Consider the following 57,183-nt stretch of genomic DNA (forward strand, 5'->3'; position numbering starts at 1 on the left):
CGACAGCGAACTGTGGACTTTGGACAACGTCGTGCTCACTCCCCACCTGGCCGGCTCCCTCGGCGGTGAACTGCGCCGCATCGGCGACGCCGTCACCGACGAGGTGGAGCGCTTCACCTCGGACCGACCGTTCGCCCACCCCGAGGACCTCGTGGCCTCCGCGCACGCGAGGGTGAGGTGAGCCGGGTGCTGACCACCACGCTGACCTCCGGCCTCACCCTCACCGGGCTCGGCCTCGGCGCCGCGCAGCTCGGCAACCTCGGCCGCACCACCAGCGACGAGGACGCCCAGGGCGCCGTCGACGCGGCGTGGGACAGCGGCGTCCGCTATTTCGACACCGCGCCCCACTACGGCCTCGGGCTCTCGGAGAAGCGGCTCGGGGCGGCGCTCGCCGGGCGTCCGCGCTCGTCCTTCACCGTGTCCACCAAGGTGGGCAGGCTGCTGGTGCCCAGCCCTGAGACGGCCGACCAGCAGGATGACGGTGGGTTCGCCGTGCCGGCGGAGTACCGCCGCCGGTGGGACTACAGCAGGGACGGCGTCCTGCGCTCCATCGAGGCGAGCCTGCACCGGCTCGGACTCGACCACGTCGACATCGTCTACCTGCACGACCCCGACGACCACTGGGAGCAGGCCTCCACCTCCGGGGTCGAGGCGCTGGTCGAACTGCGCGAGCAGGGCGTGGTCACGGCCATCGGCGCCGGCATGAACCAGGCCGCGATGCTCGCTGAGTTCGTGCGCCGGTGCGACATCGACATCGTGATGGTGGCAGGGCGGCACACGCTGCTCGACCACTCCGCCCAGGACGAACTGTTGCCGCTGGCCGAGCAACGCGGGGTCGGTGTGGTGGCGGCCGCGGTCTACAACTCCGGGTTGCTCGCGGCGCCGCGTCCTCAGGCGGGCGCCAACTACGACTACCTGCCCGCCTCGCGCGAGCTGACCGAACGCGCCGTGGCGATCGCGGAGGTGTGTGAGCGCCACGGCGTGTCGCTGCCGGAAGCCGCGATCGCCCACCCGCTGCGCCACCCGGCTGTGGTCTCGGTGGTGCTCGGCGCCCGCGACGCGAAGCAGTCCCGCACCAACGCGGAACGGCTCGCGGCGTCCGTGGCCGCACAACTGTGGGACGAGCTGTCCCGGCTCGGCCTGGTCCCCGGCCCGGCTGCGCGCGAGGGGAGAGCGTCGTGATCGTCATCGACGCGCACCAGCACGTCTGGGACCCGGCGCGCGCGACGTACGGGTGGCTGGGCCCCGCACTCGCTCCCATCAACGGTGCCATGCGGTTCGCCGACGTCCGGCCCGCGCTGAGCGCCGCGGGTGTCACCGCGACGGTGCTCGTGCAGGCCGCCGACAACTACGCCGACACCGACCACATGCTCGCCACCGCGGCCGCGCATCCGGAGGTCGCCGCCGTGGTCGCGTGGCTCCCGCTGGACGATCCCGCGCGCGCCCGCGCCCGGCTCGCGGCGCTGCGGAACGACCCGCACGTGGTGGGCACGCGCAGCCTCATCCACGAACGGTCCGATTCGAACTGGATCCTGCGACCCGAGGTCGGCGCCGGACTCGCGCTGCTGGCTGAGGAGGGGCTCACCTTCGACTACGTCACCGCCTCCCCCGAGGCTCTGGTGCACGTGCCCGAGCTGGCCGCGCGCCATCCGCGGCTGCGGCTGGTCATCGACCACCTCGGCAAGCCGCCGATCGGCTCGGGCCGCGAGGAGCGGCTGCGCTGGCGCGAGCTCATCGCGGCGGCGGCCGGGCACCCGCAGGTGTACGCCAAGGTCTCCGGCCTGTACTCGGCGCGCGGTGCGCTCGACTCGTGGACCACCGAGCAGGTGCGCCCGTTCGTCGAGGACGCGCTGGAGCTGTTCGGGCCGGACCGCCTGATGTACGGAGGCGACTGGCCGATCTCGCTGCTGGCCGGAGGCTACGCGCGCACCTGGGAGGCGTGCCTGGAACTGCTCGCCCCGCTGGGTCCCGACGACCGGGCCGCCGTGCTCGGCGGCACGGCCACCGACTTCTACCGCATCGACGCCACCCTGCTCGACGCCGCGCACGCCGCGGCAGCGTGACCGCCTCCGGAGGCAACGCCATGGAACACACGACGACACCGGACACCGCCGCACTCGCCGGCTGGCTGCACAGCTGGGTGACCGACGAGGGCGCGATCAACGGCTTCCACAACCACAGCGTGTGGGGCACCAACCCGTTCTCCTTCCTCGACTTCACCAGCGGCCACACGACGTTTGCGGGACCCGCCGTGGGAGCGCTGGCGCAGGCGCTGGCCCAGCGGCCCGACGAGCGCGGCGTCGCCCTGCTGCGCAGGCTGCTGCGCTACCAGTCAAGCGAGGTCCAGCCCGACGGGCAGTACCAGCACATCGGCTTCCAGGTCGGCGAGTCGGCCACCAGCGGGCTCATCCACAACGCCGTCGGCAGTCTCGGCATGCTCCTGGCGCTCCGGCACGCGGGTCACCTGCTGCCCGACGACGACATCGCCGCCGTGCTCAAGGCCGTGCGGGCCAACCTCGACGCCTGCGAGGTCTACGGCGGTGGACGTCCCGGCGAGGACGGCACCTGCAACCAGGAGTACGCCCGCGTCTGGGTCAAGCAGCTCTACACCGAGCTCAGCGACGACAAGTCCTATGTGGACCAGATTCCGGTGGACCTCGCCGAACTGGTCCGGCTCTTCCACCACCGGGGCGTGCCCGACGCCGACAGCGCGGGCACGTTCCGCACCGTGCGCGACCGCGCCGAGGGCGGCATCCTCGAGCCCGCCGAGTACTACGGCCTCATGATCGTGCCGCTGGTACTGGGCTACCGGGCGCAGGGCGATCCGGAACTGCTCGCCGAGGCGCGCAGGCTGTGCAGGCACGTGGCGCGCGCGGCGTGGACCGACGACGCCGGAGCCACCCGCTACCACCGCTACTTCTACGTCCAGGGCGAGCGGGTGCTCAAGACCGACACCCCGATGCTCATCGCGGGCATGGGCCTGACGCTGTACGGCATCCACGAGGTCCTGGCCGAGGGACCGGACGCCGAGCTGGAAGCGTTCACCGAGGCCTGCCTCGCGACCTACGCGCGCTACCAGACGCCCGCGGGCTACTTCGCCTCGGCGAGCGGGTGGCACAACGAGGCCGACATCGCACCCAGCACCGCCTGGCACGCCCACGACCTGATGTTCCTGATGGCCAGGTTCGGCGCGGACGAGGACTTCTGGGACCGGGTGCTCGCGCCGAGGCCCCGGCAGTCGGTGCTCGTCAGCGACCGCGCCTTCTGGGCCGAGTCCGGCGTCCACTGGTGCGTACGCAGCCCACTGACCGCGGGCGATCTGCACCTCTACGGCCGCAAGGACAGCGCGCACTTCACGCGCGAGTTCTTCGCCTGGACCGACCGCGCGCCGCTGCCCGACGAGCTCCGCTACCCGGGGCCGCCCGAGTTCTTCGTCGCCAACGACGGCATCTACCGCGTCGACCGCGGCGAGACCACCACCGACATCACGGCCGTGGGCCCGTTGCCCTACCGGGGCCTGCTGTGACAGCCGGAACCACCGAGGCCGCACCGGCCGACGGTTGTTGACCCACCGAGGAAGAAGGAACCGACAATGATGTCTACCCACAGAGGGCGCACGGTGCGCGGTGGTGCCGCGGTGGCCGCTGCCCTGTCGCTGGTGCTCCTCCCCGCGTGTGCGGCGGGCGGCTCGTCCGAGTCCTCCGACGGCGAGATCCGGATGATGGTCAACCTGACCGACAACCTGGACCAGGCCTACTGGGAAAAGCTCGTCAAGCCGTTCGAGGACGAGAGCGGCCTGAAGGTCAAGATCGAGGGCCCCACCGGCAAGTCCGTCGCCGAGTCGTTCCCCCAGCAGCTGGCCGCGGGCACCGCGCCCGAGGTGATCCAGTCGATCTTCCCCGACGACGACACGGCACCCGAGCTCGTCGACCTCAGCGACGAGGCGTGGGCCAAGGACACCCCGATGTTCGACGACTACGCGATGGAGGGCGCGCACTACGCCGTCGGCGTCGGCACCCAGACCCAGTCGCTGATCTACTACAACAAGACCGCGTTCACCGAAGCGGGCATCGCCGAGCCGCCCAAGACCTGGGCCGAGCTCGACGACGCGCTGGGCAAGCTCAAGCAGGCCGGGTTCACCCCCATGCAGACCGCGGGCGACTTCCAGACCGGCCTGCAGCTGCAGCAGATCTATCACCCCACGCTCAACCAGGAGCACCCGAAGTGGCAGGCCAAGGTCGCCGAGGGTGAGCTCAACGTCGGCGACATCTACGAGCCCGCGTTCCAGCTCTACGCCGACTGGATCAGCGAGGGCCACATCGCCAAGAGCGACGTCGGACTGAGCCCCTCGCAGGCCGACGGCAACTTCATCGCGGGCAAGGTCGGCCTCTACACCAACGGAAGCTGGTTCGCCGCCACCCTCGCCCAGGCCGAGGACCTGCCCTTCGAGGTCGGCGTGTTCTCCCCGCCGACCGAGGACGGCAGCGCCTACCCCGGCCCGCAGGGCGCCACCATGGCCAACCCGTACATGATCCGCCAGGGCGGCGGCGACGAGGACGGCGCCAAGCAGCTCGTCGAGTTCCTGGTCACCGACCCGGCGGCCATCGAGGCGCAGCTCGGCTCCGACGGCGTGTTCCGCCAGGGCGCCGACGTCGAGCAGAGCGACGTCGAGGCCCAGATCCAGACCATCCTCGACGACGCGCCCGAGCTGGTCGCCGTCGGCGAGGGCCAGGGCGACGTCCGCCTGCCCGTCACGGGCTTCAACCCGAAGCTCACCGAGATCGCCCAGAGCCTCTACACCGGTGCGAGCCCCGCCGACGCCGCCAGGGCCATCGACCAGTGGATCGGCAGCAGCAGCTGAGCCATGGAACCAAGAACTTCTCTGAGACTGCGGGGATGGCGCAACGCGGGCGTCTCCGTCGGGATGGTCGTCCCCGCAGTGCTCGTCTACGTCGCGTTGCTGGTCGTGCCCGTGGGCTATGCGTTCTACTACAGCTTCACCGAGTACAACGGGTTTCCCACGCGTGTGCCCGAGTTCATCGGGCTGGAGAACTACCAGACCGTCTTCAGCTCCGACGACATGACGGGCACGATGGTGACCACCGGCGTGATCGCCGTGATCGGCGCGCTCGTCGTGAACCTCGCCGCGCTGGGGCTGGCGTTGCTGTTGCAGAAGCCCAACCGGTTCAACACCTTCGGCCGGGTCGTCATGTTCTACCCGCACGTGCTGAGCGCGCTGGTGGTCGGCTTCCTGTGGCAGGCGATTCTCGGTCCGCAGGGTGTGGTGAACACGATGCTGGAGAAGGTGGGCTCCGACAGCCTGCCCTTCCTCAGCGACCCGAACTGGGCGCTGTGGTCGATGATCTTCGTCATCGCGTGGGCGTTGTTCGGCGTCCAGCTGATCCTCTACCTCGCCGGTCTCCAGGCGGTGTCGACGGATCTGCTGGAGGCGGCCAGGATCGACGGCGCCAGCCGGTGGCAGACGTTTCGGTCCGTCACGTGGCCGTCGCTGGCGCCGACGGTCACCGCGGCCATCATCACGTCGGGGATCTCGCTGCTGAAGACCTATGACGTGGTCGTGTCGCTGACCGGCGGCGGTCCGGCCGGGTCCACCAAGACGCTCGCCTACCAGATCCTCGCGGTCTCCTTCCCGGAGCGCGACATCGGCGTGGCCTCGGCGCAGGCGGTGCTGCTGATCCTCGCCGCCGCGGTACTGGCCATCACCGTTCTCGTGATTCGCAGGCGCGCAGAAAACGACGCGGAGTCCATCGGATGAAGACAACAGCCAACTCGCCCGCCGTCGCCAGGGTGACGTTCCTCAGTGTCGTGTGCGTCGGCATGCTCCTGCCGATGTACCTGCTGGTGGTCAACACGTTCAAGAGCCAGCAGGAGATCCTCGCCAATCCGTTCACGATCAACTTCGACACGGCGACGTTCGAGCATCTCGCGAACGCCTGGACCAACCCCGACTTCAACATCCTGAAGGGGTACGCGATCACCCTGGCGCTGGTGGCCGGTGTGAACGCGCTGTCGATCGGCGTGTGCGCGCCGGCGGCGTACGTACTGGCGCGCACGCCGAAGGCGCTGTCGCGGGTGATCCTGTTCTTCTTCATCGCGGGCATGTTCATCCCGACGCAGGTGATCCTGGTCCCCGTCATCTTCGTGCTGCGCTCACTCGGGCTGATGGGCACGCTGCCGGGGCTGATCCTGTTCATGACGGCCACCACCGTGCCGTTCACGTTGTTCGTGTTCTACGGCTACATCCGGATGCTGCCAAGGGCGCTGGACGAGGCGGCCGCGATCGACGGAGCGGGCAAGCTGTACACGCTGTGGCGGATCATCCTGCCGCTGATGCGGCCGATCATCGCGACGGTGTTCATCCTCAACTCGCTCAGCGTGTGGAACGACTTCGCCAGCCCGCAGATGATCCTCGGTCCGGGCAGCGGCATCTACACCGTCACCACCGGTGTGTACGCGGCCGTCGGCCAGTACTCCACCGACTACACCAAGGTGTTCCCGACCCTGCTGCTCGCGGTGATCCCGATCCTGGCGATCTTCATCGTGATGCAGCGCCACGTGATGAGCGGACTCGCGGCGGGTGCCGTCAAGGGCTGACCGCCGCCAGCCGTCCCCGAAGGAGTGGATAGCCCATGCCCGCACCCCGCCGCGTCGCGTCCGTGATCCGGCTGCGCCCGGAACACGAGCAGGAGTACCGGGAACTGCACCGCGACGTTCCGCGGGCGGTGCTGGACACGCTCTCGCGCGCCCACATCACCAACTACTCCATTTTCCTGCGCGAGCACACGTTGTTCGCCTACTACGAGTACACCGGCGAGGACTACGAGGCCGACCTGGCCGTCATCGCCGCCGACCCCGACACCCAGCGCTGGTGGACCCTCACCGACCCCTGTCAGCAGCCGCTCGACTCGGCGGAGCCGGGGCAGCGCTGGGTGGAGGGCGAGGAGCTGTTCCACCTGGACTGACCGGACTGACGGACTGATCACCTACCCGCGAAGGAACACCCGACATGTCGCACTCCCCTGCCGTCCCATCGCCCGAGTTCGCAGGCCTGCGTGCCGCGGTGACCGGAGGGGCGTCGGGCATCGGGCTCGCCACCGCCCGGTACCTGGCACACCGCGGCGCCAGGGTCGCCGTGCTCGACCGCGCGCCGGAAGCCCTGCCCGACGCCGACGCGGAGCTGCTGCTCGCCGTGCGCTGCGACGTCGGTGACGACGACTCGGTCCGCGCCGCCGTCGCCACGGTCGTGGATCGCTTCGGTGGCCTCGACATTCTCGTCAACAACGCGGGCATCGGTGCACAGGGGACGGTCGAGGACAACGACGACGCCGAGTGGAGCCGGGTGCTCGACGTCAACGTCCTCGGCATGGTGCGCACGACGCGCGCCGCTCTGCCGCACCTGCGCGCGTCGGAGCACGCGGCGGTGGTCAACACCTGTTCCATCGCCGCGACCGCGGGGCTGCCGCGCAGGGCGCTCTACGCCACGAGCAAGGGCGCGGTGCTGTCGCTGACGCTCGCCATGGCGGCCGATCACGTCCGCGAGGGCGTGCGCGTGAACTGCGTCAGCCCCGGCACGGCCGACACGCCCTGGATCGACCGGCTGCTCTCCAGCGCCGACGACCCGGCGGCCGAGCGCGCGGCGCTCAACGCCAGGCAGCCGACGGGCAGGCTCGTGTCCGCCGACGAGGTGGCGGCGGCCATCGCCTATCTCGCCTCACCCGCCGCGGCGTCGGTCACCGGCACCGCGCTGGCCGTCGACGGCGGCATGCAGGGGCTGCGATTGCGCCCCGTGGCGGACTGAACCGCCGGTTTTCTCCCCCTTTTCACCGCTTGTGCCGATCAACGCGCCCCTTTACTGTGCACATGTCATACATGTTCACAGTAAGCCGATCTCATTTCCCGGATGGCTCGGTGGGTTCGTCATCGCGGCCGTACCAGGACACGACATCCGACGAAAGGCTTCTCCATGGTGAGAACTGGGCGACGACCAGCCTGGCTCGTCACGCTCTGCGCCGCGCTGGCGCTGACCACCGCCGCCACGACGGCGACGGCGGCCTCGGCTCAGCCCTCGACCGGCAAACTGACGGTCTACGTCGCGACCGACGGCGACGACGCGGGCAGTGGCAAGAAGAACGACCCCTTCCAGACCATCGCCGCCGCCAGGGACGCGCTGGCGGGCAAGACCTCGGAACAGACCCGTGGCACGGTCCTCATTCGCGGCGGCACCTACGTCCTCGACGACACGATCGAGCTCACCGGGCCGGAGCACTCGTGGGTCACCTACGCGCCCTACCAGAACGAGCCGGTGACCATCACCGGCTCCCACGACCTGCCCGCCGAGGGCTGGCAGCAGCTCTCCGAACTCTCGGACGACCAGCTCGCCCAGCCGCGGTTCTCCTCCCACTCCCGGCTCGACACCCCCGAACTGAGGGAGGGCGTCTGGGTCTACGACCTCGGTGAGGCGGGCATCGACCCGGGCACGCTCTACAAGAACGGCTTCAACTGGGTACAGGACCCGTTCGCGCCCGAACTCGCCGTCAGCGGTGAGACCCAGCAGCTGGCCGAGTACCCCAACGGCGACGACTGCTCCACCACCGAGACCGGGTGTCACCTGTGGGGCTCCGGCGACAAGTGGGGCGCCGACACCCCGCGCGACCTGATGAGCGTGGACCTCGACGAGCGGTTCGGCCTCCAGGACCACTGGAACTTCTCCGGCACGACGCCGCGAGCCCAGTTCGAGGACAAGAAGCAGGAACGCGACCCCGAGTTCCAGGACACGTGGACGCCCGAGGAGATGCGGCGCATGACGCCGTCGATCTTCACCGTCGGCGGCCGCGCGCTCGAGGGCGAGCGCTACCAGGGCTGGGGCCCCGAGGCCGAGCCGGTGGTGGACGACCTGGGCACCCGTGGTTTCGACGACTACTCCGACGTCCCGGTGCAGCTCGACCCGCGCTGGATCGAGGACATCGACAACACGACGACGGAGACCGAGGGCTGGCTGTCGGGCTACTTCGGCAACAACTACGCCAACGACATGGTGCGCATCCTGTCGTGGGACGGCGACCGGCTCTTCACGAAGTACCCCTCGATGTACATCCCGCAGGACGCCTGGACCAAGGTCAAGGTGCTCAACGTCCTGTCCGAAATGGACGCCGAGGGTGAGTACTACATCGACCGGCACGACGACAACGACGTCCTGTACTACAAGCCCGAGGGCGGGACGATGGAGGGCAGCACCGCCGCCCTCCAGACTTTCGACAAGAACTTCTTCCTGATCGAGGGCACCGAGGGCGTGACCCTGCGGGGCCTGACGATGAGCGGCTCGCTCATCAGCGGCGTGCAGCTGCTCGACGCCGTGGGCACGATGATCGACGACGTCGACATCTCCAACGTGAGCATGGACGCGATCCGCATCGGCCGCACGACAGACACGATCACGGCGATGCCCGACTACGAGACCGTGCAGGGCGGGCGGGACAACGTCGTGCAGAACTCCTACCTGCACGACCTCGGCGGAGGCGGGGTGCTACTCGGGGGCGGTGACCGCGCCACACTCGAGCGAGGCAACAACGTCGCGCGGCACAACGAGATCACCCGCTTCTCCAAGCTCGCGACCTACACCCCGGCCGGCTACCTGTACGGCGTCGGCAACACCTTCGAGTACAACTACGTCCACGACGCCCCGCACATGTCGGTCCAGATCATGGGCAACGACATGAAGGTCAACCACAACCACTTCTACGACACCGTGAAGAACGCCGGCGACCAGGGCGTGGTCTACGCGGGCCGGGACTTCACCTACCTCGGCAACGAGGTGGCCTACAACCACTTCGAGCTGGTGGGCGGCAGCAACGACGCGCTGTATCTCGACGACGGCGCCTCGGGCGTGCGGTTCCACCACAACGTCGTCAACGGCTCGCACTCCGGCGTGCACCTCAACTCCGGGCACAGCAACACCGCCAACGACAACGTCTTCATCGGCGGCGAGCGCGCGGGCCACGGCGGCATCTACCACCGCAAGGGCGAGACGTCCCTGCCGATCGACAACAGCTGGGTCCTGCAGAGCCGCTTCAACACCTTCCTCGACGTCCGCGAGGGCGAGAAGTACAGCGCGACGCCGGAGACCGTGGCGGCCTGGCACGAGCACTACACCAACGGCGAGCGGACGTACTCCGACGGCACGCCGATCGTGTTCCCGGAGATCACCGAGTGGTACGTGCCGCGGGTGACGGCGACGGGCGAGGACTGCACGGCCGCCGACTACTCGACCAACGGCACGAACGGCTGCAGCAGGGCGACGGTGTGGGACGACCCGAACTCGGTCTGGGTGCCCTCGCGGGTCGAGGTCGACCACGCGGTCGTCGTCGGCGACACCGCTTACATCGAGAGCACGGCGACCTTCTCCGAGCCGGAGTCGGTCTACAACCTCTCGCGCTGGAGCGACAAGGTGAACACCAACACCGTCATGGCCTCGTCGGTCGAGGAGACCGGCCTCGACCTCGACACGCTCTCGTTCTCGGACTCCGGCTCGGTGGCCGAGGCCTTCGGAGCGGAGTGGATCGAGGAGTGGAACCGGCTCGTCTCCACGGACGGGATCGGCAGGCCCTGATCGACGCGGGCGCGTGAACTCGCACTCCCAGGACCGGGGGCATCCGTCTCAGGACGGGTGCCCCCGGTCGTGCCGGGCGACCCGGTTACGCGTCGGAGGGATCGGCGGGGCGGCGGCGCGCCCACGACGACGTGATGTGCTCGCGCATCTCGTGGGCGGCGGCGTCGGAGTCCCCCGCCAGCACGGCGGCGGCGATGCGGGCGTGCGCCTGGTGGGTGAGCTCGAGGTCCTTGCGGCTCGGGCTCCCGCTGTACTGGGGCGAGCGCACGGCCTTGCCCTGGATGCTCGAGACGATGGCGCGGCCGAAGGCATCCTGCGACGCGCGGTGGATGATCTCGTGGAACTGGATGTCGGCACGCGAGTACGCCACCACGTCGCCGCGCAGCGAGGCGAGCTCGTCGAGCTTCGCGGACAGCGCCGCCGCCTGCGCCTCGTCGATGTGCTGGGCCGCGCGGGCGGCCATGGTGCACTCCAGCGTCGTGCGGATCTCGATGAGGTTGTCGAGGAAGACCAGCCGGTCCTTGCGCTGGAACAGGGCGTCGAGGATCAGCGGGTCGAGCAGGCTCCACTGGTCCTGGTCGAGCACCACGGTGCCCCAGCCCTGGCGGGTGGCGACGAGCCCTTTCTCGGCCAGCGTCGTGGTGGCCTCGCGGATGACGGTCCGGCTCACCTCGTACTGCTCGCACAGCTCCCCCGCCGACGGCAGCGCCGTTCCGGGCGGGTACTTGCCGAGCACGATGGCCGTCGCGAGACTCTGGACGACGGCTTCGGCCAGCGGCGGCCTGCGCCGGTGCGGCCGGGACACCGGTGTGGTGTCCGCGAATGGCTTACTCATCTGGTCGGAGACTCCCGTGTTCGTGCCGATCGCCCAGCCCCGTACTGCGCAACCACCCCAGCCTAGCCGAAGCTGCTAGAGTCATCACTCGTATCATAAGTTACAAGTCGCGGACGAGGAGCACGATGCGAATCACCGGGTACCGGTGCCTGGTCACGGTGCACGAGTGGGGCCGTCCGGTCGGTGACGTGAACGGCGTCATCGCGGGCGGGATCACCGAGGTACCCGTCGTGCTGCTCGAGACCGACGAGGGCCTCACCGGCGTCGGCCTGGGCGGGCACGCCGACGTGCACCGCGTCTTCCCCGCTCTCGAGGGCCAGGATCCCCGGGCAGTCACGTCGCTCTACGACCGCATGCTCTCCCACGTCTTCAAGTCGGGACACGGCGGAAGCACGTTCGGCACCATCGGCGCGCTGGACATGGCGCTGTGGGACCTCAAGGCGAAGCTCGCGGGCGAACCGCTGTGGCGCACGCTCGGCGCGGCCGACCGCTTCGTGCCCGGCTACGCCTCCGGCCTGGAGTACGCGCTGACCGACGAGGAACTCGTCGCGTTCTACGAGGGGTGGGCGCGGCGCGGGTTCACCGGCGCGAAGGTCAAGGGCGGCCTCGACCTCGACCGGGACGTGCGGCGCCTCGCCGCGGTGCGGGACGTGTTGCGCGCCAACACCTCGCGGCCCGCTCTGATGTACGACGTCAACGAGTCGTGGGGACGGCACCAGGCCGTCCGGTCCGCGCGCCGGGTCGAGGAGGACGTCGACCTCACCTGGATCGAGGAGCCGGTGCGCCGCTGGGACGTCGCCGGGCACCGCGCCGTGACGACCGGAGCCCGCGCCGCCGTCGCCAGCGGCGAGAACCTGACGGGACTCGAGCATTTCCGGCCGCTGCTCGACGCCGGCGCCGTGGACGTCGTGCAGACCGGCAGCGTCTGGGGCATCACGCACTTCCTGCGCGTCGCCACCGTCGCGTTCGGACACAACCTGCCGGTGAGTCCCGTCGGCTACAACGCCAACCCGGTCGCGCACGCGGCGGCCGCGGTGCCGAATCACCTGGCCACCGAGATCCAGGACCTCGCGTGGCCGGTGGGGCTGCGGGTGGACCAGGAGATCGCCGACGGCGGAATCGTGCTCGGCGACGCGCCGGGACTGGGCATCGAGGTGGACGAGGACCGGATCGCCGCGCACACCGCGTCGGGCCGCTGGTCGGTGGTGGCGGGCCCCCACGTCCGCCCCGCCGACGCCGGACTGCGACTCGCGCCCCAGGCGTGACGAGAGGGGAAAGCACAGTGAGTACGCGACACGCGCTGATCGTCCGCGGCGGCTGGGAGGGCCACGACCCCCTCGGCTGCACCGAGCTGTTCCTGCCCCGCCTGGAGCGCGCGGGCTTCGCGGTCTCGGTCAGCGAGGACCTGTCGGTCTACGAGGACGCCGACCTGCTCGCCCGCACCGACCTCGTCGTGCACTCGTGGTCGGGCGGCGAGCTGAGCGCCGAACAGGAGGCCACGCTCGTCGCGGCGGTGGAGGCGGGCACGGGATTCGCGGGCTGGCACGGCGGCGTCATCGGCACGAACGTCCGCAACGCACGCTACCTGCGCATGGTCGGCGGCCGGTTCGTCTGGCACCCGGAGGGCTTCCAGGAGTTCACGGTGCACGTCGCCGACGCGCCGCCCCGGGACGGGGAGATCACCGAGGGCATCGGCGACTTCGACGTCGAGACCGAGCACTACTGGGTGCTCTCCGACGCGCTCAACACGGTACTGGCCACCTCCGTGCTCGCGCCCGGTGAGCAGTGGGCCGAGCCCGTTGAGTTCCCCGTGGTGTGGACACGCCGCTGGGGAGCGGGCCGCGTGTTCGTGTGCACCCTGGGCCACCGCGTGTCCGACCTCGAGGTCCCGCAGACGGCGACGATCGTCGAGCGCGGCCTCGTGTGGGCGGCGCGCCGAGCCCCCTTGCGGTGAAGGGCACCTTTACTGCGTTGAATGCGGTAAAGGTGCCCTTCACCACCAGTGCGCGTCAGTTGCCCCTTGCGGTGCGGGGAGCCGCGACTGAGGACGACGAGTGAGTCAACGGCCAGCGATGCAGTCGATGATGGGCGTCGGCCCGCAGTCCGTCCTAGGTGAGCTCGCGCTGGAGGTCGCGCTCGCCCGACACAAGGAACGAGCACGCGGCCGCACGCGGTTACCGCCGCTACGGCGGTATGTCGACCCGCTCACCGACGCGTTGGCCGGACCCGAGTCCCACTGGGAGCCGGGGCCGACTGGCTGTTCCACACCCACGTCACCGGCGCCGGGGGTGGGTCAGGTGTGGTGGGGGGTGAAGAGCATGACCCAGTGGTCGTTCTCGGGGTCGTGGAGCATTTCGCTGTCGAAGGTGAGCGGGCCCTGTGTCGGGTGGTTGACGTGTTTCATCGCTGAACTCCAGGTCCCGATCTCCCCCTTCTGCCAGTGGCGGTCGAACTCGGGGTTGCTTGTCGAGAGTTCGCGGAACAGGGAGCGGAGATACTCGTCTTCCGGGTAGTGGCTGAGTGCCTTGCGGAGTTCGGCGGTGGCCACCCGGGCTAGTTGTTCGGCCCCAACGTTTCCGAGTACTTTGTCGAGTCCCGTTGCGGTGAAGGCCTGGTAGGCGATGTTGCGGCCGTAGGATCCGTCGTCGAAGAGGGGCCCGAACAGGTCCGCGGCGGCGGTGTTGAAGGCGAGCACGTCGAGCCGGCCGTCGTGGACGGTGACCGGCATGACGTCGTTCAGGCCGTCGAGCAGCTGCTGGAGACCGGGGCGGATCTCGGTGGCGGGTGCCCGCGATGGCGGGGGGCGCTCGCCGGCGAGGCGAAAGAGGTGGTCCCGTTCGGCGTTCGAGAGCCGGAACGCTCGGGCCAGAGACGCGAGGATCTCCCGCGACGGGCGGGCGGCACGGCCCTGTTCGAGGCGCGTGTAGTACTCGACCGAGATTCCCGCGATGTCGGCGAGTTCCTGACGCCGCAGACCCGGGACACGCCGGTGGGACAGAGGGGAGACTCCGGGCCGATCCAGGGGCGCGAGCTGGGAGCGGTGGTGACGTAGGTACTCGCCCAGACCTGACCGCTCATCTCCCCGCATGGATTCATTGTCCCTCCCCACGGGGCAAGCTCCCGGCCGGAGTGTGGCCCTGTGGGTACCAGGCTCGAGGCGATCTCCCTGACCGTCGGAGGCCGCGTCAGGGTCGGTGGTGACGCAGAACGCGGACGTCGACGCGTCGACGCCACCGCCGGAACCCACCCGACCCAGCCCAGGAGACTCCCCATGACCACAGCAAACCGATCCCTGATCATGACCGGCGCCACCCGAGGGATCGGGCTGGAGGCCGCGCGGGACGTCCTGAGACGCCGCCCCGACACCCACCTGATCGTTCTCGGACGTGCCTCATCCACCGCCGAGACTCTGCCGGGCCTGCGGGAGATCTCCCCACACGTCTCACACGTCGACATCGATCTGGCGAGTACGGCCAGCGTCGCCGCCGCCGGCGCGCACCTGGAAGACCTCCTCGACTCCGGCGCCCTGCCTCCGCTGTGGGGACTGGTCTTCAACGCGGGCGTGCACCTGTCCAACGCGTTGGAGGCCACGGTCGACGGTTACGAGCGGACCTTCGCCGTGAACGTCATGTCCACCCACCAGCTCCTGCGGCGACTCCACCCCCATCTTCATTCACCGGCCCGCATCGTCGTCACGGTCAGCGACGCCCACTTCGGCGACCTCCGGCACACCGGAGGAACCATGCCCTCGCCCCGGTGGGCCATCCCGGACATCTCCCAACCCGGAGCGTTCAACCGCTCCGGGAACGTCCGAGCCGGCCGCCGTGCCTACGTCACCAGCAAACTCGGCGGCATATACCTGGTCCACGAGTGGTCCCGCCGCCTGCCCGAAGGCGTCGACATCATCGCCTACAACCCCAGCCTCGTCATCGGAACCGGACTCGCCCGAGAAACCGGCGGCGCGTTCCCCTTCCTGATGCGGAGAATCGTCCCGATACTGGCGGCCACACCCCTGGTGGACACGCCCGCTCCCGCAGGCAAGAAACTCGCCGACGCCATCCTCGGCGCCACCTCCGCCCCGACCGGCGCCTACATCCACCGAACCAAAGCCATGCGGTCTTCCACCGAGTCCTACAACCCCGACCGCGAACGCGCCCTCTGGAACTGGCTGGAACAACTCCCACGGGAAAAGACCCCACGAACAACCAACTGACACACCGACAAGGGGCCCGTTGTGCTCGCCACCCACCGCACCCGGCCCATCAATCGCCGCGGCCAGCGCGCTCGCCGAACCGCCGGACCCAGCGGACCGCCGGCGCAGCCCCTCCAGCTCCAAGCACGAACCCGCCCTGACCTCCCAGTCAGGCCCTCGACGATCACAGTTCCAGGGGAGGAAACAGACGTTCCCGTTCGTTGTACCCGTACGGCCTAAGTGCTCTCGCGCACGACCACGCGGTAGCCCACGTCGCGGTGCGGCCGCTCGACCCGGCCACCGCGCATCCGCGCGAGCAGCAGGTCCGCGGCCAGTTCGCCGATGTGGACGCTCGGGACCGCCACGGTGGTCAGCGCGGGAACGAGGTGGCGCGCCAGTTCGAAGTCACCGAACCCGGCCAGCGCCAGCGTGCCGGGCACGTCGATCCCCCGCCGCACACACGCCTGCAGGGCTCCCGCGGCGAAGACGTCGCTGGAGAACAGCACGGCGTCGGAGTCCGGGTAGCGCTGAAGCACCTGGTCGAGCAGCGCCACGCCGGTGTCCATCGTGACCGGTTCGGGCCCGGCGTCCACCGTGCGCGGTTCGCTGCCCAGCAGGTCGCGCACGGCGCTCACGTAACCGTCGAGCCGCTCGCCCGCTCTGGAGTCGCCCGCGGTGTGCCTGCCCGCGAAGGTGATCCTGCGTCTGCCGCGCTCGACGAGGTGCGTGACCATCGCCGAGGCCGCGGCCGCGTTGGAGAAACCGACCAGCACGTCCACCGGATCGGCCGACCAGCCCCAGGTCTCCACCACCGGGACGCCCGCGGCGGTGAGCAGCGCTAGCGTGCCGGGCGTGTGGCTGGTGCCCACCATCAGCAGCCCGTCCGGTCTCCTGCCGAGGAAGCTGCGCAGCACCTCTTCCTCGTGCTCGGGCCGGTAGTCGGTCGTGCCCACGAAGATCTGGTAGCCGTGAGCGGCCAGCGCTGTCGAGAAGGCGTGGACCGTGTCGGCGAAGACCGACGCGTTAATCTGCGGCACCAGCGCGGCGACGGTGCGGCTGCGGTTGGAGGCCAGGTTGCTCGCGGCGAGGTTGGGGACGTATCCGGTGGCCGCGATGGCCGACTCGACCCTGGCGCGCGTCGCCTCGCCCACCGACGCCGGGTCGCGCACGACGCGCGACACCGTCTGCGCCGACACGCCTGCTGCGGTGGCCACGTCCGAGAGGGTCACCGAGCTCGTCGCGGAGCGCCTGCGCGAGCGCTGGGACGGGTCGGTCACGCGGGACCCGGCCCGGGGTTCACGGTGCGCGAGCGAAGCATCGGACCAGCGTAGAGCACCACCTGATCACCTCTTGTGGAAGACGGGCGGGCGCTTCTCGGCGAACGCGCGGCGGCCCTCGGCTGCGTCCTCGGTGGCAAAGCAGATGGTCTGCAGGTCACGCTCGTAGGCCATCGCCTGGTCCTCCGGCAGGTTGCCCGCGGCCCGCAGGTTGAGCTTCGCCGTCTCGGCCGCCACGGGAGCGCGGCTGGCGATGACCTTCGCGAGGACTCGCGCCCGGTCGAGCAGGTCCGCTCCGGCGACCACCTCGCTCACCAGATGCCACTCCAGCGCGCGGGCCGCGTCCACGCGATCGCCGGTGAGCAGCATCAGCGCGGCGTTGCTCGGACCGGCCGCGCGGCTCAGGAACGCGGCCATACCACCGCCGCCGATCCAGCCGAGCGTGATCTCCGGCGCCCCGAACGACGCCGTGTCCGAGGCGAGCCGGATGTCGCACGACAGCGCGGTTTCCAGCCCGCCGCCCAGCGCGTAGCCGCCGACGGCCGCGATCGTGGGCGTGCGGGCGGCCCGGATGGCGTCGCAGTAGTCGACGCGGTTGCGGAAGTCCCACGGCGTGGCGTAGCCGTCGAGCTCGCCGATGTCGGAGCCGACGCTGAACGACCGCCCGCCCGCTCCGGTCACCACCACGGCGCGCACGTCGTCGGTGGTGTCGCACCACCGCACCGCCCGCACCAGCGCCCGCGACATCTCGGGCGTGACGGCGTTGAGCTTCTCGGGCCGGTTCAGCGTGAGCGTCGCGACGCGGTCGGTCACGTCGAGCAGCACGTGCTCGGTGCCGAGGTCAGGAGTCGTGGTCATACCCGGGATCCCTTCGGGGTGCGGCTCGCCCGGAACAGGGCGCGCATCGTCTCGAGTGCGTCTCGGTGGTCGGCCCGCTCCGCGAGCGCCTCGCGGACGACGGCCGAGGCCGCCGACTGGAAGGCGATGTAGCCGTTATGGCGGGGCCGGACCCACGACTGCTCGCAGGTGGCGGTGGTGTGCCGGTAGAAGTCGGCGCCCGCGATCGTGGGATCCGCCCAGGCTGCGCGTGCGCTGGGCTGCCCGCTGTGCCGGGGCAGGAACTCGGTCTGCGCGGCCTCGGACATCAGCCAGCGGACGTGATCGAGCAGCTCGGGCGACGGGGTGCAGCGCGCGCTCAGCGCCAGGCCGGTGCCGCCGAGCGTGGAGCCGGGGCGGCCTCCCGGCTCCACGACGGGGGCGTCGGTGAACGCCACGCGCCCGGCGTAGTTGACGTAGCCGTAGACGAGCGGGCAGTGCGCGAGCCGGTCGGTGCCCACCATCAGCTCCAGCAGGCCGATCGGGTTGAGGCCGCGGGTCTCGGGCGGGGCGAGCGCGTCGATGTCGGCCATCAGCTCGAGCACCGCGAGCCCGGTCGCTTCGCTGATCAGCTCGTCCGGGTCGGTCGCGGGCTCCTCCCCCAGCGCGACGGCCAACGAGGCGAAGGTGAGAAACGCGTGCGGCCCGGCCAGCGACAGCGCCACCGGAGCCCGGCGGGCGAGGCGGAGCACGTCGTCCCACGTCGCGGGCGCCGCTCCGGCCAGGTCGGCGCGTGTGGCTGCGACCTGGGTCGCCGCGTCCAGCGGCAGCGCCCATTGCTTTCCGTCCATTGTGTACGACGCCATGGTGGGGCCGATCGAGGCCGCGGCCCACGTGGCCAGCTCCGCGGCGGAGAACACCTCGTCCAGCGGCAGCAGGCACCCGGCGTCGAGCGCCTCGCCGAGGTGCGGGTGATCGAGCACGACGAGGTCGTAGCGCGCGCAGAGATCGTCGATGGGATGGGACTCGAAGCCCTCCAGTGGCTGGACGTCCCAGCGCACCAGCTCGCCGGCCGACGCGGCGAGCGCGTCGTGACCGCGCGGGTGGTCCCAGGTCAGCCCGGCGTAGGTCATGGCGCTGGTCACGAGGTCTCCGTGACCGCGCCGGAGGCGAACAGCTCCTCGACCTCGCGCTCGTCGAGGCCGACCTCGGCCAGGACCTCACGGGTGTGCTCACCGGTGAGCGGGGCGCCGCGCCCGATGCGCGGTGGCGTCGCGGAGAACCGGTACGGAAAGCCCGGGACGGTCACGCTGCCCTCGGTGGGGTGGTCGTAGGTGACGAAGGTGCCGTTGTGCCGGATCTGCGGGTCGTCGATCAGATCGGCGTAGCCGTAGACCGGGCCCGCCCAGATCCCGGCGGCGTCGAACGCGTCGAGCCAGTGGCGCGAGGACTTCTGCTTCAGGTGCGCCGCGGTGCGGGCGAAGATCTCGTCGCGGTGGGTCCAGCCGTGCTCCTCGTCGTCCATGGCCGCGAAGCCGTCCTCGCCGAGGATCTCGCCGAGTCGCTTCAGCGGCGGAAAGGCGAGCACGATGAACCCGTCGGAGGTCTCGAAGGCGCCGTAGGGCGAGCGGATGTAGACGTGGGCGTGCGGTTCGGCTGAGCGGGTCTGCGGCAGCCCGCCGACGGTGTGCACGGACAGCTCCTGCATCTGCAGGGTGGTGATGGCGTCGAGCATGTTCACGGTCACCAGCTGGCCCTCGCCGGTGCGCTCGCGGTGCAGCAGCGCGGCGAGCACGCCCTCGAACGCCGTGGACGCGGTGACGGCGTCCACGAGGTACTGGCCCGCGGCGCGGGGTGCCTCGCCTGCCCTGCCGGAGGAGAGCATCGCGCCGGACATCGCCTGCAGCAACAGGTCCTGGCCGGGACGCTGGGCGTAGGGTCCGTCCTCGCCGTAGCCGGAGATGGAGACGTACACCAGCGACGGGTTGATCTCGGCCAGCGAGGCGTAGTCCACCCCGAGCCGGTCGGCGACGCCGGGCCGGTAGTTCTGCAGGAACACGTCGGCGCTCGCGACGAGGCGCCGCAGCACCTGCTTGCCCGCCGGGTCCTTGAGGTCGACGGCCAGCGAACGCTTGTTGCGGTTGAGCGAGAGGAAGGAGACGTTGATCCGGTTGCCGCTCGCCCCGCCCGCCGCGGCGTGGCGCTGCCACTCCCCGGTCACCGGCTCGACCTTGACGACGTCGGCGCCGAGATCGCCGAGCCGCTGGGCGGCGAACGGGCCCGCCATGGCGATGGAACAGTCGAGCACCCGGTACCCGGCGAGCACGCCGGATCTGTCGCGCGTGGTCATGAGACTCCTCGTGGCGGCGGCACCGTCGACGCGGGCGCCGGCCGGACTCTTTTGTTAGCGCTACCGTTAGCGCTAACATCAACGCTATGCGGGCACCGCTCGCAGTGTCAACGTCACCAGCGATGGGGATATCCGATGAAGCAGTCCCAAGCCGCACTCGTGACCGGTGCCGGCGGCGCCCTGGGCAGGGCGATCGCCCGCCGGCTCGCCGCCGACGGGCACGACGTCGCCGTACTCGACCGCGACGCCGACTCGCTCGAGCAGACCGCCGAGCTGGTGGCCAAGGAGGGCGCCCGCGTGCTGGCGCTGACCACCGACCTGCGCGACCCGGCCGCGATCGAGGAGGCCGTCGACCGCACCGCCACGGAGCTGGGGCCGCTGCGCTGCCTGGTGAACAACGCCGCCGTGTACCCGAGCAGGGCCTTTCTCGAAGTGCCGCTGGCCGAGTACGACGAGGTCGTCGCCGTGAACCAGCGCGCCTACTGGGTCGCCGCCCAGGCCGCGGCGCGGCACCTGAGCGACGTGGGCGGCGGCACGATCGTCAACGTCGCCTCGATCACCATGCACGGCGGCTGGGACTCGCTGGCCGCCTACATCTCCACCAAGGGCGCGGCCGTGGCGTTCACCCGCGCGCTGGCCCGCGAGCTCGGTCCCGCCGAGATCCGCGTCAACTGCGTCTCACCCGGCGCGTTTCCCACGGCGGCGGAGGAGATCCACGAGAACCCCGAGGCCTACCAGCGGCACGTGCTGGACCATCAGGCACTGAAACGACGCGGGCAGCCCGACGAACTGGCGGCGGTGGTGTCCTTTCTGGCCGGAGCGGACTCCTCGTTCGTCACCGGCCAGTGCATCGAGGTCAACGGAGGGTGGGTGATGTCGTGAAGCTGCACGGACGGTCCTACGACCGCGACTCGCTGGCCAGGCTGGCGGGCGATCTGAGCGCCGCGGGCGGGGTGCGCTCGGTCGTGCTCGACGACGGCGCCGAGCGCGGCATCCGCACGCTCGAGTTCCGCACGGGCGCGGGCCTGTCGTTCGACGTGCTCGTGGACAGGGCCATGGACCTGGGCGGCGCGGAACTCGACGGCGCGGGCTTCGGCTGGCGCTCCGCCACGGGATTCCGCCACCCCGGGCTGCACGAGTACCGCGACGACGACGGCCTGTCGATGATGCGCAGCTTCTCGGGCCTGTTGCTCACCGCGGGGCTCGACCACACGCTCTTCGGCGCCGAGGTGGATGCCTCGCAGTACCGCTACCCGCCGCGGCGCACCGTCTCCAACGGACTGCACGGCCGCGTCGCCAACCTGCCCGCCCGGCTCACCGGCTACGGCGAGCAGTGGCAGGACGACGGCCGCTGCGTGCTGTGGGCCGAGGGCGAGGTGCGCCAGGCCGCGATCTTCGGCGAGCACCTGCGGCTCACCCGGCGCATCGAGGCCGACCTCGGCGGCACGGAGATCCGGCTGATCGACCGGGTCCGCAACGCGGGCTTTGACCCGACGCCGCACATGTACCTCTACCACGTCAACATCGGCTGGCCGTTCCTCGATGAGGGCGCACACTACGAGCTGCCACTGCGGAAAACTGTGTGGCGCAGCGACAGCGTGGCCGAGCAGGACATCTCGAACACCACGATGCCACCGCCGGTGCCGGGCTTCGTGGAGCAGGTCTACGAGCACGAGCTGGAACCCGACGAGCACGGCCTGGTGCGGCCCCGGTTGGTCAACGAGCGGCTCGGCGTGTTCTTCGAGCTGGAGTACGACACGGCACAGTTCCCGTGCTTCTTCCAGTGGATGCACCTGCGCGAGGGCGCCTACGCGGTGGGCTTCGAACCGTCGACGCACCATGTGCAGGGCGAGACCGCGGCGCGCGAGAACGGCTCCATGACCTTCCTGGAGCCGGGCGAGGAACGGCTCTACAGCACCACGTTCCGGGTGGGCCGGATCTGAGCAGGCCCGGCCCGGGCGAGCCGCCCCGGAGCCCCCGCTCCGGGGCGGCCATCTCCCCGTTCCCCTTCGTCAACCGGTCACAGCGAACAGCGCTGGTCCTCGGCCGGCGTCTTCAGATTGATCAGGTACTCGGCGACGAGGTCGTTGACACACGGGCTGGTGCCCGCCTGCGCGACGGTGTGCCGCTCCCCCTCGACCGTCAGCATCGTGCCGCCGAGCGACTCGGCCAGGGTCTTGCCCGCGTCGTACGGGGTCACCGGGTCGCCGGTCACCGAGATCACCAGCGTCTCGGGCAGGCCCTGCACGTTCTGGGCGTAGGGGAAGCCGAGCGACGGCTCACCCGGCCACTTCTCGCACGCGTCGCGCGAGGCGCCCTCGAAGTCCTCGCCGGAGTCCATGAACGGGCTCACCTCGGCGAGTTCGGTGCGGAGCTTCGCCTCCTCCTCGGGCGACCGACGTTGCTCGTCGTTGCAGTTGATGGCGAGGTTGGCGTCGGTCTGGTTGTTCCAGGCGCCGTCCGCGCCCCGCACGCCCATCGAGTCGCTCAGCGCCATCAGCTTGTCGCCCCGCCGCTCGTTCTTGAGCTGGGCGATGGCGTCGATGATCGCGGGCCACTGCTCGGAGTAGTACAGCCCGGTGGTCACGCCCCCGGTCGCCTGGTTGAAGCCGAGCTCACGGCCTTCGCCCGCGGGAACCGGTTCGTCGATCAGTGGCCGCACCAGGTCCTGGAAGACCTCCGTCGCCTTCCCGGGATCGGTACCCAGTGGACAGTCCTGGCTCGTCGCGCACGACTTGGCCATCAGGTCGAACGAGCGCTGGAACCCGACCTGCAGCTCCAGCCTGCGCTCCGCGAGGCTCTGCGTGGGATCGATGGCCCCGTCCAGCACCATCGCCCTGACCTTCTCCGGGAACATCTCCGCGTAGACGGCGCCGAGCCGCGTGCCGTAGCTCTGCCCGGCGTAGGTCAGTTTCTCCTCGCCCAGCGCGGCGCGGAGCACGTCCATGTCCCTGGCAACGTTGCGACTGCCGACCGAGGCGAGCACGTCCTCGCCGCCCGAGCCCTCGGCGCACGTGTCCGCCAACTCCTGGGTGTAGTCCTCGGTCCACTCCCCCGCGGTGCCGAGCGAGGTCACCCAGTCCTCACCCCGATCGCGCTCCTCGTCGGTGAAGCAGTCGATCGCGGGCGTCGACGCACCGACACCGCGCGGGTCGAAGCCGACCATGTCGAAGCGCTGCAGGACCTCGGTGTCCTTCAGGCCCACCGACGCGACCGCGGCCTGCGTCATGCCCGAGCCGCCGGGACCGCCGGGGTTGAGCACCAGCGAGCCGATCCGCTCCCCCTTGGCGGCCAGCCGCATCACCCCGATCCAGGCGGTCTCACCGTCGGGCTCGTCGTAGTTCAGCGGCACCTCGAGCCGCCCGCACTCGAACGGCTCGACGTAGTACTGCTCCTCGGTCGCCGTGGGCGCGTAGCCCTCGCACGATCCGAACTCCAGTTCCTGGTTGTAGAAGCGATCCAGCGCTCCGTCGTTGGTTCCCGCCTCCGACTGCGCTTCGGACTCCTGACCCCCGCAGGCACCGAGCGCGATCAGCATCGGCACCGCGGCGAACGCGAACGACGTGCGGACCAGACGTCTCCGATGAAACACGAAACTCCTCCCGGCCGGGGTGGACCCGGCTTCGGTTCTGTCGGACGTGGAAGCACCGGCGCGAAACTCCGGACAGCTGCGCCCTTCCGGCATACCTTCATTCTTTCGGCGTACGCCGATCGGGCAAACCGGCGGGTGCGTTCGGCCGGAGCCTCTGCCGGAACGGACATCGTCCGCCTGCCACGCTTGCGACGGTGCCGCATCGCGGGTACCGCGGCGCGCGCCGGTGCCTCCTCGTCCACTGTGGACTCCGTGTTACATCCGGGCAGGCACCTGCCAGATCGACCGGTTCGCGCTCGCCTCCCGCACCCGGGCGTCCTTGCTCACGTCGCTCCGTTCCTGCGCCCCGGCGTCGGCGGGAGCGTCGGGAGCGTCGTCGGCCGGGACGGAGGGACGCGGTTCGGCGGCGCACTCCGACCGGCTCGGCGGCAGCACGCCGTTGATCAGGTAGTCGTCGACCCGCTCGGTGACACACGGATTGCTGCCGTAGTGTCCGTGCCCGCCGCTGTCCCGCACCGAGATCAGGTGGTTGCCCAGCGTGTCCGCCATCTCGGGACCGCCCGCGTACTGCGTCGCGGGGTCGCCGTCGCCCTGGATCACGATCCCCGCCGGGTAGCCGTCGCGCTCGAGCGACACCAAGGGCTCCGGCGGCGTGAAGCCGCGGAACGTGCAGTTGGTCGGCGCGGCACCGATCACGCCGCTGCCGTTGCGGTCGTGGTACGGGTACTGCTCGCGGTAGCGCCGCATGTCCTCGTAGTAGGTCTCGGGATCGCTCGGCCAGTCCGCCTCGCAGGTGACGGTGTCGTACACCCCCGGGTCGATCTTGCCGATGCCCTGCTCCGAGAGCAGCCTGCCGACCGAGTCGCTGGTGTCCTTGGACAGCGCGGTGCCGTCCTCCGCCGCCGTGCGGAGCTCACCGACCACCTCGGCGACGACATCCCACACCGGACGCTGCTGGGTGGTCTGAGCGAGGAAGATGTCCATCTCGTCACCGTCGAACTCCCGCGGCCAGTAGAACGGCCAGTCCTCCGGCCGTTCCCGGTCCAGCGGCACCGACTCGTCGGCCAGCTTCTCGGTGAGCGCCTCGGTGGTGGCCAGCACCTCGTCCTTCGACGTACCCAGACCGAAGGTGCCGTCGCGCTCACCGACCCACGTGGCCCACTCCTCGACGTTGAACCGCACGCCGACCGACTGCTGCAGGCCCTGCTCGCGCCACAGCCAGTCGGGGTGGATCGACGAGTCGAGCACGCTGCGGTTCAGGCCCTCGGGAAAGAGGCTTCCGTAGACCGCGCCCAGGTAGGTGCCGTAGGAGTAGCCGACGTAGTTGATCTTCTTCTCGTCCAGCGCCGCCCTGATGACGTCCATGTCCCGCGCCGTGTTGGCCGTGTTGATGAACGGCCGGATGCCGCCGCCGCCCCGTTCACAGGCGGCCTCGCGTTCCTTGGCGTACTGCGTGTACGCGGCGAACTGCTCGTCGGTGGGCCGGGTCGTGTCCGGGCGGGGATCGTCGATTCGTTCGCAGAAGAGCCCGGAGGACCGGCCGACGCCCCGCGGATCGAAGCCGATGAGGTCGAACGACTCCGCCAGCTCCGTGTCCCGCACCGGCAGCGGCATGGACAGCCCACCTCCGCCGGGACCGCCGGGGTTGAAGAGCAGGACCCCCTGCCGTTTCTCGGAATCCTTCGCCTTGATGCGGCTGACCTCGATGCGCAGCCTGCCGTCCTCGGGATTCTCGTAGTCCACCGGGACGATCGCCGTGGCGCACTCCATGTGCTTCCACTGGCCCTTCCACGGATCGATGATGATGCCGTCGTCGGGCTGTTCCGAGGGAGGCCACGGCTCCGGTTCCTCGCACTGCTTCCAGTCGAGCTCCTGCCCGTAGAACTCCGCGAGGTCCGCGTTCTGGCTCTGCCCCGCGTTCGCGGTGGTCACCACACCGATCCCCAGTGCGACCGCCACTGTCACGCCCGACGCGAACGCCACCCTGGCACCGCGTCGAATTCCCCTTAACGTACGCACAATGCGTGCTCCTGTCGTCTGTGGACGAAGACGAAGGCAACGCTAGGGAGGGCGATGTTGCGGAGATGTTCAGGCTTTCGCGCGCGGCATATCGAGGTCGACGGTGAGCCCACCGTCCGAATTGGGCGACAGGCTCAAGGCACCCTCGTGCGCGCTGGCGACGGCGGCGACGATGGCCAGCCCGAGTCCGTGCCCCGAGCCGGGCGTGCGGACGCGGCCGCTGCCGCGCACGAAGGGCTCGACCAGCGACTCCACTGACTCCTGCGCCACCGGAGGTCCCGTGTTCACGACGGTCACACGCGCCACCTCCTCGGTCGCCGACAGCCGCACGAGCGCGTGGCCGCCGGCGTGGTTGTGCCGGACGGCGTTGCGCACGAGGTTCGACAACGCCTGCCGGATCAGCACGGGATCACCGAACGCCACCGCGTGTCCTTCGGGCGCGCGAACCGCGACGCCCGCCGCCGCGGCCTCGGCCTCGTGATCGCCCACCACCGCACGCGAGATCCTCGCCAGGTCGGCCGGTTCGCGCAGGCGCGCGCCCCGGTCGGCGTCGGCGAGGTCGAGCAGCGCGCCGACGGTCTCGATGTTCGACCGGTTCATCTCCCGCACCCGCCCGGCGAGTGCGCGGAACTCGGTCAGATCGGTGTCCGGGTCGTCGAGCGCGACGTCGATCATCGTCTGCGTCGTCGCGAGCGGGGTCCGCAGCTCGTGCGACGCGTTGGCCGCGAACCGGCGGTGGATCGCGAACGAGCGCTCGAGCGAACCGAGCATCCGGTCGAAGGTGTCGGCGAGATCGCGCACCTCGTCGCGCGGACCATCGAGCCCCACCCGGTGGTCGAGGTCTCCGGTGGCGGCCCTCGTCGCGGCGACGTTGATGGCCGAGAGCGGCTTGATGATGCGGCCCGCGACGATCCAGCCGACGACGGCGCCGAGCAGGGCGAGCGTAATCAGCGCGATCGCCGAGACGGTGAGGAAGTTCTCGAGGAAGTCGTCGGCACTCTCGATCGCGATCGAGGTGGCGGGCGGTTCTGTCCGGCCGTAGTGAGTCGTGGCCTCGTCCAGCGGAGTCGGCCCGCCCAGCACTTCCGCGATCTTGAAACTGGGCACGAAGCGCATGAAGAGGTAGACGATCGCGATGAACACGGCCACCGAACCCGTGACCATGCCCGCGTAGCTCAGCGCCAGCCTGACGCGGATCGGCAGGCGCCGTGACCCGGAGCGGGCCACGTCAGTCGCCGAACCGGTAGCCGGCGCCGGGAACCGTCTGGATCACCTTCGGTTCGCCGAGATGCTTGCGCAGGTTGGAGATCGTCACGCGGGGCGAGTTCGTGAACGGATCGGCGTTGGCGTCCCACGCCTGTTCGAGGATCTCCTCCGCGCTGAGCACCCCGCCCTCGGCCTTCATCAGCACCTGCAGCACGGCGAACTCCTTGGGGCTCAGCCGCACCGAGCTGCCGTCGCGGTAGACCTCGCGGCGGAACGCGTCCAGGCGCACCCCGTGCGACTCCAGCACGGGTGGCCGCGCGGGCTGGGTGCGCCGTTCGAGCGCTCGCAACCGGGCGACGAGCTCGGGCAGTTCGAAGGGCTTGGGCAGGTAGTCGTCGGCGCCGAGCTCGAAGCCGGACACCCGGTCCCACAGCGAACCCGCCGCCGTGAGCATCAGCACTCGCAGCTCCGGGTGGTCGGCCGCGATCCGCTTGCACACCTCGTCGCCGTGGATTCCCGGCAGGTCCCGGTCGAGCAGGACCACCTCGTAGTCGTTGACGGTGATCTGCTCCAGCGCGGTCTCCCCGTCGTGGACGACGTCCGCCGCGATCGTCGCCCGGCGGAGCCCGGCCCGGATCGCGTCGGCGAGGTAGGGCTCGTCCTCGACGATCAGCACACGCATACGAAAAACCACTCCTCGGTCGGCACCCTTCGGCGCGGAGCCAATCACCACCACTGTTCTCAAACCGTAAAGGTTCAACCAGAGGTCGCGGCAACACCCCGGATGGTCGGCTGGCACCCGTCAGACGAACACCGAGAAGGAGCACCACACCATGACGCAGCCGAAGAACCGCGCCTCGAAGCTCGCCCTGTTCACGGCGGCTCCCCTGCTCATCGCACTGCTGAGCGGGTGCGGCGGCGGATCCGGCGACGACGCGAGCTCGACGGGCGGCCAGTCCGGGTCGCAGGAGCCGTCGGCGTCGGCCTCGTTCGAGGACTACCAGCTCGACCTCGCACAGTGCATGCGCGACCAGGGCATCGACATGCCCGACCCCAGCGGGGGCAGCGTGGAGCTCAAGGGCGGGGACTCGGCCGCCTTGCAGCAGGCCATGGAGACCTGCCGCGAGAAGCTGGGCCCGCCGCCCGCGCCGGACGGCGGCCCCGCACTGACCGACGACGAGCGGTACGAGCAGCAGCTCGAATCCGCGAAGTGCTTCCGCGACAACGGCATCGAGGTGCCCGACCCGAAGCGCGGTGAGGCGAGCGAGATGGTGGACGCGCCCGCCGACATCATCGAGAAGTGCACCGCACAGCGCACCGGGGCCAACTGATGTCCGAGGACGACGCCACCGGCCCGCGCCGCGCGCGACGCCCCCGCCGCAACGTGCTGATCGCGCTCACCGCAGGTGTGATCGCGGTGGGCGCGGGAGCGGGGTTCGGCATCACCGACGCCGTCACCGCGAACGCCGACGAGGGTGACACCGACGCTCCGAGGGCCTACGACGGCACCGCCGAGGAGATCGTGCGCGGCGACCTCTCGGGCAGCACGACCGCCTCCGGCACGCTCCGGTTCTCGGGTGGGCGCAGCATCGAGTCGGCCGGGAACGGGATCCTCACCGGACTGCCCGCGCCCGGCTCTCTCGTCCGGCTCGGCGACCGGCTCTACGCCGTCGACAACGTCGGGGTGTACCTGCTGCGCGGTGACCTGCCCGCGTGGCGGGACTTCGAGACCGGCATGGCCGACGGACCCGACGTGCGGGCGCTCGAACACAGCCTGCGCGAGCTCGGTTTCTTCGACGGTGAGCCCGACGAGGAGTTCACGTGGCTCACCGCGAACGCGATCGAGCTGTGGCAGAAGGACCTGGGCGTCGAGGTCACCGGCCGCCTGCCGCTGGGCTCGGTCGTGTTCACCCGCGGCGACCTGCGGATCGGCAACCTCACCGCACAGGTCGGCGACCGCGTCGCGCCCGGCGCCGGCCTGTTCGAGACGACCGGCACCACCCAGGTGGTCGACGTCGACCTGCCGCTGGCGGACCAGCGGCTCGCGGCGAAGGACAAGCCGGTGCACCTGCGGCTTCCCGACGGCGCCGAGACCACGGGCACGATCTCGTCGGTCGGCACGCCCACCGAGAAGGAATCCGCCCACGGCGGCGGCGACACGGTCATCCCCGTGGTGATCACCCTGGACGACCCCGACGCCGCCGGGTCTTTCCAGGAGGCGTCGGTGACCGTCGACATCCCGAGCGAGACGCGCGAGGACGTGCTCTCCGTACCGGTCGGCGCGCTGCTCGCGCTGGACGCGCGGCGGTTCGGGATCGAGATCGTCGGCCGCGACGGCGGCACACGGAAGGTGCCGGTGACCACCGGGCTCTTCGCCGGCGGCCGCGTCGAGGTCTCCGGCGACGGGGTGCGGGCGGGCGAGCGAGTGGTGGTGCCGAGCCGATGACCGAGATCGTCTCGCTCACCGACGTCCGCCGGTCCTACGGCGAACCGCCCGTGCACGCGTGCGACGGGGTGTCGCTGACGCTGCACACGGGCGAGTTCGTCGCCATCGTCGGGCCGAGCGGGTCCGGCAAGTCGACGCTGCTCAACCTGATCGGCACACTCGACCGCGCCACCGCGGGCACCGTGCGCGTCGACGGGGTCGACGTCGACGAGCTCGGTGACCGGGCGCTGTCCGCGCTGCGCGCGCACCGGATCGGCTTCGTCTTCCAGCAGTTCCACCTCGCCGAGGGCGTGAGCGCGCTCGACAACGTGGCCGACGGGCTGCTCTACACGGGCGTGCCGCGCGCCGACCGCCAGCGGCGCGCCGCGGCGGCGCTCGACCGCGTCGGGCTCGGACACCGGCTCGGACACCGGTCGCACGAGCTCTCCGGCGGCGAACGCCAGCGCGTCGCCATCGCGCGGGCCGTCCTCGGTGAGCCGCCGCTGCTGCTGGCCGACGAGCCGACGGGCAACCTCGACTCGGCCTCCGGCGAGCGGATCGTCGAGCTGCTCGGCGAGCTCAACCGGGAGGGCACGACCGTCGTGGTCATCACCCACGACCTCGAGCTCGCCGAGCGGATCCCCCGCCGGATCGCCGTGCGCGACGGCAGGGTGCGCAGTGACTCGGCCGAGTGGGAAGGTGCCGCCGCGTGAGCACGAGAAGGACACCCGCGTCCCGGCTGCTCGGCCGCGACGTGGTCCGCCTCGGGATGGCCGGGCTGCGCGCGCGGCCGGCCCGCGCGATCCTGTCCGCGCTGGGCATCGCCATCGGCATCGCCGCGATGATCGCGGTCGTGGGGATCTCGTCGTCGAGCCAGGCACGGTTGAACGACGAGCTCGCGCGACTCGGCACCAACCTGCTCACCGCGACCGCGGGCAAGGACCTGCTCGGCAAGGACACGAAGCTGCCCGAGGACGCCGTGGCCAAGGTGGGCATGGTGGACGGCGTCGAGTCGGCCAGCAGCACCGCCGCGCTGCCAGAGCCGGTCTACCGCAGCCCACTGTCCGATCCGGACGCGACGGGCGGCATCACGGCCACGGCGGCCGACACCGCACTGCTCGACGTGGTGTCGGGCACGCTGCGTGCCGGGAACTGGCTCAACGAGGCCACCTCGACGTATCCGGCCGTCGTTCTCGGACAGACCGCGGCCGAACGCCTCGGCGTCGCCTCACCCGGCACGCAGGTGTGGCTCGGCGGCCGGTTCTTCACCGTCGTGGGGATCCTCGACCCCGTCACGCTCGCGCCCGAGCTGGACAGCACCGCACTGCTCGGCGAAGACGTCGCGAAGGAACTGTTCGGTTTCGACGGCAGTCCGACGACCGTCTACGAGCGCTCGGCCGACGAGGCGGTGGGCAGCGTCCGTGAGCTGCTCGGTCCGACGATCTCGCCGGAGAGTCCCGAACAGGTCGAGGTCTCGCGGCCCTCCGACGCGCTCGCCGCGAGGAACGCGGCCAACGACGCCTTCACCGGTCTGCTGGTCGGACTCGGCTCGGTGGCCCTGCTCGTGGGCGGGATCGGGGTGGCGAACACGATGATCATCGCCGTGCTCGAACGCCGGCGCGAGGTCGGACTGCGCCGAGCGCTGGGCGGCACCCGCAAGCACATCCTCCTGCAGTTCCTCGCGGAGGCGTTGCTGCTCTCGGCGCTCGGCGGCGTGGTGGGCTGCGGTATCGGCGCGGCCGTGACGGGCGCGCTGGCGTTCGGCAACGACTGGCCGTTCACGATGCCCGCGGTGGCGCCCGCGGCCGGGCTCGCGGCGACCCTGCTCATCGGCGCGGTAGCGGGCTTCTACCCCGCCGTGCGGGCGGCGAGGACCCCACCGACGGCCGCGCTGAACTCGTGAGCCGCACCGGCACGGGTGACCTGGTTGGCGTCGTGGGTCCGGTGAGGGGAACACTGACCCCGAACCAGGCCTCGTGCGCCGCGGCCAGAGCCCGCGCCGGGGGCACAGCGACTGTTGTAGCAATGGAGATACACGTGCGGGTTCTGTTCAGCGCCCTGCCCCTCCACGGGCACCTGCTCCCCCTGTTACCGCTCGCGCGGGCGGCCCACGCCGCCGGCGCGAGCGTGACCGTGGCGACGCACGAGGGGTTCGCGCCCGTCGTCGGCGACCTGCCGTTCACCCCGTGCGGGCCGTCCTTCGAGGAGATCGGCATCGAGTACGCGCGCCGGCACGACGGCGCGACGCCGAGAGACCTCGCCGAGGTCGGCGCGATCGTCGACATGTTCGTCGACACCCGGATCGACCTGACCTACGAGCGGGCGCTGGCCGTGGCCAGGCAGCACCGGCCCGATGTCGTCGTCGGCGACACGGTCGACTTCGTCGCTCCGCTGGTCGCGGCCGCGCTCGGGGTTCCGTGGGTGCCGTTCAGCGTCACCACGGCGCTGCCGCCGGACCTCGAGGACGCGTTCACCGGCGCACTGCGGCGCCGCCTGCGCCGGCTCGACCTGCCGCCCATCACCCGCACGGCGCTGGTCGACGTCTGGCCGTCGTGGCTGCAGGCCGCGGGCTTCGTCGCGCCAGCCGACTCGCTCGCGATCCGGCCCAAGGCACACCACGGCGACGCGGAGTTCGCGCCGAGCTTCCCCGGGCGCGAACAGCTGCCCACGGTGGTGCTCTCGCTCGGGACCGTGGTCACCGACCAGTCGCTGCTGAAGGCGGCGCTGCACGACGTGCTGAGACTGGACGTGAACGTGGTCGTGACCACCGGGGCGGGCGCGGATCCGACCACGTTGGACGCTCCGGCGGACCGCGTGCACGCGACCGGGTTCGTGCCGATGGACCGCCTGCTGCGCGACGCCGCGGTCCTGGTGGGCGCGAGCGGAGCGGGCACCACGCTCGGAGCGCTCTCGCGCGGCGTGCCGATGGTGCTCATGCCGATGGTGGCCGAGCAGCACGTCATCGCCGAGCAGGTGACGTCCTTCGGGGCGGCGACCCTCTGCGCCGTCCCGGACGAGGTGGCGGCCAACGTCAGTCTCGTCCTCGAGGACGAGACCTTCCGCGACTCCGCCCTCACCGCGGCGGACCGGCTCGAGGAGCTCGACGACCCCGACGCCGTCTGGTCGCGCCTGCTCGACCTGCTCCCGAGCTAGACCCGCGGCGTCACACCCGGAACGTTCGACGGTAGGCGTCCGGCGGCACGCCGACTGTGCGGTGAAAGTGGCGGCGCAGTGTCGCCGCGCTGCCCATGCCCGCGGCCTCGGCGATGGTGTCGACGCTGTCGTTGGTGGTCTCCAGCAACTCCTGCGCGCGACGGACCCGCTGGATCAGCAGCCACTGCAGTGGCGTGGTTCCGGTGACAGCGCGGAAGTGCCGAGTCAGCTGACGCGAGCTCATGTTCGCCCTGTCCGCCAGTTGCTCGACGGTGAGCGGCTGGTCCAACCGCCGCGTCAACCAGGGCAACAACTCCGCGAGCGGATGACCGTCCCGTTCGGGAACCGGTGTGGTGACGAACTGGGCCTGGCCACCGGCTCGGTGGGGCGGCACGACCAGTCTGCGGGCGACCACGTTGGCGACCGCCGAGCCGTGGTCGCGGCGCACCAGGTGCAGGCACAGGTCGAGCGCCGCGGCCTTGCCCGCCGAGGTGAGCACGCTGCCGTTGTCGACGTAGAGCACGTCCGGGTCGACCCGCACCCGCGGGTAGCGCGCCGCCAACTCCTCCGTGTGGGCCCAGTGAGTGGTCGCGCCCAGTCCGTCCAACAGACCAGCGGCGGCCAGCACGAACGCACCCGTGCACAGGGAGACCACCCGCGCGCCCGATTCGTGCGCCGCGCGAACAGCCTCGACCAGCTCGGCGGGCGGATCCTCGTCGACATCGGCCAGGGCCGGGACGATCACCGTGCCAGCCTGGGTGAGTCCGTCGAGGCCGCGGTCGGGCTCCACCAGGAACCGCCCGAACTGGATGCCGCGGGCGCCGCACACACTCACGTCGTACCAGGGGCCGGGTAGCGCCGCGGGCGGCGAACCGAAGATCTCGTAGGCCAGGGACAGCTCGAAGTGCAGCATCCCGTCGGTCGCGGCGACCGCCACGGTGTTCATGTCGGAAAGTGTACGAGTCCTGTCGTTCCAGACACTGGCGACGGCGTGCCTGCGGGGAAAGGATCTTCCTCGTGAATCACGTCGAGCACACGGGAGCAGGCATGGGAACGGACCGGATCGTGGCGGTGTTCGGCGCCTACGGGCACACCGGGCGGTTCATGGTGGCGGAACTGCGGGAGCGCGGGTACGTCCCGGTGCTACTGGGCCGCAGCGAGGAGAAGCTGCGGGCGATGAGCCAGGCCTGGCCGGGACTCGAGGCACGCCGGGCCACGGTCGACGACCCGGTCTCGCTCGACCGCGCGCTCCGCGGCGCGGCCGCTGTGATCAACTGCGCCGGTCCCTTCGCCACGACCGCCGCGCCGCTGGTGGAGGCCGCGGTGCGCGCCGGCATCCCCTACGTCGACGTGGCGGCCGAGATCGAGGCGAACGTCGACATGTTCGCCCACTTCGCGCAGCGCATCCGCGACGCGGGCACCGTGGTGGTCCCGGCGATGGCCTTCTACGGCGGTCTCGGCGACCTGCTGGTCACCACCGCGATGGGCGAGTGGACGGCGGCGGACGAAGCACATGTCGCCTACGGCCTGGACAGCTGGCACCCCACCGCGGGCACGGTCGAGTCGGGCGTGGTCTCCGGACAACGGCGGAACGGCCGCCGGGTCCGCTACACCGGCGGCCGGCTCGAGTACCACGACGACGCTCCGCCCGTCCTGGGGTGGAACTTCCCCGCTCCGCTCGGCACGCAGCGAGTTCTGGGAGAGTTCACGATGGCCGACGTCGTGACCGTTCCCAGTCATCTGGCCATCCCCGAGGTGCGCACCTACATGACGGCCACGGCGGCCACGGACCTGTCGGCTCCGGATGCCCCGGCACCGAGAGCCGTCGACGAGCGCGGCCGCTCCGCGCAGACCTTCGTCGTCGACGTCCTGGTCCGCTCAGGCGAGACGCGACGCCGCATCTCCGCCACCGGCCAGGACATCTACGCCATCAGCGCGCCACTCGCCGTGGAGGCCGTCGACCGCATCCTCACCGGCCGGACCAGCACCACCGGTGTCGTGTCCGCGGGCGCGGTCTTCGACGCCCCGGACTTCCTCCGCGCGCTGTCCGGGCACCTGTCGGTGCACACCGAGTTCGGCCCCGGCGAGCTCAGTCCACGTTGTTGAGCACCAGGTCGTGGTCCCCGGCCCGACTCACGCGATGCGCCCGGATCACGGCGTCGACGCCGGAACCGGCCGCGGCCCTCGGCCGTTCCTCGGCCACGACGAACTCCCAGTGCCCTGGATCGAGCGCGGCGACCGCCTCATCCACGGAGACCTGCCTCTGACCGGCCGCTGGGGTCGGGTCTCCCGTGGCCGGATCCACCGGGCGGTGCCCGACCAGGAGCAGGGTCCCGCCCGGCGCGACTCCCGAAGCCATCCGCCGCACCAGCTCCCCCACCGGGCCCGCCACGTGCACGTACAGGCAGACCACGAGGTCGTAGTGCTCGGCGGGCGGGGTCCAGGTCCCGAGATCGGCCTCGACCCACTCGACGCGCTCGACGAGTTCGGCGCCCGCCGCCTCGGCCGTGGCGGCGCCGTGCTCCAGCGCCGCTGCGGAGAAGTCGACCGCCGTGACCCGCCACCCGTGCGCGGCCAGCCAGAGGGTGTCGGTGCCGTGCCCGCATCCCGCGTCGAGCGCCCGGCCGGGCGGCAGGTCCGCGGCCTCGCCGGTCAGCTGCGCGTTGGGCGGCCTGCGCGCGACGGTCTCACCTCGTTCGCGCAGGGTCGTCGACCAGAGCCGTTCCCAGAACTCCTGTCGTACGCCGGTGTGGCCATCGCGCACTCACCTCCGCGTCGATCATCCCCCGAATCCGGCAGGGATGACGGGAGGGTGATAGTCGAACGTCGGCGCGAGCAGGGTGAGCAGCCCGAGCACCACCGGGAACAGCACCACGAGGTACAGGAACGTGAAGCCGACGATGTCGCGGGCCTTGAGGGTGAGCACCCCGAGCAGCGGCAGCATCCAGAACGGGTTGATCAGGTTGGGCAAGGCCTCGGAGGCGTTGTAGATCTGCACCGTCCAGCCGAGGTTCACGCCCTGGTCGGAGGCGGCCTGCATGACGTAGGGCGCCTCGATGATCCACTTGCCTCCGCCCGACGGGATGAGGAAGCCGAGCACGATGGAGTAACCGCCGATCAGCAGCGGGAACGCCCACGGCGAGCTGACGCTGGTGAACGCCGTGGCGAGGTAGTGCGAGATCGTGTGGCCGTCGCCGTTGGCCGCCTTGGTCATGATGGCCGCGATGCCGGCGTAGAACGGAAACTGGATGAGCACGCCGCCGGTGGCGGGCACGGCCTTGCCGACCGCGGCGATGAACCGCCGGGGCCGCCAGTGCAGCAGCAGGCCGAGCGCGAGGAACAGCAGGTTGTAGGTGTTCAGGCCGGAGATCGCGACGATCGGGTCCTGCGCGGCGAACTGCTGCGTGGCCCAGCCGCCCACCAGCGCGACGATCACGACCGTCAGCAGCGGGCTGTACTCCAGCCACTCGCCGGGACGCGTGCGGGGCGTGTCGTCCTCGACCGGGTCTCTCGGGTCGATGCCGAGGTCCTCGGCCGTCTTCACGGCTTTGCCGCGCGGGGCGGAGAAGAACGCGACGAGCACGCAGACGACGACGATGACCGCCGCGAGCAGCAGCGACTGCCAGGTGAAGATGGTCTCGCGGAACGGGATGACGCCGGTGATCGGCATGAGCGAGCTCGGAATGCTCTCGGGGTTGGCCTGCAGCTGCGCCGCCGATGAGCTCAGTCCGAGCGCCCAGCTGCCGCCGAGGCCGAGGTAGGCCGCCGCCGACGCCGCCCGGTAGTCCATCCGCAGCGACTCGCGCTCGGCGAGCCGCCGCACCAGCAGCGCGCTGAAGATGAGGCTGAAGCCCCAGTTCAGCAGCGCGGAGAGCAGGCTCACCGCGGCGACCATGGCGATGGCGCCGCGCGGTGTCGACGGCAGCTGCGCGAAGCGGACGATGACGCGCCTGATCGGTTTCGCCGTGGCCACCACGTAGCCGCCGATGGCGACCATCGCCATCTGCATCGTGAACGGGATGAGGTCCCAGAAGCCCTCGCCGAAGACCTCGCTCACCTCGGCCGGCGAGGACCCGATGCCCATCGCCGCGACCGCGACGACGAGCACGACCACCATCGCGAAGACGAGCGTGTTGGGAAACCATCGTTCGGACCAGGCGGCGCTGCGCGTGGCCAGCCTGGCCAGCAGACCGGACTCGGTGTCCACGGAGGACATGTCACTCTTGGTCATCGTCGCTCTCCCGGTCAGTGGTCGTGGCGGTAGGCGAGAGCCGCGGCGGTGAGATCCGCGAGCCCGCTGCCGACGGTCTTGAACACGGTGATCTCGTCGGCGTCGCGGCGTCCGGGAAGCTCGTCGCGGCACAGCTGGGCGAGGTCACCGGCGATCGCCGCGGGATCCAGTACTCCGGCGGCGATCGGCTGGGTGAGGTCGCCCGACTCGTCGCACGCCACCGGTGTGTCGACGTAGACGGTGCCCCGGCGCACGCACTCGTCGTCGGACTCGCGCATGGTGCGGCGGAAACTGCCGATGAGGTCCAGGTGTGTGCCCGGCCGCAGCCACTCGCCCCGGATGATCGGCTCGGTGGCCAGCGTCGCGCACGTGATGACGTCGGCCCGCCGCGCCGCGGCGGCGAGGTCTGCCACCGGTTCGGCATGGTGGCCCTGCTCGCGCAGTTCGGCCGCGAACCGGGCCGCACGGTCCGCGTCGCGGTCGTGGACGAGCACTGTGTCGAGCTCCAGCACGCTCGCGTACGCGGCGGGCACCAGCGAGCCGATGTGGCCGGTGCCCACCACGAGATGCACCCTGCTGTCGGGCCGGGCGAGGTAGGAGGCGGCGAGCGCCGAGGTGGCGACCGTCCTGCGGCGGGTCAGCTCGTTGCCGTCGATCACGGCGAGGTGCTCGCCGGTGACCGCGCTGGCCAGTACGAACGCCGACGACAGCGCGGGCAGGCCCCGTTCGTTGTTGCCGGGGAACACGTTGACGAGCTTGACGCCGAGGAACTCGCCGTCGGTCCACGAGGGCATGAGCAGCAGGGTCGCGTCGGCGTCGGCGTTCACCACGTGGTGATGGCGGGGCGGTGTGGTGGCACCGCGCGCGAACCCGTCCCGCAGGGCGGGCACGAGCGTGGCGAAGGGCAGCGCGAGCGCGGTCTGCTCGGCGGACACGGTCTGCATCAGGCTCCGTTCAGGCAGTGGGTCGAGCGGGGTTCGGGCACGGTTCAGTGGGTCAGGCGTCGAGCGTCACGTCGGTGGTCGGCATCGACTGGCAGGTCAGGCATTGGTCGTCGGGCAGGTCGGCGGTGGTGACGAGATGGGCGACGGAGCCGCTGAGCACGGACACGGCGCAGCTCTCGCACTGGCCGAGGCGGCAGCCGCTGGGCAGCGCGATGCCCGCGCCGCGCGCGAGGTCGAGCAGCGTGCCGTCGGTCTTGCTCCAGCGCACGTCGCGATCGGAACGGGCGAAGCGCACCGTGACGGCGAGATCGTCGGGGATCTCGACCGGCCTGGCCTCGGAGTGGAACCGTTCGGCGAAGATGTCGAACCGGTGGACGCCGCGAGCTCGCAGGCCCTCGGCGAGCTCGTCCACCATCTGGCCGGGTCCGCAGAGGTAGAAGCGGGCGCGCCGCCGGATCAGCCCGGCGTCGACGTGCTCGGCGCGGACCCTCCCCCGGCGGACGTCACCGCGGTCACCGGACGCGGCTCTGCTGTGGTGGTCGACGACGGTGAGATTCCCGATCGCGGCCGCGAGCGACCTGATCCGGTCGGCGAAGACGTGCGAGGCCGCGTCCCGGCTCCCGTGGTGGAGCACGACTTCGGGCACGTCGCCGCCGGAGGACGCCAGTGTCTCCAGGTAGCCGAGGAACGGGGTGATCCCGATGCCGGCGGCCACCAGCACGATCGGTCGCGAGTGGACGGTCGGGATGGCGAACAGCCCACCGGGTGCGGTCACCGCGACCGGGGTGCCCGGCCGCAGTCGTTCGTGCGCGGCCGTGGAGAACCGGCCGCCGGGAACCCGGCGCACGGCGATGTCGTAGGTCTCGCGGCCCGCCTCGTGGGCGGGGCCGGTCAGTGAGTAGCTGCGCTCGACTCCGTCGAAGGCCACCGTGACGTGCTGGCCCGGCCGGTAGGCGGGCAGCGGGCCACCGTCGGCGGGCCGCAACGCGAGCGCGACGACCTCGGCGGTCACCGGGCGAGCCGAGGCGACGACGAAGTCCCGCGTGCCCCGCCACGCGCCGGTGTCCACCGGCCGCACGTCGCACGCCATCGAGCGCAGTGGGACCGAGCCGCTGATGGGGTCGTGGCTGTCGTCGTCGGCGAGCAGGTTGTAGTTGGCACCGCCGTCGCTCAACGGGTCGGAACCGGGCAGTGCGAGGTCGTCGGCCTCCTGCCACCAGCCGAACTCGGCCACCACCACGTCGGTGTGCAGCGTGTCGTCGACGCGGGCGCGCATGCGCACGGTCGCGTTGCGGGTGCTGATGTCCACCCAGTCGCCCTCGGCGATGCCGCGGTCGGCGGCCAGCCGCGCGCTGAGGTCGACCGTCGGCTCGGGCGAACGCTTGCGCAGCGAGGAGATGCCGCGGTGCTGGCTGTGGCAGAAGTACCCGTTCTTCGCACACGTCAGCGTCAGCGGGAAGCGCGGGTCCCACTCGCGCTCCGGGTGCAGGGGCACGGGTGAGTAGCCGTGCGCGGCGAGCCGCTCCGAGTAGAGCTCGACGCGCCGGGTGGGCGTCGCGAAACCGGTGACCGCGCCGTTGTCGTCGGTCTGGGCGTACTTGCGGTAGGTGGTGCGCAGCGGGATCCGCGTGCCCTCCCGGTGTTCGCGCAGCGTCGCGACGTCGAGTCCGAGCGGGGCCAGCTGGTGGTTCCACGCCGCCTCGATGTCGCCGTCGAAGAACCGCTCCCCCAGCCCCAGTCGCCGCGCGAGCTCGAACACCACCTCGGTGTCCGAACGGGACTCGCCGATCGGCGGGATCATGCGTGGCCGGAGCTGGACACGTTCCTGTGCCTGCCGCGTGATCTCGAAGCCCGTCTTGACGGCCTCGCGCTCCCAGGGGCTGTTCACCGGCAGCACGATGTCGGCGAAGCGCGCCGTGGGGTTGCTGAACAGATCGAGGTGGACGGAGAACTCCAGGCCGCGCAACGCCTCCGCGGTGCGGACCGGATCGGGCTGGGACAGCAGCAGGTTGCCGCCGAAGGACACGAGCGCCCGCACCCGGTACGGGTCACCGGTGAGCACGGAGCGGCACAACTCACGCGCCGACACCCAGCCCTGCGCGGGCGGGCCGAGCGGGAACCGTTGCACGCCAAGCGCTTTCGCGCGTTGCTCGGGCGCGAGCTGATCCGGGCTCGTCACGGCGTTGACGGGCAGCTTCGGCAGCACGACGTTGCCGCCGGGCGCGTCGTAGCTGCCCGTCAGCGCGTAGAGGTTCGCGATGGCCCGCTCGGTCTGGGTGGCGTTGTCGTGCTGGCCGACCCCGGACCACGTCGCGTAGGCGACCGAGGACGCCTGGCCCAGGTCGTCGGCGAAGGCGCGCAGCACCCCGGTGCCGACGCCGGTGACGGCCACCGTCCGGTCCACGGGCCACGCCGCGCACGCCTCGGCGTAGCGCTCGAACGCGGGCACGCAGTCGAGCGGGCCGTGGCGGGTCGGCACGCGGTAGCGCCCGCGCAGCGCGAACCGCTCCGGCCGCACGGCCGCGGCCGCGGTGTCGTAGGGCACGGGCTCCTGGGCGTCTGCGTCCCACCCGACGTAGGCGACGGAGCCGGACAGACCGGGATCGAGGTCGCCGGCACGCAGGAACCGGCCGGAGTCGGTGCGCACGAGCAGCGGGCCGTTGCTCCAGGCGCGCACGAACTCGGCGTCGTAGGCGCCCGCGTCGAGCAGGAGCCCGCCGAGGCCCAGCGCGAGCGCGGCGTCGGTGCCCGGCCGCACCCGCAACCAGTGCCGGGCACTCAGCGCGCTGGTCGAGCGCCGGGGGTCGACCACGGCGAGTGGCGCGCCGCCCTCGGCCAGTGCCGCGGACTGCGCCAGCCACGACTTGGCGGGGTTGTGGCCCCAGAGCACGGCGAGGTCGGTGTTCGCGTAGTCCGGCGTCGGCAGGCCGGTGCCGAAGGTGAAGGCGTGCGCGACGTCCTTGTGCCAGTTGCAGATCTCGGTGGAGTAGACGGTGTTCGGGCTGCCGAAGAGCCGGATGAACCGCTCGACCCAGTCGATGGAGTCGGACAGCGGCGTACCACTGGGCGAGGTGACCGAGAAGGCCACGGCCTCGGGGCCGCTGGTGTCGCGGATGTCGCCCAGCCGCTCGGCGATCTCGGTCAGCGCCTCGTCCCAGCTGATCCGCCGCCATCGCGGGTCCGGATCGGACTTGGGCGTGGTGCGGCGCAACGGGTGGGTGAGCCGCTCCGGGCTGTGCACGATCTCCGGTGCCGCGCGGCCCTTCGGGCACATCGCGGCGCCGGTGGGGTGCGCGGGATCGGGCCGCACGTCCACCAGCGAGTCGCCGTCGACCCGGTAGATCGCCCCGCAGCGGGAGCGGCACAGCGTGCAGTAGCCGTGCACTTCGGGCATATGTTACTCCTAAGTAACCGGTTACCGGTTACCGCGCACCGGTGACGAGTAAGATGCATGCCGAGGAGCCCGAAGTCAAGAACGAGGCACAGGGAGACAGCGCGCGTGGCCGAGCCTGCACCGGGTCAACTGGGATACACCAACCTGCGCGACCAGGCGCTGGAGGTGATCAGGCAGGCACTGGTCTCCGGCGAGATCCGGCCCGGCGACATCTACTCCGCCGCCGCGCTGGCGAACCGGCTGGGCGTCTCCAGCAGCCCGGTCCGCGAGGCGATGCTCACGCTCGTCAACCAGGGCCTGCTCGAACCCGTGCGCAACCGCGGCTACCGCGTCGTGGCGATGAGCGAACAGGACCTCGACGACGTCTACGAGCTGAGGCAGCTCCTGGAGGTACCGGGGACGCTGCGCGCGGCCGCCAACGCGACCGACGAGGACCTGGTCCGCCTCACCGCGACGGCCGACGAGATCGACGTGGCGGCCAAGGACGGCGACATCGTCCGCTTCCTGGACGCCGACCGGCGCTTCCACCTCGACCTGCTCGGCCTGAGCGGAAATCGCAGGCTCGTCGAAAGTGTCGCCGCGCTGCGCGACCAGACCCGCCTGTACGGACTGGAGAAACTGGTCGAGTCCGGCAGGCTGGTCGACTCGGCGGCCGAGCACCGCGACATCCTGGCCGCGGTCGCCGACCGCGACGCCGACCGGCTGGAGGCGATCATGCGCGCGCACCTCCGCCACGTGCGGGCCGACTGGGCCGACACCGGCGACTGAGGCGAGGCCGGTCCGGCGTGGACCGACCGGCGACGGCTGGCCGGTGGGACGGACGACGATCTCGTTCACGGCGAACCGGGGCGAAACGATGACCGTCCCCGGCTCCGACGGCCGGTCCAGCTGAGGTCGGCGCCGCCGACCCAACGGAGCAGAGGTCCCGCCCCGACTGATCTCGCGCCGCGATCTTGTCGTCGGTCGAACCAGAGGAATATCGTATCTGTATGTCAGATACTGCGCGTAGCGAACAATCGTCCCCCGCACCGGCCCGGCACGAGCTCGCTCGAGGCATCTGGGGCCTGCTGGCCAGCCCGTTCACCGAGGACGGGGCCTTCGACGACGAGTCGCTGGTGCGACTGGTGACCAGCTACTCCCGTCTCGACCTGGCCGGCATGACCGTGCTCGGCGTGTTCGGCGAGGCCGCCGACCTCACTCCCGCCGAGCGGCGCAGGGCCGTCGAGCTCGTGCACGACACCGCGCCGTCGACCGCGCTGGTCGTGGGCGTGACCAGCCTGGATACCGCGGCCGCCATCGAGGAGATCGGCAACGTGGCCGACGTCGGAGGGCAGGCGATCGACAGCTATCTGGTGCAGCTCAACGACACTGACCCCGACATGGTCGTGGAGCACTTCCGGCGGATCCACGAGGCGACAGGCGCCCGGATCGTGGCGCAGGACTACCCGGCGATCAGTGGCGTCCGGATGACGCAGGAGCAGATCCTCGACGTCGCCGTGCGCAGCCCCGCGGTGTCCGGCATCAAGCTGGAGTCCGTGCCCACGCCGACGAAGGTCGCGTTCCTCGCCGCGCGCACCACCGTGCCGGTGTTCGGCGGGCTCGGTGGGAGCTACCTGATCGACGAGCTCGCCGCGGGCGCGGCCGGTGCGATGACCGGGTTCACCGCGCCCGAGGGGCTGATCGCCTGCTGGCAGGCCTACCTCGACGGCGGGTTCGAGGCCGCGGCCACGGCGTTCGCGCCGTACCTGCCTTTGGTCAACTTCGAGTTCCAGCCCGGCCTCGCGCGCCTGCTCCGCAAGGAGGGCTTCAAGGCCCGCGGCCTGTTCACGACCTCGGTCTCACGAACTCCGGTGCCGGATCCGCCGCCCGGTGTCGCCGACCTGGCGATCAGGCATATGACACGGCTGCCCGCTGCCCCGTCTGCCTGAAGCCGTCCTCGACGAGCTGCTGCACCTTCGACAGGTGCACCTTCAGAGTCCGCTCGGCCACGTCCGGGTCGTGCACGGCGATGGCGTCGGCGATCCGGACGTGGTGCCCCGCGCACTCCCTCGAGTTGTCGACCTGGGGCACGTCCCTGCGCCGCAGGGTGTTGGCCAGGTCCACGTAGTCGGTGACGACGTTGGCGAGCCGCTGGTTCTGCGCGGCGTCGGCCACGGCGAGGTGGAACTCCCGGTCCCGCGCACGGAACGCGGGCCGGTCGCCGGCCTCGACCGCGTCCAGCGACTCCCGCGCGATCCGTGCGATGTCGGTGGCCTGCTGGTCGGTGCGCCGCACGGCGGCCAGGCGCACCGCCTGCGCCTCGAGCGCGATCCGGACCTCGTAGGCGGAGCGGATCGACTCCAGTGACGGCGAGACGACGTAGAGCCCGCGGCGCCCCTCGGGCACCACGAACCCGACGTAGGCCAGCCGGACGAGCGCCTCCCTGACCGGCGTCTTGCTCACCGCGAGCCGCTCGGCGAGTCCGGCCTCCGTGGCGGGCGCGCCCGGCGGGATCTCGGACGTCACGATCGCCTCCCGGATGCGGGCGTAGACCGTCTCGGTCAGCCGCTGCGGTCGTTCGGGGATCGGCTCCACTGGGCCTCCAGGCGGATCAGGGTCGGTCGGGTGCTGGGGTCGAACTCGAGTGTATCCACCACTTCCGCAGATCATATCTCGTATGTACTGTCTTGAGATGTTGTATACCGTATCTGGATCTGAGGAGGTCGGATGACGGCTCCGGTGTCCCTGGTGCTGGCAGGCACTCGAGGCCTGGGCTTCGCCATCGCGGGTGAACTGCTCAAGCGAGGCCATCGGGTGGCGATCGCCTCCCGGTCGGAGGACAACGTCCGCGACGCCGTGGAGCAGCTCGGCTCCTACGGCGAGGTGATCGGGCACGCCACCGACGTGCGCGACGAGAGCGAACTGGCCGGGCTCGTCGAGCGGACCCGCTCCGAGCTCGGACCGGTGACCACGCTGGTCGCCAATGCGGGCGGGCCTACGGTCGGCGGATTCGAGTCGCTCGACGAGGACGACTGGAACTCCGCGTACCAGCTGAACCTGCTCAGCGTCGTGCGCTCCATCCGGCTCGTACTGCCCGACATGCGCGCCGCCGGCTCCGGCCGGATCGTCGCGACCGGATCGTCGAGCGTGCGCAGGCCGCTGGACGGCCTGACCCTGTCCAATGTGTTCCGGCCCGCGGTCAACGGCCTGGTCAAGGACCTCGCGGTGCAGCTCGCGCCGGAGCGCATCACCGTCAACATGGTCTCCGCGGGGCGGATCGACACCGACCGAGTCCGGCGGCTGGACCAGGTGCGTGCCGAACGGGCGGGACTCGACGCCGAGGCGTTCCGCGCGAACGCCCAGAGCGCGGTACCCGCCGGGCGGTACGGCACGCCCGACGAGTTCGCCGCGATGGTCGGTTTCCTCGTCTCCCCCGAGGCCGCCTACGTCACCGGCCAGAGCGTGCTCATCGACGGCGGGCTCGTCCCCACCCTGCCCTGACCACCGGAAAGGCCCATCGTGATCATCACCAAGGTACGAGCCCACCACCTGCGCGACATCCCCATGCAATCTCCCCCGTTCCGGGACAAGCCCAACCGCACGCGCGCGCTGCTGATCGAGGTCGGCACCGACGAGGGCATCACCGGCTGGGGCCTGCACGGCTACGCCCACAAGTCGATCGTCTCGTTCGTCAACGACTACGTGGCCGACATCGTGGTCGGGATGGACCCGCTGCGTCCCGCGCGGGTACAGAACGCGCTGCGCAAGCAGCTCACCGTCCGCCATCTCGGCGCCACGCTGACCAACGCTCTGGCCGGGATCGACGTGGCGCTGTGGGACGTGCTCGGTCAGCACACCGGCCTGTCGGTACACACACTTCTCGGCGGCGCGCACGACCGCATCCCCGTCTACATCACCCACGGCGCCGCCTACGACGACGCGCCGGTGTACTCGGTGGACGAACTCGCGCGTGAGGCCAAGCACCTGGTCGATCTCGGCAACGTCCACATCAAGAACACCGTGGGCAGGCAGGCGGTGCCCGATCCGGAGGACGACTACGTGCGGATGGCGGCCATCCGCGAGGCGGTCGGACCGGACGTGCGGGTGGCGATGGACGGCAACTGCCGGATGACGCTGCCGCAGACGGTCCGGCTCTGCGCGCTCACCGAGGAGCTCAACATCTCCTTCCTCGAGGAGCCGATCCTGCACAACGATCCCGCTCTGCTGCGGCAACTGCGGGCCAAGACCACCATCCCGATCGCAGCGGGGCCGAACCACCTGCACTCCGCGCGCGACCTGCTCGTCGCGGACGCCGTCGACATCATCCAGCCCAACGTCTGCAACGACGCCGGGTACACGGCCGCGCTCGGCATCGCCGAGATGGCCGAGGCGTTCAACGTCCCGCTCGGGCACGGCAACGGCAGCGGACCGCACAACGTCGCGCTCCAGGCCGGAGTCCGCAACGGCCAGATCATCGAGTACCACTTCCACAAGTGGATGGCGTACAACGCGATCTTCGAGAACGTGCCGCAACCCGAGAACGGCTTCCTCACTCCCTCGTCCGAGCCCGGCACCGGCCTGCGCCCGCGCGACGGCCTGATCGCCGAGTACGAGGTCGACCACTGACCCGTTCCCCTCCCCCGCCGGCCGAACCGGCGACGTCTCACCGAGGAGACCCATGGGCAACGACGCCCCGACCGCGGTCGCCGACCGTCCGCCCGCCCCACCGGCGGGCACGCCACCCGCCAGACGGCCCCGGATCGCCCCGATCCGGGTCGTCTTCGTCGTCAGCATCCTGCTGCTGCTCTACTTCGTCGCGTTCCCCCTCGCCGGCATGCTCGTCCAGAGCCTGCGCGACGGCGAGGGCGGATTCGGCCTCGACGGCTACCTCCAGTTCGTCACCGACGAGCGGCTGCTGTCGGCGACCTGGAACACGCTGCTGGTGTCGGCGGCGACCGGTATCGGCAGCGTCCTCATCGCCACCCCGCTCGCGTTCGGCGTGGCCCGCACCAACATGTGGGGCAAACGGCTGGTGCGGCTCGCCGTCATCATCTGCTTCGCCAGCCCGCCGTTCTTGATGACTCTGGCCTACATCTTCATCGCCGGGCCCAACGCCGGATACCTCAACGTGTTCCTGCGGTGGCTGTTCTCGAGTACGGCGACGGAAGGCCCCGTCGACATCTTCTCACTCGGCGGGTTCGTGCTGCTGGCGCTGCCCAACACGGTCGCGCTGGTGTTCATCATCATGCTGCCGGGGTTCGCGAACATGGACTCCTCCCAGGAGGAGGCCAGCCGCATCGCGGGCGCGGGTCCGCTGGAGACGATCCGGCGGGTCAGCCTGCCCAGCATGTACTCCGGCATGATGGCGGGAGGTCTGCTGTCGTTCAGCAACGCGCTGGCGATGTTCGCGACGCCGCAGATCCTGGGCATCGACGTCCTTACGGTGTCGATGCGGCGCTCGATCCTCACCGACGGCGACTTCCGGCTCGCGGCGACGATCGCGGCGGTGTCTGCCGTGCTGTCGATGAGCGTGCTGTTCCTCTACCGGCGCAGTATCCGCGCGGGTGCCAAGTTCCAGACGATCACAGGCAAGGGCATGCGGGTCGGACTGATCGACCTCGGCAGGGGCCGGCACCTGTTCGGCGCGATCGGCCTGCTCTACGTCCTGCTGGGCGCGCTGGTTCCCTACACGCTGATGGTCGCGATCTCGTTCCTGCGGATCCCGACCGACGGGTTCACGCTGTCGAACCTCACCCTGGACAACTACGCGTTCGTCCTCGGTGACGAGGTGATCCAGCTGGCTCTGGTCAACAGTCTGGTGCTGGGAGTCTCGGCGGCCACGGTGATCGCCGTGCTGGGCTTCCTGCTTGCCTTCATCATCACGCGCACGGAGCTTCGCGGGCGGGCCTTCCTGGACTACCTCACCGTGATACCGGTGGGGATCGCGGGAACCGCATTTGCGGTCGGGGTGATCGTGTCCAATTTGGAGACACCGGCGAGAGCACTCGGCCTGTACGCGACGTTGTCGATCCTGCTCGTCGCCTACATCGGGCGCTACATCCCGTTCGGGGTCCGCACCGCACAGGTCGCGCTGCTGCAGGTGTCCAGGGACCTGTCCGAGGCATCGCGGGTGACCGGGGCAAGCCAGCTCCGGACCCTGTGGCACATCACGCTGCCGCTGGTGAAGGGCGGCATCATCTACGCCTGGATCCTCGGGTTCGTACAGGCGTTCGCCGAGATCAGCGCCTCGGCGATCCTGTCCGGGCCCACCACTCAGGTCGCGGCAACCGCGCTGCTCGGGCTGTGGCAGGGCACCGACGGGCTGCAGCGCGCGAGCGCGCTCGGTGTCGTGATGTTCCTGCTGACCCTGATCCTGGTCGCCGCCGCACAACGGCTGAGCGGTCAGGGGGTCGTTCCCAACAGCCCTTCCTCCCGGAAGGAGTCCACATGAGACGCCGCTGGCTCGCCGTGCTCGCCACGGTGCTCACACTGGCCACCACGACGTCGTGCTCGTCGAGCGATCGAGAGGTGGTGCTCTACCAGTCGCTGTCGCCGACCGAGATCGTGCCCATCGTCGAGGGCTTCGAGAAGTACTACGCCCGGACCACCGGCGAGAGCCTGAACGTTCGCTCGTTCCACCAGTCCGGCGGCGACCTGCGGGCCACCGTGGGGCTGGAGGCCAGGGCCGAGTCGGTGCAGGCCGATCTCGTGGTCACCGACATCAGCGACCTGACCGCGCTGGAGCAGAACAACCCCGGGCTGTTCTCGCCGGTCGACGCGGCCGCGCTGCGCGACGACGCGATCAACGACACCGTGCGCGAGCAGGCCGCGGGCTCGGTGGGTGTCATCTCCGGGTTGCAGCCCTACGTCATCTCCTACAACACGCGGCGCGTCCCCGCTGACGACGTGCCCACGTCCTGGGCGGACCTGCTCGGCGACCGCTGGAAGTTCCGCATCGGTATGGGAGATCCCGAAACCACCAACGGGGCACACGTCCCGCTCTGGTACCTGACGCACTACCTGAACGAGCGGATCGGTTCGCCGTTCGGCTGGGAGTTCTACGACCGGCTCGGCGAGCTCAGCCCGCGCACGGCGGGCAGCCACGACGCCGTCCAGGCCTACGTGAACCAGGGTGAGCTCGACGCGGGCATCGTGGGCTACGGCACCGTCGTCACGGCGGCCGAGGACGGCAACCCGGTGGCAGCGGTGCTGCCCGAGGAGGGCGTCGGCGCGCTGGCCATCGCCACCGCTGTGCCGTCCGCCAGCGAGAACGGCGAGATCGGCGCGATGTTCACCGAGTGGCTGATGAGCCCCGAGGGGCAGGCCGCGATGTACGAGGGCACCAACTACATCCCGGTTCGTGACGACGTGGAGACCAGTCCCCCGCCGTTCCCGATCGAACTGGACCTGAACCGGATCCGCCCGATCGACGCCGCATGGGTCGCCGAGCAGCGCGTGGCCAACATCGACCGCTTCCGCCAAGAATTGGGGTGACCGCATGACTGCCAACACGCTCTCCGCGGAGGGCGCGCAGACCTCGGCCTCGGCCGAGGCCGCGGGACTTGAACTGCACGAGCTCCGCAAGTCCTACGGCGACGTCCACGCCGTCGACGGTGTCTCGCTGAGCCTCGAACCGGGGCAGCTGCTCGCCCTGCTGGGGCCCAGCGGCTGCGGCAAGACCACCACCCTGCGCATGATCGCGGGGCTGGAGCAGCCGACCGGAGGCGAGATCAGGGTCGGCCACGAGACGCTGGCCAGCAGCACGCATTCGGTGGAACCAGAGCACCGGGAACTCGGCATGGTGTTCCAGAGCTACGCGCTCTGGCCGCACATGACGTCCTTCGAGAACGTCGCCTACGGGTTGCGCCGCAAGAAGGTCGCGCGCGCCGAGATCACCCGCCGGGTCGAGGAGGCGCTGGAGATCGTCGGCATGTCGGCTTATGGGACCCGGTCGATCACCCAGCTCAGCGGCGGCCAGCAGCAGCGCGTGGCCGTGGCCAGAGCACTCGTGACGCGGCCGAGGCTGCTGCTGTTCGACGAGCCGCTGAGCAATCTCGACGCGGTGCTGCGCGAGTCGATGCGCTTCGAGATCCGGTCGCTGCAGCAGGCCAACGGCATCACGGCGGTCTACGTGACCCACAGCCAGGAGGAGGCACTGACGATCGCCGACGTGGTCGGCGTGATGAAGGACGGCGTGCTCCAGCAGCTCGCGCCGCCGCAGGAGCTCTACGCCCGTCCCCGCACCCGGTTCGTGGCCGGTTTCGTCGGGCTGGCCAACTTTTTCGACGCCACGGTCCTCGGTGCGGAGGGTGATCGCGTCCGAATGCGGCTGGCCGACGGGACCGAGCTCGCCGTTCCCGGCCCGGACCCGCTCGACCGGCCCGCGGGCGCCGAGGCCACGATCGCGCTGCGGCCCGAGCACTTCGACATCTCCACCGATGTCGACCGGAGCACAACCGGGCGGGTGGCACTGCGTGGCGAGGTAGTGTCGTCGATGTTCTCCGGCAACATCATCGACTACTTCGTCCGGATCCCCGGCCATCCCGACGAGATCCGGGTGCAGGACTTCCCGCCACAGCGGGCGAACCCGGGCGAGAACGTGGTGCTGTCCGCGGCGACCGAGCACTGCATTCTCCTCACCGACTGAACCGGCTGACCCGAACGGAGCACTAGATGCGCATCGTCCGATTCTCCGTCGACGGCTCTCCCGCGCGGTTCGGTGTGCTCGACGAGCACGACCGCATCCACGCGCTGGACCGGCTCGACGACCCCGGTTCGACGACCGGCGAGAGCGTGGCAGCCGACGCGGCGACCCTGCACGCGCCGATCCCGCCGACGGGCAAGATCATCGGAGTGGGACGCAACTACGCGGCCCACGCGGCCGAGCTCGGCAACGAGGTGCCCGACCGCCCGCTGCTGTTCTTCAAGCCGTTGTCGGCGTTGGTGGATCCGGGACGACCGATCGTGCTGCCCGCCTTCTCGGACAACGTGCAGTACGAGGCCGAGCTGGTCGTGGTGATCGGCAGGACGTGCAAGAACGTCGCCGAGGGCGACGCCGCGTCGGCGATCCTGGGCTACACCGTCGCCAACGACGTCACGGCGCGGGACATCCAGAAGGCCGACGTGCAGTTCACGCGCGGCAAGGGCTTCGACACCTCGTGCCCGCTCGGCCCGTGGATCGAGACCGACTTCGACCCGAGGGGCGCGCGGGTGCGGGCGCACGTCGACGGCGAGCTCCGCCAGGACGGCACCACCGACCAGCTGGTCTTCGGCATCCCGCACCTGGTCTCCTACATCTCGGCGGCCTTCACCCTGCACGCGGGCGACGTCATCCTGACCGGCACCCCGCCGGGCGTCGGCCCGCTGTTCGAGGGCCAGTCCGTGACCGTCGCGGTGGAGGGCCTCGGCGAGCTGACCAACCCGGTCGTCGCGGAGGGCACCGGATAGCAACTCCCGACGAGCGGCCACTGTGGACAGTGACGCAGGCCCATTCGCCCACCCTGACAAGCAAGATCGGGGAAATCCCTGAGGACAGCGGCATGCGCTGCTCGTTAGCCTCGGGTCATGTCCACGATCAACGACGGTGACCTCGACGGCTCCTCGGCGCTGTTGCGCAGCGCCGAAGAGCTCGCCCGCACCATCACCGAACCGCGGCACAACTCGATCGCGCTGCGCCAGGTCGCCACGGCACTGGCCGAGGTCGGCCGCGTCGAGCACGCCGCGAAGCTCGCCCGCGCGATCGTGGCTCCCATGGACCGGGTCTGGGCCCTCGCGCTCGTGGCACAGGCGAGCGCCAAGGCCGGCGATCGCGATCGTGCCGCCGCGCTCCTGAGCGACGCCGAGGCCACCGGCCGCGAGTTCACCGATCCCGGCGACCGCGCGGACGCGCTGGGACAGCTCGCCCTGATGATGGCCGAGGTCGGCCGGGACTCGAGCGCGCTGCTGCGCGAGATAGCTGACGTCACCGCCACCATCACCGACCCGGACGATCACGAGTTCGCTCTGCGGACCGCGGCGATCGCGACCGCGCTGGCGGGAGAGCACGACCACGCCCTCGTACTGGCCCGCGCCACCGGGGACGCCAAGGGCACGGCGCTCACCGAGCGGCTGATCGTGGCATCCCTCGTCGAGCGTGGTGACAACACCCGAGCACGAGACATCGCCGACGCCATCGGTGATCCCGCCGAGCGCGCCCGGGCACTGTGCGCGGTGGCCGGCACCGGTGCGCTCCTGCGGGACGCCGCGGCCGCGGCACGCTCGGTGGCCGATCCCGAGGAGCGTGTGCACGCACTACTCACGGTCGCGCGAACGACCAGCGCGGCGGACGACGGGACCACCGCCGCCGAGCTGGTGAGCGAGGCCGAGACCGCCGCGCGCGGCCTGCCCGATCCCGACGATCACGATCACGCCGTGTCCGAGGTGGTGGAGGCGCTCGCACGAGCCGGTGAGCACGACCGCGCCGAACGCCTCACCCACGACATCGCCGACCCGCTCGCACAGGCGTGGGCACTGTGTCCGGTGGTGCGAGCACTGGCGGACTCCGGCGAGTACCGCCGGGCCGACACCCTCGCCGAGGGCATTGTCGACCCGCCCGCCCAGGTGCGCGCGCTGGCCTCGATCTCCGAAGCCGCGAGGCGCGCCGGTGACGACGACCGGTTCCGGGCGCTGATCCGCAGAGCCGAACGGATCGCCCACACCGTCACGCCGCTCAACGGGCGGGTGCGCGCCCTGCTCGACCTGGCCGACGCCGCGCTCGACTCGGGCAGCCCCGACGCGGCTGTCCTGCTGCGCAACGCCGAGCACGTCGCGCGTTCGGCAGAGCAGGACGCGGCGACCCGCCAGCTGGTCGTCGGAGCACTGGCCTACGCGGGTTCGACGACTCAGCCGTAGCGAGATCCCCGGTCGTCAGCGACCGCGGGGGTTGCGGGCCACCAGCACCGGGCACCCTGCGTGCTGGATCAGCGCCTGGCTGGTGGAACCGAGCAGCAGCCCGCGAAACCCTCCCCTGCCCCTGCTGCCGACGACCACGAGCGACGCGGTGCGGGAGCGCTCCAGCAGCTGACGCCTCGGCCGGTCGAGCACCACCACGCGCTCCACCTCGACGTCGGGATAGGTCTCCCGGTAGCCGGCGAGGCGTTCGGCGAGCAGCTCCCGCTGCTCCTGCTCGTGGGGACCGCCCGCGAACTGCACCGGCGCGCGGGTGTAGGCACCGTCGTACTCGACGTCGCGCCACGCGTACACCGCCACGAGCGCAACGCCGCGCAGGGACGCCTCCCGGAACGCGACGGCGATCGCGCACTCGCTGAGCGGGCTGCCGTCGACGCCCACGAGCACGGGCCCGTCGTCCGCCGCGAGCGTGCCGTCGTCGCGCCGGCGCACGACGGCGACCGGGCACTCGGCGTGCCCCGTCACGGCCACCGCCGTGGAGCCGGTGAGCATGCCGGTGAAGCCACCTCGTCCGGTCGCGCCGAGCACGACCATGCTCGCCGACCGCGACTCCGCGACCAGCGCGGGTGCGGTGTCGCCGTTGAGCACCCCGGTCTCGATCCGCACGTCGGGAGCAGCCGCCTTGGCCACGTCGCCCGCGGCGGCCACCACGCGGCCCGCCTCTTCCGTCACCGCGTCGTTGACGTCCGCGATCGGCGGCGCGTCCGCACGAAGCCCGGGGATCGTGGTGAAGGCGTGCACGATCCGCAGCGCCCGGTTCCGCCGGGCGGCGAGCGTCGCGGCCCACGCGACGGCGTCGGCGGCGTTCGCGGAGCCGTCGGTGCCGACCACGATCGGGCCGTCGGAGAGGTCCCCAGTAGTCATCGGTGTCTCCTTCGTCGGGTGTCCTGACTCGACAGTAGGAGTCTCGGCGATGTCTCGCTGGTGCCGTTGGTCCTCCGGCGGACCGGCGTCACCGAGTGCTCGTACCTGCGACGCGACCACGCTGACAACAGGCGGGCGCGCGTGATATGAACGATATGTTCACAGTACGCACAGGTTCGAGATGAGGCGCCGGAATGGACATCCAGGCCGTGGATCGGGTCGGCAAGATCCTCGCGCTCTTCGGCCCCCACCGCGAGTCGGTCTCCTCGTCGGAGGCCGCCGAGTTGATCGGCCTGAATCGTACGACCACCTACCGGTACCTGTCCTCTTTGGTCGCCGCGAACGTGCTCGAACTGCGTCCGGACCGCTCCTACGGGCCGGGACCGTCACTGATCCAGCTCGGCGCGTTCGCGCTGGGCAGGCGGGAGATCCTGCAGCTCGCCGCGGAACCGATGGCGCAGCTGGCCAGAGAGACCAGCGTGACGACGGTGCTGTCGCTGTGGGGCGGCAGCGCGCCCGTCGTCGCGCACGTCGAGGAGCCCGCCGGGCGCGAGATCGTGGTCACCGTGCGGGTGGGCATGCAGCTGTCCCCGCTCGCCGCGCAGACCAAGGTCTTCCACGCGTTCCACCGGGACGACTCCCGCGTGCGCCGCGCGGCACGGAGCCTGCAACCGGAGGACCGCGCCGCCTTCGAGTCCGAGCTCGCCACCACCAGACAGCAGGGTTTCGCGACCCAGACCAGCCCGAGGGGCATCGCCGTCATCGCCGCGCCGGTGCACGACAGCAGCGGCATGGTGGCCTCGCTCGCTCTGCTGAGCACCCGCGAGGTGCTCGACCTCTCCGACGACTCCGCCGAGCGGCGGGCACTGATGGAGACCGCGGCGACGATCTCCACCAGCATGGGTCACGCCTGAGCGCCTCCCACTCCCGCGATCGGCGCCAGCGCGTCGACGGAGCCGAGCCGTCCGTAGTTCGGCCCCGCCAGCCGCGCGGCCGGATCGAGTTCCACGGTGTCGATCTTGCCGTCGGTGAGCAGGTCCGCCCGGACGTGGAACCGCACGACCTCGCCGACCGTGAACTCCGCGCCCGCCCTGCCGAACACCACGACCTTCGACAGGCGGCACTCCATGCTCACCGGCGCGCAGGCCAGCCGGGGCGGGCCGACCACGTCGCTGGGGACCGTGCTCAGCCCCAGCAGCTCAGCCTCGTCGAGGTCCGGTTCCCACGCGCGCCCGCTCTCGTGGACCTGCTGACGCAGACCCCACGACGGGATGTTCACGACGTACTCACCGGAGTGCGCGATGTTGCGAGCCGTGTCCTTGCGCTCGCCCGCCCGCAGCCCGATGTTGACCCCGACCATCGGCGGATCGTTGGCCACCATGGTGAACGCGCTGAAGGGCGCCAGGTTGAGCCCGCCGGAGGCGTCCATCGACGTGATCCACGCGATCGGCCTGGGCACCACGACGCCGGTGAGCAACCGGTAGGCGGTGCCCGCGTCGAGCGTCGCGGCGTCGATCGCGACGTGCTCGCTCACGACTGGTGGTCCCTCGCGCTCGCGCGGACGGCCTCGACGTCGAAGTCGTTGATCCGCTCGATCAGCGAGTTGTCGAACAGGCTGCGCGCCTCGACCGGCTGGTCGATGAGCCCGGCCTTGAGCAGGTACGACACACTCGCCTCCATGGCTGTCTCCTCCAGTTCGCCGTAGGGCTCGTCGTCGGTGCCGAGGTTGGCCAGCCGCGACTCGAGCACCTTCACCCCGCTGGCGAGCGCCTTGTCCTCGTCGAGTCCACGGGGCTGTGCCTCGGGATGCGAGTCGTAGAGGATCCGGATCGCCGCCTCGGGGTTGGCGGCACTGAACACGACGCCCTTCGCGATCGCCCTGCCGAGCTTCACGTAGAGATCGGGGTTGGCCTTCAGGTCCTCGCTGCGCGCGGCGAGCCCACCGCTGGTGAGGTCGTCGGTGCCGGGAACGTCGATGGGGCGCAACGGGATTCCCTGGTTCTCCAGCGTCTGGAACGACGTGTCGAGCAGCGCGACGGCGTCGACGTTGCCGTCCTTGACCGCGGTCGCCTGCTGTGCCCCGCTGCCGATCGCGATGAACGTGACCGAGTCCGCGGGCACGCCCGCCTCCTCGAGGCCGATCTTGGCCTGGGTGACCGACGCGCTCGCCAGCGAGATCGCGCCGATCGTCTTGCCCTTCAGGTCGGCGACCGAGGTGATGCCGGAGTTCTCCGGCACCTGCAGGCCGTAGATGTTCTTGCGGTAGTAGGACATGAAGTAGGAGAGGTCCAGATCCTTGCCCGGCTGCCTGCCGAGGATGACGGGCTCGGGACTCACCGCCCCCGTCGCCACCTGGCCCGTGGCGATCTGCTGTGCCTGGGTGGTGGCCGAGTCGGTCAGGATGACCTCGACGTCCAGCCCCTCCTGCTCGAAGTAACCCAGCTCCTGCGAGACCGCGATACTGGCGATGCCGGCGTTCCAGGTCGGGGAGGCCAGGGTCATCGCCACCGAGCTGCCGTCCGATCCGGCGCCACACCCGGCGACGGACGCGGCGAGCACGCCCGCCGCGGTCAGCGCGAGCAGGGATCGCATGCGACTGTGCATGGTCATCGGTTCTTTCTCTGCGCGGGAAACGGGATCAGGGGGCGACGTTGCGGCCGCGGTTCTCCTCGGACCAGAAGGTCAGGCGTCGGCCGAGGAACACCACGATGTAGTGCAGGATCAGGCCGATCACCGAGAGCACGACGAGAACGCCGAACATCGTCGCGACGTCGAGCGAGGTGTTGCTGGCGAGGATCAGGTATCCCAGCCCCGCCTGCGAGCCGACGAACTCGGCGACCACGGCGCCGATCACCGAGAGCACCACGGCCATGTCGAGTCCCGCCATGATGCTCGGCAGTGCGCTGGGCAGTCGCAGCCTGGCCAGGATCTGGAGCCGGGTGGCGCCGAAGGACTTCATCATGTTGATCTGCTCGACGCTCGTGGAGTTGAAGCCCAGCGTCGCGTTGACGAGCACGGGGAAGAAAGCGATCAACGCGGTCGCCAGCACCTTCGACTCCATGCCGAAGCCGAACCACACGAGAAACAGCGGCGCCAGCGCCACCTTGGGCACCGTCTGCAGCACCACGATGATCGGCAGCAGCGTCTTCTCCGCCAGTCGCGACGAGCTGACCCACACGGCGACGAGGAGACCGACCACGACGGCGATGGCGAAGCCGTAGATGATCTCCTGCAACGTCACCAGGCTGTGCTTGCCGAACGTGCCGTTGCCGAAGCCCTCGACGAGTGCCTGCACGACGCGCGTGGGCGCGGGGAACAGGAACTCCGACACGGAGAACGCCCGCACGATGGCTTCCCACACGGCCAGCAGCAGCAGGACCGCGGTTCCGGCGAGCAGCCAGCCCGGCAGGTCCGAGAGCCTGCGCCGCGCCGGGCCGCTGGCGGCCTCGCGCCGGACCGTGTGCCTGCGCACCGCCTCGCCCGGCCTCGACTCCTGGTCGGTGGCCGGGATGTCGTGGACGCTCATGAGGTCACCGCTTCCGTTCCGTCGAGAACCTGCCGGATGCGGCGGGCGTGCTCGCCGAACTCCGGGGTGTTGATCGTGGCGAGCGTGCGCGGCCGGGGCAGGTCGATGTCGATGGTGTCGGCGATCCGGCCGGGCCGGGGCGTGAGCACGACGACGCGGTCCGACAGCAGCACGGCCTCGGAGATGCTGTGGGTGATGAACAGAACCGTCTTGCGGTCGGTCTCCCAGATCCGCAGCAGGTCCATCGTCAGCTGGTCGCGGGTCATGGCGTCGAGCGCGCCGAACGGCTCGTCCATCAGCAGGATCCGCGGGTCGTGGAGCAGGGCACGCGCGATGCCCACGCGCTGCTGCATGCCGCCGGAGAGCTGGTACGGGTGGCTGGCGGCGAACTCCTCAAGGCCCAGCATCTCGATCAGTTCCCTCGCCCAGCCCTGGTCGGCCTTGCGTTGCGCGCGGCTCTGCAGCGACGAGGGCACGAGCACGTTGTCGAGCACGGTGTGCCACGGCAGCAGCAGCGGCTGCTGGAACACCATGCCCGTCATCGCGGAGACCGAGCGCGCGTCGGCGCTGTAGGAGATGGCGCCGCCACTGAGCGGTTCGAGGCCCATCACGAGCTTGAGCAGCGTGCTCTTGCCGCAGCCGCTGGGACCGACGATGGAGACGAACTCCCCGTCGCCGATCTCGAGGTCGAAGTCGTCGATGGCCAGTGTCGACCCGCCGTACTTCTTCACCACATGGTCGAAGCGCATCACCGTCGTGGTCATGTCACGTTCTCCTCGTGCTCGGGATGCCGGGCCAGTTCCCGG

At 70.7% G+C, this 57,183-nt stretch carries 53 protein-coding genes (2 of these 53 cut by a window edge); 31 read left to right on the top strand and 22 right to left on the bottom strand.

Annotated elements, in window-relative coordinates; translation table 11 throughout:
* The 10 genes from JHE00_RS35795 to JHE00_RS05825 all read left to right on the top strand — a co-directional run.
* A protein-coding gene (locus JHE00_RS35795; protein WP_200315433.1) for a hydroxyacid dehydrogenase crosses the window boundary here: on the top strand, positions 1-181 show its 3' portion. The gene continues 830 nt to the left of window position 1, outside the view; only the last 181 of its 1,011 coding nucleotides appear in the window; the start codon falls outside the window, past its left edge; its stop codon occupies positions 179-181.
* Positions 182-186: 5 nt separating this feature from the next.
* On the top strand, positions 187-1,182 hold the full coding sequence (locus tag JHE00_RS05785) for an aldo/keto reductase (RefSeq protein ID WP_307831828.1): 996 nt from the start codon (positions 187-189) through the stop codon (positions 1,180-1,182).
* A complete protein-coding gene (locus tag JHE00_RS05790; RefSeq protein ID WP_200315434.1) occupies positions 1,179-2,063 on the top strand; it encodes an amidohydrolase family protein in 885 nt (294 codons plus the stop codon). The genes JHE00_RS05785 and JHE00_RS05790 overlap by 4 nt, the downstream gene beginning before the upstream one ends.
* 20 nt (positions 2,064-2,083) lie before the next feature.
* A complete protein-coding gene (locus JHE00_RS05795; protein ID WP_200315435.1) occupies positions 2,084-3,526 on the top strand; it encodes a hypothetical protein in 1,443 nt (480 codons plus the stop codon).
* Between the two features lie 66 nt (positions 3,527-3,592).
* Entirely contained in the window at positions 3,593-4,861 is a 1,269-nt protein-coding gene (locus JHE00_RS05800) for an ABC transporter substrate-binding protein (protein WP_200315436.1), read from the top strand.
* A gap of 63 nt (positions 4,862-4,924) precedes the next feature.
* A complete protein-coding gene (locus tag JHE00_RS05805; protein WP_200315437.1) occupies positions 4,925-5,776 on the top strand; it encodes a carbohydrate ABC transporter permease in 852 nt (283 codons plus the stop codon).
* Positions 5,773-6,615, top strand: a complete 843-nt coding sequence (locus JHE00_RS05810; protein WP_200315438.1) for a carbohydrate ABC transporter permease — start codon at positions 5,773-5,775, stop codon at positions 6,613-6,615. The genes JHE00_RS05805 and JHE00_RS05810 overlap by 4 nt, the downstream gene beginning before the upstream one ends.
* Positions 6,616-6,650: 35 nt before the next feature.
* A complete protein-coding gene (locus JHE00_RS05815; protein ID WP_200315439.1) occupies positions 6,651-6,983 on the top strand; it encodes an L-rhamnose mutarotase in 333 nt (110 codons plus the stop codon).
* Between the two features lie 44 nt (positions 6,984-7,027).
* A complete protein-coding gene (locus tag JHE00_RS05820) occupies positions 7,028-7,819 on the top strand; it encodes an SDR family NAD(P)-dependent oxidoreductase (RefSeq protein ID WP_200315440.1) in 792 nt (263 codons plus the stop codon).
* A gap of 165 nt (positions 7,820-7,984) precedes the next feature.
* Positions 7,985-10,627 (top strand): right-handed parallel beta-helix repeat-containing protein, encoded by a 2,643-nt coding sequence (locus JHE00_RS05825; RefSeq protein ID WP_200315441.1) that lies wholly within the window; start codon positions 7,985-7,987, stop codon positions 10,625-10,627.
* Positions 10,628-10,712: 85 nt separating this feature from the next.
* Here JHE00_RS05825 and JHE00_RS05830 read toward each other — a convergent pair whose 3' ends face one another.
* Positions 10,713-11,462 carry a FadR/GntR family transcriptional regulator gene (locus JHE00_RS05830; protein ID WP_200315442.1) on the bottom strand — a complete coding sequence of 250 codons (750 nt, stop codon included), beginning with the start codon at positions 11,460-11,462 and terminating at the stop codon, positions 10,713-10,715.
* A 125-nt stretch (positions 11,463-11,587) separates the two neighbouring features.
* On the opposite strand from JHE00_RS05830, the gene JHE00_RS05835 reads away from it, so the two are divergent.
* Positions 11,588-12,727 carry a mandelate racemase/muconate lactonizing enzyme family protein gene (locus JHE00_RS05835; protein WP_200315444.1) on the top strand — a complete coding sequence of 380 codons (1,140 nt, stop codon included), beginning with the start codon at positions 11,588-11,590 and terminating at the stop codon, positions 12,725-12,727.
* 17 nt (positions 12,728-12,744) lie between these two features.
* Positions 12,745-13,416 (top strand): ThuA domain-containing protein, encoded by a 672-nt coding sequence (locus JHE00_RS05840; protein ID WP_200315446.1) that lies wholly within the window; start codon positions 12,745-12,747, stop codon positions 13,414-13,416.
* Positions 13,417-13,755: 339 nt separating this feature from the next.
* Here the strand turns inward: JHE00_RS05840 and JHE00_RS05845 are convergent, their stop codons facing one another.
* The gene (locus JHE00_RS05845) at positions 13,756-14,550 is read right to left on the bottom strand and encodes a helix-turn-helix transcriptional regulator (RefSeq protein WP_200315448.1); all 795 of its coding nucleotides are present in this window, start codon (positions 14,548-14,550) and stop codon (positions 13,756-13,758) included.
* Between the two features lie 183 nt (positions 14,551-14,733).
* Between JHE00_RS05845 and JHE00_RS05850 the strand changes: the two genes are divergently transcribed.
* On the top strand, positions 14,734-15,675 hold the full coding sequence (locus JHE00_RS05850) for an SDR family NAD(P)-dependent oxidoreductase (RefSeq protein ID WP_200315449.1): 942 nt from the start codon (positions 14,734-14,736) through the stop codon (positions 15,673-15,675).
* Positions 15,676-15,890: 215 nt separating this feature from the next.
* On the opposite strand, the gene JHE00_RS05855 is transcribed toward JHE00_RS05850, so the two are convergent.
* The 4 genes from JHE00_RS05855 to JHE00_RS05870 all read right to left on the bottom strand — a co-directional run bounded on the left by JHE00_RS05855 (position 15,891) and on the right by JHE00_RS05870 (position 20,097).
* Positions 15,891-16,868: a LacI family DNA-binding transcriptional regulator gene (locus tag JHE00_RS05855; protein ID WP_200315450.1), complete on the bottom strand. Its 978-nt coding sequence runs from the start codon at positions 16,866-16,868 to the stop codon at positions 15,891-15,893.
* A gap of 129 nt (positions 16,869-16,997) precedes the next feature.
* Positions 16,998-17,789, bottom strand: coding sequence for an enoyl-CoA hydratase/isomerase family protein (locus JHE00_RS05860; RefSeq protein WP_200315451.1), 792 nt, complete (start codon positions 17,787-17,789; stop codon positions 16,998-17,000).
* Positions 17,786-18,892, bottom strand: coding sequence for an extracellular solute-binding protein (locus JHE00_RS05865; protein ID WP_200315452.1), 1,107 nt, complete (start codon positions 18,890-18,892; stop codon positions 17,786-17,788). Before JHE00_RS05865 ends, JHE00_RS05860 begins: the two co-directional genes overlap by 4 nt.
* Positions 18,889-20,097: a CaiB/BaiF CoA transferase family protein gene (locus JHE00_RS05870; RefSeq protein ID WP_200315453.1), complete on the bottom strand. Its 1,209-nt coding sequence runs from the start codon at positions 20,095-20,097 to the stop codon at positions 18,889-18,891. The genes JHE00_RS05865 and JHE00_RS05870 overlap by 4 nt, the downstream gene beginning before the upstream one ends.
* 135 nt (positions 20,098-20,232) lie before the next feature.
* Between JHE00_RS05870 and JHE00_RS05875 the strand changes: the two genes are divergently transcribed.
* Together JHE00_RS05875 and JHE00_RS05880 are read left to right on the top strand one after the other, a co-directional pair.
* Entirely contained in the window at positions 20,233-20,979 is a 747-nt protein-coding gene (locus JHE00_RS05875; RefSeq protein WP_200315455.1) for an SDR family NAD(P)-dependent oxidoreductase, read from the top strand.
* On the top strand, positions 20,976-22,040 hold the full coding sequence (locus tag JHE00_RS05880) for an aldose 1-epimerase family protein (RefSeq protein ID WP_200315457.1): 1,065 nt from the start codon (positions 20,976-20,978) through the stop codon (positions 22,038-22,040). Before JHE00_RS05875 ends, JHE00_RS05880 begins: the two co-directional genes overlap by 4 nt.
* A 77-nt stretch (positions 22,041-22,117) precedes the next feature.
* Here the strand turns inward: JHE00_RS05880 and JHE00_RS05885 are convergent, their stop codons facing one another.
* From JHE00_RS05885 to JHE00_RS05900, 4 genes are all read right to left on the bottom strand, one after another.
* Positions 22,118-23,689: an alpha/beta hydrolase gene (locus JHE00_RS05885; RefSeq protein WP_200315458.1), complete on the bottom strand. Its 1,572-nt coding sequence runs from the start codon at positions 23,687-23,689 to the stop codon at positions 22,118-22,120.
* 255 nt (positions 23,690-23,944) lie between these two features.
* Positions 23,945-25,672, bottom strand: a complete 1,728-nt coding sequence (locus JHE00_RS05890) for an alpha/beta hydrolase (RefSeq protein WP_200315459.1) — start codon at positions 25,670-25,672, stop codon at positions 23,945-23,947.
* A gap of 105 nt (positions 25,673-25,777) precedes the next feature.
* Positions 25,778-26,935: a sensor histidine kinase gene (locus JHE00_RS05895; RefSeq protein ID WP_200315460.1), complete on the bottom strand. Its 1,158-nt coding sequence runs from the start codon at positions 26,933-26,935 to the stop codon at positions 25,778-25,780.
* 1 nt (position 26,936) lies between these two features.
* Positions 26,937-27,596, bottom strand: a complete 660-nt coding sequence (locus tag JHE00_RS05900; RefSeq protein ID WP_200315461.1) for a response regulator transcription factor — start codon at positions 27,594-27,596, stop codon at positions 26,937-26,939.
* A 151-nt stretch (positions 27,597-27,747) separates the two neighbouring features.
* Here JHE00_RS05900 and JHE00_RS05905 point away from each other — a divergent pair, with 151 nt between their 5' ends.
* The 5 genes from JHE00_RS05905 to JHE00_RS05925 all read left to right on the top strand — a co-directional run bounded on the left by JHE00_RS05905 (position 27,748) and on the right by JHE00_RS05925 (position 32,492).
* A complete protein-coding gene (locus tag JHE00_RS05905) occupies positions 27,748-28,245 on the top strand; it encodes a hypothetical protein (RefSeq protein ID WP_200315462.1) in 498 nt (165 codons plus the stop codon).
* Positions 28,245-29,360, top strand: coding sequence for a peptidoglycan-binding protein (locus JHE00_RS05910; protein WP_200315464.1), 1,116 nt, complete (start codon positions 28,245-28,247; stop codon positions 29,358-29,360). Before JHE00_RS05905 ends, JHE00_RS05910 begins: the two co-directional genes overlap by 1 nt.
* The gene (locus tag JHE00_RS05915; protein WP_200315466.1) at positions 29,357-30,052 is read left to right on the top strand and encodes an ABC transporter ATP-binding protein; all 696 of its coding nucleotides are present in this window, start codon (positions 29,357-29,359) and stop codon (positions 30,050-30,052) included. The genes JHE00_RS05910 and JHE00_RS05915 overlap by 4 nt, the downstream gene beginning before the upstream one ends.
* The gene (locus JHE00_RS05920) at positions 30,049-31,242 is read left to right on the top strand and encodes an ABC transporter permease (RefSeq protein WP_307831829.1); all 1,194 of its coding nucleotides are present in this window, start codon (positions 30,049-30,051) and stop codon (positions 31,240-31,242) included. Before JHE00_RS05915 ends, JHE00_RS05920 begins: the two co-directional genes overlap by 4 nt.
* A 134-nt stretch (positions 31,243-31,376) precedes the next feature.
* The gene (locus JHE00_RS05925) at positions 31,377-32,492 is read left to right on the top strand and encodes a glycosyltransferase (RefSeq protein WP_200315468.1); all 1,116 of its coding nucleotides are present in this window, start codon (positions 31,377-31,379) and stop codon (positions 32,490-32,492) included.
* Positions 32,493-32,502: 10 nt separating this feature from the next.
* On the opposite strand, the gene JHE00_RS05930 is transcribed toward JHE00_RS05925, so the two are convergent.
* Positions 32,503-33,438: a helix-turn-helix domain-containing protein gene (locus JHE00_RS05930; protein ID WP_200315470.1), complete on the bottom strand. Its 936-nt coding sequence runs from the start codon at positions 33,436-33,438 to the stop codon at positions 32,503-32,505.
* A 101-nt stretch (positions 33,439-33,539) separates the two neighbouring features.
* Here JHE00_RS05930 and JHE00_RS05935 point away from each other — a divergent pair, with 101 nt between their 5' ends.
* Positions 33,540-34,598, top strand: a complete 1,059-nt coding sequence (locus tag JHE00_RS05935) for a saccharopine dehydrogenase family protein (RefSeq protein WP_200315472.1) — start codon at positions 33,540-33,542, stop codon at positions 34,596-34,598.
* Here the strand turns inward: JHE00_RS05935 and JHE00_RS05940 are convergent.
* The 4 genes from JHE00_RS05940 to JHE00_RS05955 are packed head-to-tail and all read right to left on the bottom strand — an operon-like array spanning position 34,582 to position 41,061.
* Positions 34,582-35,256, bottom strand: coding sequence for a class I SAM-dependent methyltransferase (locus JHE00_RS05940; RefSeq protein ID WP_200315474.1), 675 nt, complete (start codon positions 35,254-35,256; stop codon positions 34,582-34,584). The genes JHE00_RS05935 and JHE00_RS05940 overlap by 17 nt on opposite strands.
* Positions 35,257-35,271: 15 nt before the next feature.
* Complete coding sequence (locus JHE00_RS05945) at positions 35,272-36,723, bottom strand: short-chain fatty acid transporter (protein WP_230422814.1); 1,452 nt, start codon at positions 36,721-36,723, stop codon at positions 35,272-35,274.
* A 14-nt stretch (positions 36,724-36,737) separates the two neighbouring features.
* Positions 36,738-37,667, bottom strand: coding sequence for a bifunctional Delta(1)-pyrroline-2-carboxylate/Delta(1)-piperideine-2-carboxylate reductase (gene lhpI / locus JHE00_RS05950; RefSeq protein WP_200315476.1), 930 nt, complete (start codon positions 37,665-37,667; stop codon positions 36,738-36,740).
* A 52-nt stretch (positions 37,668-37,719) separates the two neighbouring features.
* The gene (locus JHE00_RS05955) at positions 37,720-41,061 is read right to left on the bottom strand and encodes a molybdopterin-dependent oxidoreductase (protein ID WP_200315478.1); all 3,342 of its coding nucleotides are present in this window, start codon (positions 41,059-41,061) and stop codon (positions 37,720-37,722) included.
* Between the two features lie 105 nt (positions 41,062-41,166).
* Between JHE00_RS05955 and JHE00_RS05960 the strand changes: the two genes are divergently transcribed.
* The gene (locus JHE00_RS05960) at positions 41,167-41,829 is read left to right on the top strand and encodes a GntR family transcriptional regulator (RefSeq protein ID WP_307831830.1); all 663 of its coding nucleotides are present in this window, start codon (positions 41,167-41,169) and stop codon (positions 41,827-41,829) included.
* Positions 41,830-42,050: 221 nt separating this feature from the next.
* A complete protein-coding gene (locus JHE00_RS05965; RefSeq protein ID WP_200315482.1) occupies positions 42,051-42,989 on the top strand; it encodes a dihydrodipicolinate synthase family protein in 939 nt (312 codons plus the stop codon).
* Here JHE00_RS05965 and JHE00_RS05970 read toward each other — a convergent pair.
* Positions 42,949-43,635 carry a GntR family transcriptional regulator gene (locus JHE00_RS05970; protein WP_200315484.1) on the bottom strand — a complete coding sequence of 229 codons (687 nt, stop codon included), beginning with the start codon at positions 43,633-43,635 and terminating at the stop codon, positions 42,949-42,951. The genes JHE00_RS05965 and JHE00_RS05970 overlap by 41 nt on opposite strands.
* Before the next feature lie 132 nt (positions 43,636-43,767).
* Between JHE00_RS05970 and JHE00_RS05975 the strand changes: the two genes are divergently transcribed.
* The 7 genes from JHE00_RS05975 to JHE00_RS06005 all read left to right on the top strand — a co-directional run bounded on the left by JHE00_RS05975 (position 43,768) and on the right by JHE00_RS06005 (position 51,930).
* On the top strand, positions 43,768-44,541 hold the full coding sequence (locus JHE00_RS05975; protein WP_200315486.1) for an SDR family oxidoreductase: 774 nt from the start codon (positions 43,768-43,770) through the stop codon (positions 44,539-44,541).
* Positions 44,542-44,559: 18 nt separating this feature from the next.
* Positions 44,560-45,666, top strand: coding sequence for a mandelate racemase/muconate lactonizing enzyme family protein (locus JHE00_RS05980; RefSeq protein ID WP_200315488.1), 1,107 nt, complete (start codon positions 44,560-44,562; stop codon positions 45,664-45,666).
* Between the two features lie 52 nt (positions 45,667-45,718).
* On the top strand, positions 45,719-47,491 hold the full coding sequence (locus tag JHE00_RS05985; protein WP_200315490.1) for an ABC transporter permease: 1,773 nt from the start codon (positions 45,719-45,721) through the stop codon (positions 47,489-47,491).
* Positions 47,488-48,534: an ABC transporter substrate-binding protein gene (locus JHE00_RS05990; protein ID WP_200315492.1), complete on the top strand. Its 1,047-nt coding sequence runs from the start codon at positions 47,488-47,490 to the stop codon at positions 48,532-48,534. The genes JHE00_RS05985 and JHE00_RS05990 overlap by 4 nt, the downstream gene beginning before the upstream one ends.
* Before the next feature lie 4 nt (positions 48,535-48,538).
* Positions 48,539-49,687, top strand: a complete 1,149-nt coding sequence (locus JHE00_RS05995) for an ABC transporter ATP-binding protein (protein ID WP_200315494.1) — start codon at positions 48,539-48,541, stop codon at positions 49,685-49,687.
* 26 nt (positions 49,688-49,713) lie between these two features.
* Positions 49,714-50,487 carry a fumarylacetoacetate hydrolase family protein gene (locus JHE00_RS06000; RefSeq protein WP_200315496.1) on the top strand — a complete coding sequence of 258 codons (774 nt, stop codon included), beginning with the start codon at positions 49,714-49,716 and terminating at the stop codon, positions 50,485-50,487.
* Positions 50,488-50,604: 117 nt separating this feature from the next.
* Positions 50,605-51,930, top strand: a complete 1,326-nt coding sequence (locus tag JHE00_RS06005; protein ID WP_200315498.1) for an ATP-binding protein — start codon at positions 50,605-50,607, stop codon at positions 51,928-51,930.
* Positions 51,931-51,945: 15 nt separating this feature from the next.
* Here the strand turns inward: JHE00_RS06005 and JHE00_RS06010 are convergent, their stop codons facing one another.
* A complete protein-coding gene (locus JHE00_RS06010; protein WP_200315500.1) occupies positions 51,946-52,851 on the bottom strand; it encodes a universal stress protein in 906 nt (301 codons plus the stop codon).
* A 194-nt stretch (positions 52,852-53,045) separates the two neighbouring features.
* Between JHE00_RS06010 and JHE00_RS06015 the strand changes: the two genes are divergently transcribed.
* A complete protein-coding gene (locus tag JHE00_RS06015) occupies positions 53,046-53,765 on the top strand; it encodes an IclR family transcriptional regulator (protein ID WP_200315502.1) in 720 nt (239 codons plus the stop codon).
* Here JHE00_RS06015 and JHE00_RS06020 read toward each other — a convergent pair.
* The 5 genes in view from JHE00_RS06020 to JHE00_RS06040 are tightly spaced (at most 28 nt apart) and all read right to left on the bottom strand, a layout consistent with a single transcriptional unit that may run on beyond the window.
* Positions 53,756-54,385 carry a flavin reductase family protein gene (locus tag JHE00_RS06020; RefSeq protein WP_200315504.1) on the bottom strand — a complete coding sequence of 210 codons (630 nt, stop codon included), beginning with the start codon at positions 54,383-54,385 and terminating at the stop codon, positions 53,756-53,758. The genes JHE00_RS06015 and JHE00_RS06020 overlap by 10 nt on opposite strands.
* The gene (locus JHE00_RS06025) at positions 54,382-55,461 is read right to left on the bottom strand and encodes an ABC transporter substrate-binding protein (RefSeq protein WP_200315506.1); all 1,080 of its coding nucleotides are present in this window, start codon (positions 55,459-55,461) and stop codon (positions 54,382-54,384) included. The genes JHE00_RS06020 and JHE00_RS06025 overlap by 4 nt, the downstream gene beginning before the upstream one ends.
* A gap of 28 nt (positions 55,462-55,489) precedes the next feature.
* A complete protein-coding gene (locus tag JHE00_RS06030) occupies positions 55,490-56,377 on the bottom strand; it encodes an ABC transporter permease (RefSeq protein ID WP_200315508.1) in 888 nt (295 codons plus the stop codon).
* The gene (locus JHE00_RS06035) at positions 56,374-57,141 is read right to left on the bottom strand and encodes an ABC transporter ATP-binding protein (RefSeq protein ID WP_200315509.1); all 768 of its coding nucleotides are present in this window, start codon (positions 57,139-57,141) and stop codon (positions 56,374-56,376) included. The genes JHE00_RS06030 and JHE00_RS06035 overlap by 4 nt, the downstream gene beginning before the upstream one ends.
* On the bottom strand, positions 57,138-57,183 hold the end of the coding sequence (locus JHE00_RS06040) for an HpcH/HpaI aldolase family protein (protein ID WP_200315510.1). Its footprint extends 734 nt past the window's final position; the window shows 46 of its 780 coding nt (coding positions 735-780); its start codon lies beyond the right edge, outside the window; the stop codon is at positions 57,138-57,140. The genes JHE00_RS06035 and JHE00_RS06040 overlap by 4 nt, the downstream gene beginning before the upstream one ends.

Source organism: Prauserella cavernicola, from assembly GCF_016595675.1.
GTDB classification, from domain to species: Bacteria; Actinomycetota; Actinomycetes; order Mycobacteriales; family Pseudonocardiaceae; genus Prauserella_A; species Prauserella_A cavernicola.

Bases quoted from the DNA above. Each gene is read 5' to 3' on its own strand.
- JHE00_RS05955 (WP_200315478.1), bottom strand. From the start codon at position 41,061: ATGCCCGAAGTGCACGGCTACTGCACGCTGTGCCGCTCCCGCTGCGGG.
- JHE00_RS05815 (WP_200315439.1), top strand. From the start codon at position 6,651: ATGCCCGCACCCCGCCGCGTCGCGTCCGTGATCCGGCTGCGCCCGGAA.
- JHE00_RS06015 (WP_200315502.1), top strand. From the start codon at position 53,046: ATGGACATCCAGGCCGTGGATCGGGTCGGCAAGATCCTCGCGCTCTTC.
- JHE00_RS05835 (WP_200315444.1), top strand. From the start codon at position 11,588: ATGCGAATCACCGGGTACCGGTGCCTGGTCACGGTGCACGAGTGGGGC.
- JHE00_RS05800 (WP_200315436.1), top strand. From the start codon at position 3,593: ATGATGTCTACCCACAGAGGGCGCACGGTGCGCGGTGGTGCCGCGGTG.
- JHE00_RS05795 (WP_200315435.1), top strand. From the start codon at position 2,084: ATGGAACACACGACGACACCGGACACCGCCGCACTCGCCGGCTGGCTG.
- JHE00_RS06010 (WP_200315500.1), bottom strand. From the start codon at position 52,851: ATGACTACTGGGGACCTCTCCGACGGCCCGATCGTGGTCGGCACCGAC.
- JHE00_RS05850 (WP_200315449.1), top strand. From the start codon at position 14,734: ATGACCACAGCAAACCGATCCCTGATCATGACCGGCGCCACCCGAGGG.
- JHE00_RS05965 (WP_200315482.1), top strand. From the start codon at position 42,051: ATGTCAGATACTGCGCGTAGCGAACAATCGTCCCCCGCACCGGCCCGG.
- JHE00_RS05900 (WP_200315461.1), bottom strand. From the start codon at position 27,596: ATGCGTGTGCTGATCGTCGAGGACGAGCCCTACCTCGCCGACGCGATC.
- JHE00_RS05945 (WP_230422814.1), bottom strand. From the start codon at position 36,723: ATGACCAAGAGTGACATGTCCTCCGTGGACACCGAGTCCGGTCTGCTG.
- JHE00_RS05910 (WP_200315464.1), top strand. From the start codon at position 28,245: ATGTCCGAGGACGACGCCACCGGCCCGCGCCGCGCGCGACGCCCCCGC.
- JHE00_RS05810 (WP_200315438.1), top strand. From the start codon at position 5,773: ATGAAGACAACAGCCAACTCGCCCGCCGTCGCCAGGGTGACGTTCCTC.
- lhpI (WP_200315476.1), bottom strand. From the start codon at position 37,667: ATGCAGACCGTGTCCGCCGAGCAGACCGCGCTCGCGCTGCCCTTCGCC.
- JHE00_RS05915 (WP_200315466.1), top strand. From the start codon at position 29,357: ATGACCGAGATCGTCTCGCTCACCGACGTCCGCCGGTCCTACGGCGAA.
- JHE00_RS06025 (WP_200315506.1), bottom strand. From the start codon at position 55,461: ATGACCATGCACAGTCGCATGCGATCCCTGCTCGCGCTGACCGCGGCG.
- JHE00_RS05825 (WP_200315441.1), top strand. From the start codon at position 7,985: ATGGTGAGAACTGGGCGACGACCAGCCTGGCTCGTCACGCTCTGCGCC.
- JHE00_RS05805 (WP_200315437.1), top strand. From the start codon at position 4,925: ATGGTCGTCCCCGCAGTGCTCGTCTACGTCGCGTTGCTGGTCGTGCCC.
- JHE00_RS05875 (WP_200315455.1), top strand. From the start codon at position 20,233: ATGAAGCAGTCCCAAGCCGCACTCGTGACCGGTGCCGGCGGCGCCCTG.
- JHE00_RS05990 (WP_200315492.1), top strand. From the start codon at position 47,488: ATGAGACGCCGCTGGCTCGCCGTGCTCGCCACGGTGCTCACACTGGCC.
- JHE00_RS05995 (WP_200315494.1), top strand. From the start codon at position 48,539: ATGACTGCCAACACGCTCTCCGCGGAGGGCGCGCAGACCTCGGCCTCG.
- JHE00_RS05830 (WP_200315442.1), bottom strand. From the start codon at position 11,462: ATGAGTAAGCCATTCGCGGACACCACACCGGTGTCCCGGCCGCACCGG.
- JHE00_RS06000 (WP_200315496.1), top strand. From the start codon at position 49,714: ATGCGCATCGTCCGATTCTCCGTCGACGGCTCTCCCGCGCGGTTCGGT.
- JHE00_RS06035 (WP_200315509.1), bottom strand. From the start codon at position 57,141: ATGACCACGACGGTGATGCGCTTCGACCATGTGGTGAAGAAGTACGGC.
- JHE00_RS06030 (WP_200315508.1), bottom strand. From the start codon at position 56,377: ATGAGCGTCCACGACATCCCGGCCACCGACCAGGAGTCGAGGCCGGGC.
- JHE00_RS05860 (WP_200315451.1), bottom strand. From the start codon at position 17,789: ATGACCACGACTCCTGACCTCGGCACCGAGCACGTGCTGCTCGACGTG.
- JHE00_RS05930 (WP_200315470.1), bottom strand. From the start codon at position 33,438: ATGAACACCGTGGCGGTCGCCGCGACCGACGGGATGCTGCACTTCGAG.
- JHE00_RS05820 (WP_200315440.1), top strand. From the start codon at position 7,028: ATGTCGCACTCCCCTGCCGTCCCATCGCCCGAGTTCGCAGGCCTGCGT.
- JHE00_RS05985 (WP_200315490.1), top strand. From the start codon at position 45,719: ATGGGCAACGACGCCCCGACCGCGGTCGCCGACCGTCCGCCCGCCCCA.
- JHE00_RS05905 (WP_200315462.1), top strand. From the start codon at position 27,748: ATGACGCAGCCGAAGAACCGCGCCTCGAAGCTCGCCCTGTTCACGGCG.
- JHE00_RS06005 (WP_200315498.1), top strand. From the start codon at position 50,605: ATGTCCACGATCAACGACGGTGACCTCGACGGCTCCTCGGCGCTGTTG.
- JHE00_RS05845 (WP_200315448.1), bottom strand. From the start codon at position 14,550: ATGCGGGGAGATGAGCGGTCAGGTCTGGGCGAGTACCTACGTCACCAC.
- JHE00_RS05935 (WP_200315472.1), top strand. From the start codon at position 33,540: ATGGGAACGGACCGGATCGTGGCGGTGTTCGGCGCCTACGGGCACACC.
- JHE00_RS05870 (WP_200315453.1), bottom strand. From the start codon at position 20,097: ATGACCACGCGCGACAGATCCGGCGTGCTCGCCGGGTACCGGGTGCTC.
- JHE00_RS05975 (WP_200315486.1), top strand. From the start codon at position 43,768: ATGACGGCTCCGGTGTCCCTGGTGCTGGCAGGCACTCGAGGCCTGGGC.